We start from the raw sequence: 56,048 nt of genomic DNA on the forward strand, positions 1-56,048 counted from the left end.
AAGAAGCGTGGCGCGTTGAAGGGCGGCAACCCGCTCAAGCAGATGGTCGCAGCGGTTTCCGTGGGCATGTATCAGGGCGAAGCCGTGCTGGATCTGGATTATCTGGAAGATTCCGCCGCCGAAACCGACCTGAACGTGGTCATGACCGACGCCGGCGGCTTCATCGAAGTCCAGGGCACCGCCGAAGGCGCGCCGTTCCAGCCGGAAGAACTCAACGCCATGCTCGCCCTGGCGCAGGCCGGCATGCAGGAGCTGTTCGCCGTGCAGCAGGCGGCACTGGCAGACTGAAACGGGGGAGAACGCCATGAATGATGATGACCGGATGCTCGTTCCGCAGCCCTCGCCGGAGGCGCGGCGGTGGGCGATGTTCTGCCATTACTCGGCGTTCTTCTGGTTCCTGGTGCCGATGATCGGCAACGTGCTGGGCCCGCTGATCGTCTGGCAGTTGAAGAAGGACATTGACCCTTTCGTCGACCAGCAGGGCAAGGAGGCGCTCAACTTCCAGATCACCTTCAGCATCCTGCTGATGATCTGCGGTGTGCTGGCCTGGATTCTGATCGGCTTTCCGCTGATGGCTCTGATCAGCGCGGTGGCGCTGGTGCTGGTGGTGATCGCCGGCATCCGCGCCAACGAGGGCAAGCCTTATCGGTATCCGTTCTGCTGGCGGTTCGTGAAATAGGTTCCAGCTTCGACGCATAGCCTGGATGCGGCGCCTGGCAGACACGTTGCAGCTTGCAGCGTGCCGCTCGCGCCTTGTAGCCTTTGCCGTCTTTGTCTGCCAGCGAACCCGAATGACCAGCGAACAGCCCGCCATCCTCTATATCCATGGTCTCAACAGCTCCCCGCTTTCCCGGAAAGCCAGTCAGCTGAGTGCGGCGCTGGAGCGTATCGGCATGGCGGACAGGCTGCGTGTGCCGGCGCTGCATCACCATCCGCGCCAGGCTCTGGTCCAGCTCGAAGAGGCGCTCACCGAGCTCGGCCGGCCTTTGCTGGTCGGCAGTTCCCTGGGCGGCTACTATGCGACGCACCTTGCCGAACGCCACGGATTGAAGGCGTTGCTGATCAATCCCGCGGTGACGCCGCATCATCGCTTCGACGGCTACCTCGGGCCGCAGACCAACCTCTACAGCGGCGAAGTCTGGGATCTCACCGAAGATCACGTCGTCGCCCTGGGCGAGCTGGAAGTGCCGCCGCCACAGGATACCGAGCGCTATCAGGTCTGGCTGCAGACCGGCGACGAAACGCTGGATTACCGTGACGCGGAAGCCTTCTACCGGGGCTGCGCGCTGCGCATCCAGGCCGGCGGTGATCATGGGTTCCAGGGCTTTGCCGAACGCCTGCCGGCGCTGCTGGCCTTCGCCGGTTTCGCTCCGGCGCTCTGGCTCGAGCAGGATTTTTCCGATTTATAAGGGCATCACGACACGCTCATGTCTTATACCGCAGAAGCCATCGAAGTCCTCTCCGGCCTCGACCCGGTGCGCAAGCGCCCGGGCATGTACACCGACACCACGCGACCCAACCACCTGGCTCAGGAAGTCATCGACAACAGCGTCGACGAAGCCCTCGCCGGCCACGCGCGCTCGGTGCAGGTCATCCTGCATCAGGACAACTCGCTGGAAGTGGTCGACGATGGCCGCGGCATGCCCGTGGACATTCACCCCGAAGAGGGCGTGCCGGGCGTCGAGCTGATCCTCACCAAGCTGCACGCCGGTGGCAAGTTCTCCAACAAGAACTACCAGTTCTCCGGGGGTCTGCACGGGGTCGGCATTTCCGTAGTCAACGCCTTGTCGACCCAGGTGGTGGTGACCGTCAAGCGCGACGGCAACGAATACCGCATGCGCTTCGCCGATGGCTTCAAGGCCAGCGAGCTGGAAATCGTCGGCAGCGTCGGCAAGCGTAACACCGGCACCAGCGTGCATTTCTGGGCCGATCCGAAGTATTTCGATTCGCCGAAGTTCTCCATCAGCCGCCTCAAGCACGTGCTCAAGGCCAAGGCGGTGCTGTGCCCGGGGCTGAACGTCAGCTTCGAGGACAAGAACACCGGCGAGAAGGTCGAGTGGCATTACGAGGATGGCCTGCGCTCGTACCTGGTCGATTCGGTCAGCGAGTTCCTGCGCCTGCCCGACGAGCCCTTCGTCGGCGCGCTGGCCGGCAATACCGAGGCCGTGGACTGGGCGCTGCTGTGGCTGCCCGAAGGCGGCGACGCGGTGCAGGAAAGCTACGTCAACCTGATTCCCACCGCACAGGGTGGTACCCACGTCAACGGCCTGCGCCAGGGGTTGCTGGATGCCATGCGCGAATTCTGCGAATTCCGCAGCCTGCTGCCGCGCGGAGTGAAGCTGGCGCCCGAGGACATCTGGGAGCGCATCGCCTTCGTCCTCTCGATGAAGATGCAGGAGCCGCAGTTCTCCGGGCAGACCAAGGAGCGCCTGTCTTCGCGCGAGGCCGCGGCCTTCGTCGCGGGCGTGGTCAAGGATGCCTTCAGCCTCTGGCTCAACGCCAACCCCGAGCTGGGCCTGCAGCTGGCCGAACTGGCGATCAGCAATGCCGGGCGGCGGCTCAAGGCGAGCAAGAAGATCGAGCGCAAGAAGATCACCCAGGGCCCGGCGCTGCCCGGCAAGCTGGCCGATTGCGCCGGCCAGGACCCGGCGCGCGCCGAGCTGTTCCTGGTGGAGGGCGACTCCGCCGGCGGCTCGGCCAAGCAGGCGCGCGACAAGGAATTCCAGGCGATCCTGCCGTTGCGCGGCAAGATCCTCAATACCTGGGAAGTGGACGGCGGCGAGGTGCTGGCCAGCCAGGAAGTGCACAACATCGCCGTGGCCGTCGGGCTCGATCCCGGTTCCAGCGACCTGTCGCAGCTGCGTTACGGCAAGATCTGCATCCTCGCCGACGCCGACTCCGATGGTCTGCACATCGCCACGCTGCTGTGCGCGCTGTTCGTCCAGCACTTCCGCCCGCTGGTGGATGCCGGGCATGTGTACGTCGCTATGCCGCCGCTGTACCGCATCGACCTGGGCAAGGACATCTTTTACGCCCTCGACGAGGCCGAACGCGACGGCATTCTCGAGCGCCTGGTCGCCGAGAAGCGCCGTGGCAAGCCGCAGGTCACCCGCTTCAAGGGCCTCGGCGAGATGAACCCGCCGCAGCTGCGCGAAACCACCATGGACCCCAACACCCGCCGGCTGGTGCAGCTGACCCTGGACGACTTCGACGGCACCCGCGAGATCATGGACATGCTGCTGGCGAAGAAGCGCGCCGGCGATCGCAAGAGCTGGCTGGAATCCAAGGGCAACCTCGCCGAGGTATTGGTTTGATCCGTCATGCGCTGGTTCTGCTGAGCCTGCTAAGCGGCGCCGCCTGGGCGCAGGAAGCGCCACCGACGCGCGAACTGGAGCTGCTCAGTGAGCATCCGGTGGAAGGCATGGCGGCCGGTAACCTGTCGGGCCTGGCCTGGTGCGGCGATGCGCTGTGGGCGGTGTCCGATCGCGAAGACGACCGGCTGTATCGGCTCGATGCCAGCGACAGCGTCTGGCAGGGCGAGGCCGAACACTTCGACGTGCCGCCTGCACCCAACACCGGCCTGCCCTGGGGTGTGCGTGTGCGCAGCGCCATCACCGGGCTGGTGCGCGGTGGCGAGATGGATTTCGAGGGCCTCAGCTGCGACAGCCTGGGTAATCGCTATCTGGCCAGTGAAGCGCATGCCGCCGTGCTCCGGGTAAGCCCGGCGGGAATGGCCGAGTGGCTGCCGTTGCCCGAGGCGCTGGTGCGCCAGGCGCGCGCCAGCGGCATGCTGCTGGATTTCAATGCGATGTTCGAAGGCATTGCCGTCGATCCCGAAGCCAACCGGCTCTGGCTGGCCGCCGAACGCGAGCGACGTGGCCTGCTGGTGATGCATCGCAACCAGAGCAGTTGGCAATGCACCGGCGGCTGCGTGCTGCTGGCCGAAGGCGGGCGCGAACTGCCGCCGCCGGCGCTCGGCGACCAGCCGTTGCCGCGGCGTTTTTCCGGGTTGGCCTATTTCAACGACAAGCTGTTCACTCTCGAGCCCAGTGCACATCAGGTCTGCCGCCGCAGCCTTGCCAGCGGCCAGGTCGAACGTTGCTGGTCCTATGCGGCCACGGCGCTCGCCGATGAACGTCGCTACGACACGCCATTCGGCAATGCCGAGGCGCTGTCGCTGGACGAGCAGGGCGCCTGGATCGGCGTCGACAACAATGCGCAGACCCGCCGCGACGGCGAGAAGCGGCCGATCGTCTGGCGCTTCGCCGCGCCCAAGGGCGGCTGGGGTGCGCGGCAGTGACCCAAACGGCGGGACGTCGCGCCGGCCGGGTCATGCTGGTGCTGGCCTGGGGGGCCGGCATCCTGCTGGCGACGCGCTTCTTCGCCGACTGGGAGGAGAGTCGCTACAACCCCAATCGGCAACCCGTCTCGGTGGTGCAGGGCGATCACATCGAGGTGCTGCTGGAGGGCAACGTCCAGGGGCACTTCGTCGCCGACGGCCGAATCAACGGCAAACCGGTGACCTTCCTGCTGGACACCGGCGCCACCGACGTTGCCATTCCGGCTGAGCTGGCCGAAGAGCTGGGGCTGTCCCGCGGTGCGCCCGTGAACCTGCTGACCGCCAACGGCCAGACGACGGGCTTTCGCACGCGCCTGGAAAGCCTGGCTCTCGGCGAGATCGTCCTGCACGACGTGCGTGCCATCGTCGCCCCGGGCTTCGGCGGCGACCAGATACTGCTCGGCATGAGCGCCTTGAAACAACTCGAATTCACCCAGCGCGCCGGCACCCTGGTGCTGCGCCAACACGCCACGGATCGACCATGAGCGAAATTCTCGACCTGAGCCTGGACGGCGTGGAGCGGCGCTCCCTCGCCGACTTCACCGAGCAGGCCTACCTCAACTATTCCATGTACGTGATCATGGACCGCGCGCTGCCGCACATCGGTGACGGTCTCAAGCCCGTGCAGCGGCGTATCGTCTACGCCATGAGCGAGCTCGGCCTGAACGCCGATGCGAAACACAAGAAATCCGCACGGACCGTCGGCGACGTGCTCGGCAAGTTCCACCCCCACGGCGACTCGGCTTGCTACGAGGCCATGGTGCTGATGGCCCAGCCGTTCAGCTACCGCTACACCCTGGTCGACGGCCAGGGCAACTGGGGCGCTCCGGACGATCCCAAGTCCTTCGCCGCCATGCGTTACACCGAGGCGCGGCTGTCGCGCTATTCCGAGGTGCTGCTCTCCGAACTCGGCCAGGGCACGGTGGACTGGGTGCCGAACTTCGACGGCACCCTCGACGAGCCGGCGACGCTGCCGGCGCGGCTGCCCAACCTCTTGTTGAACGGCACCACCGGTATCGCCGTGGGCATGGCCACCGACGTACCGCCGCACAACCTGCGCGAAGTCGCGGCCGCCTGCGTGCGCTTGCTGGATGAGCCCAAGGCCACCGTGGAGCAGCTCTGCGAGCACGTGCAGGGGCCTGACTTCCCCACCGAAGCGGAAATCGTCACGCCGCGGGCGGACTTGCTGAAAATCTACGAAACCGGCCGTGGCTCGGTGCGCATGCGCGCGGTCTATCGCGTGGAGGATGGCGACATCGTGGTCGCCGCGCTGCCGCATCAGGTCTCCGGCGCCAAGGTGCTGGAACAGATCGCGGCGCAGATGCAGGCCAAGAAGCTGCCGATGGTGGCCGACCTGCGCGACGAGTCCGATCACGAGAACCCGACCCGCATCGTTATCATCCCGCGTTCCAACCGGGTCAATGCCGACGAGCTGATGCAGCACCTGTTCGCCACCACCGACCTGGAGTCCAGCTACCGGGTCAACACCAACGTCATCGGCCTCGATGGCAAGCCGCAGGTGAAAAACCTGCGGGTACTGCTGTCCGAGTGGCTGACCTATCGCATCGGTACCGTGCGCCGCCGTCTGCAGTTCCGCCTGGACAAGGTGGAAAAGCGTCTGCACCTGTTGGAAGGCCTGCTGGTTGCCTTCCTCAACCTCGACGAGGTGATCCATATCATCCGCACCGAGGATCAGCCCAAGCCGGTGTTGATGGCGCGCTTCGAACTGTCCGAGCTGCAGGCCGACTATATTCTCGATACCCGCCTGCGCCAGTTGGCGCGGCTGGAGGAGATGAAAATTCGCGGCGAGCAGGACGAGCTGGCCAAGGAGCGCGAAAAGCTGCTGGCGCTGCTTGGGAGCGACGCCAAGCTGAAGAAGCTGGTACGCAAGGAGTTGCTGGAAGACGCCGAGACCTACGGTGACGATCGCCGTTCGCCGATCGTCGCGCGGGCCGAGGCCAGGGCGCTGACGGAGAACGAGCTGCTGCCCTCCGAGCCGGTCACCGTGGTGATTTCCGAGAAGGGTTGGGCGCGCTGCGCCAAGGGTCACGACATCGACGCCACGGGGCTTTCCTACAAGGCGGGCGATGGCTTCAAGGCTGCTGCGCCGGGACGCTCGAACCAGTACGCGGTGTTCATCGATTCCACCGGGCGCAGCTACTCGCTGGCGGCCCATTCGCTGCCCTCGGCGCGCGGCCAGGGCGAGCCGCTCACCGGTCGCCTGACGCCGCCGCCGGGCGCCAGTTTCGAATGCGTGCTGCTGCCCGAGGATGACGCGCTCTATGTGATCGCCTCGGATGCCGGCTACGGCTTCGTGGTCAAGGGCGAGGACCTGCAGGCCAAGAACAAGGCCGGCAAGGCGCTGCTGTCGTTGCCGGCCGGTGCCAGGGTCATCGCGCCGCGCTCGCTCGACAGCCGTGACGAGGACTGGCTGGCGGCGGTGACCACCGAGGGTCGCCTGCTGGTATTCCCGGTACGCGACCTGCCACAGCTGGGCAAGGGCAAGGGCAACAAGATCATCGGTATTCCCGGCGATCGAGTGGCCAGTCGCGAGGAATACCTGATCGATCTCGCCGTGTTGCCCGCCGGCGCGACCCTGATGCTGCAGGCCGGCAAGCGCACTCTGTCGCTTCGTGCCGATGACCTGGAGCACTACAAGGGCGAGCGCGGGCGGCGTGGAAACAAGCTGCCACGGGGATTCCAGCGTGTCGAAAGCCTTGTGGTAGAGCTCGGTTAAAGATTTCCGAATGTATCGACGCTGGTAACTGGAACGCGTTTCACGGAAGATGATCGCCCCTTTTGCTGCGTATCGCTCTGCCGGTTACCGCCGACCTGGCGTTTCACCGGCGTGTCGGTGCATGACACAGGGCTGAGAAGGCCTCGGTTGCGGTGTAAGTTCGCCAGGTATCGGTTGGGCACGTAAGTCCCTCTTCATTCACTGGGGAGGACAGGGAGAGAGGATGAGCTTTTCACTCTCCCCGAGGTGGGCGCCTCTCCATCGAGGGCGAAGGGAGATAGAATCCCCGCCGCCTGATTGAACGGCACTACGCTTGCGGGCGGCCTGATCAGCTCTGCCAGGATGTTATGAAGGTAATGACCAAGGTGTTGCGTTTTCCAACTGTTCTGCTGCTGGCCTGCTCCGCGCTGGCGGGCTGCGTCAGCCAGCCGGTTTCCATGTATCGCCTGGACAACGGTACGGTCGAAGTGCCCGAGCAGGTCGATGGTGCGGCCGTGCTGCTGGGCCCGGTGGTAATCGCCGACTATCTCCAGCGTGACGTGATTCTTCAGCGGCATGCCGATGGCAGCCTCGCCGAGGATGCTCAGGCGGTCTGGGCGGGCAATCTCGAGCAGAATGTCGACCAGTTGCTGCTGCGCCAGCTGGCCTCGCGTCTGGATACCCAGCGCCTGGAAATGAGCCCGGGCAGCAAGGGCTTCACTCCGGAAATTCAGGTCGAGCTGGAAATCACCCGGCTCGACTCCGGCCCCGAGCATCCGGCGGTGCTGGAAGCCCAGTGGCGCCTGCTGGACAAGGACGGCAAGCGGCAGGGTGGTCGCCTGGTGCGGTTGCAGGAAGAACACCAGGGCAGCACGGCCGATCAGGTGCAGGCGCAGAGTGTGTTGCTGCAGCGTCTGAGCGAGATGTTGAGCGACGCGATCAAGCCGGTGCTGGCCAAGAATGCCGAAAAGAACCGCGTCGCCCGCTCGCCCAACAAGGCCGAGCAGACCCCGTCCCTTGCGCCGATCGAGGCGATCCGCACGGATATGGAAGTGTTCCGCTTCTGAGTGCTGAACGGCCACCGCAAGGGTGGCCGTTCTTGACCGCTCGGGTCACTGTTTCAGCGAAACCATCGATGCTTCAGCCGAGGCTGCGCAGCTCATGCATGCGGGCCAGCTGGCGCTCGAGGAGTGAGGGGTAGGGTTCGAGCAGGCGTTCGACGCAGCAGGCACCCTCGGGGCTGGCGATCGGGCGAATACGTGCTCGCTGTCTGATCACTTCGTCCTCCCCGATGCCGCGCTCGACCAGCAACAGGTTGCGGCTGTGCAGCGACATCGCCAGCGCGGCCTGGGCAGGCTCGCTGAGCAGCAGGTCGCCCTGGCTGAGGTCGTAGAGCCCCTCGCCCTGGGTGAGCCCCAGCTGCAATTGCAGGGTGATGCCGCTGTCCGCCACCTCGATCTGCAGTGCATGACCCAGGGCGCGCATCAGTTCGCCACAGCACAGCGCGTGGGTCAGGTAGTTCTGCTCGTCGTCCTGGCTGTGGAACAGCATCAGGCTGCTGCCGTCGTTGAGGGTGTGCAGTTCCGCCTGATACAGCGTGGCGGCCTGCTGCAGGCAGTCGCGGTAGCGCCGCAGCAGTTCGGTCAGGCGCGTCCTCGGCAGTTGGCGAAGTTGCTCCTGGGCGCCAAGCTGGATGGCCAGGACCGCGCTTTTCGCCGAGGGCCTCGGCAGCGGCGCCGCAACCGCTGGCTGGTGCGGGCGCGGTTCATCAAAGCCGGGTTCGTTGTCGAACGGATCGAAATCGTCCTCTTCAGGCTCGTCCACCGATAACGATTCGTACTGCTCGTTGTCTTCGGCAGGGGCGATATCCTCGTCCAGCTTCGAAGGGGGCACTGCGGACGCGGACAGTGGCTGCTCGGTGTAGTCATCGGCCAGGCTGTCATCGAACTCCAGCTCGGGCTCGGGTTCCTCGGGCACCAGTCGCGCCTGCAGCTGGCGCGCAAGATCGCCAATCTCGTCTTGGCGCTCGCTGCCGGGGGTCGGATTGTCCGGGTCGCGCAACCACAGGCGCAGTTGCATCAGCGGCAGGGACAGCTGCCGGCCCAGGCGCATGCTCAGCACCAGGGTAAGGGCCAGCAGGATCACGCTGAGCAGGCCCATGCTCTGTAGGCTGATGGTCATTGGCTGCTGGAACTGCTGCATGTCCAGGCTGATGCGCAGGTGCCCCGCGATCACCTCCTGAAAACTGATCGGAGTCGAGAACAGCCCTTTGTCTTCGCCCAGCAGGCTCTGCGAAGGTGCCGAACCGGATTCGGCGATCACCCGGTTGTCGACGCTGTAGATCGCCGCATGGGCGACCAGCGGATTTTTCACCAGGTTGCTCAGCAGTACGTTGAGGCTGAGGATGTCGTTGGCCACCAGCAGGTCGGTAGCCGAAGCGGCAGTCTGCGCCATGAGGCTCTGGCCGAGCGCATCGGCCTGTTGCTCCATGGCGTGTTTGAACTGCATGCCCATCACCCAGGCGTAGATGATCAGCGCCAGCGCCACCAGCAGCAGCGTATGCGCGACCACGCGCAGCGCCAGCGGGATACGACGCTGCCGCAGGGCACGATAGATCAGCAGGAAGAAATTGTCTGGCTTGAGGGATGCGGGCCGGTTCACAGAGCGCGGCTCTTCTCGTCAGGGAAAGTGCCGCAGTATACGGAAAGCGCAGGAGGGGCTGAAGGTCTGCGAGTCACTCCTGACGAACAGCAGCTGACTTAGGAGCTGCCGCCCACGAAACGGCAACCGGCTCTGGGCTGTTGTAGAATGCCCACCTTCTTTGCCATGGGAGCTGCGCCTTGCGCGAAATCGTCCTGATCAATATCACCGGGGAAGACCGTCCCGGCCTGACGGCCGCCATCACCGGCGTGCTGGCGCAGGGCGGTGTGAGCATTCTCGACATCGGCCAGGCAGTGATCCACGACACCCTGTCGTTCGGCATCCTGGTGGAAATCCCCGACACCGAGCGCGCCTCGTCGGTACTCAAGGACGTGCTGTTCATGGGGTACAAGCACGACCAGCAGGTGCGTTTCACGCCGGTCGCCGAAGCCGACTACCAGCAGTGGGTGGCCGGCCAGGGCAAGGCGCGGCACATCGTGACGCTGCTGACCCGCAAGGTCACCGCCGAACAGTTGCAGCGCGTGAGCTCCATCACCGCCAAGTACGGCCTGAACATCGACCACATCGATCGCCTGTCCGGGCGCATGCCGCTGGACATGCCGGAAGAGCTGGGCAAGGGCTGCATCGAGTTTTCGGTGCGCGGCGAGCCGGCCGATACCGCGGCGCTGCGCGAGGAGTTTCTCAGCGTTGCCCAGGAGCTGAATGTCGACATCGCCTTCCAGCGCGACTCGGTGTTCCGCCGCAACCGGCGCCTGGCGGTGTTCGACATGGACTCGACGCTTATTGAGGCGGAGGTCATCGACGAGCTGGCCAAGGCGGCGGGCGTGGGCGAGCAGGTTTCCGAGATCACCGAGCGTGCCATGCGTGGCGAGCTGGATTTCCGTGCCAGCTTCAAGGAGCGCCTGGCGCTGCTCAAGGGATTGCCGGAAAGCGTGTTGGCCGAGGTCGGCGCCAGCCTGCGACTGACCGAGGGGGCCGAGCTGCTGTTCGCCGAGCTCAAGCGCCTGGGCTACAAGACCGCGATTCTGTCGGGCGGCTTCAGTTATTTTGCGCGGCAGTTGCAAGATAAGCTGGGCATCGATTACGTCTTCGCCAATGAGCTCGAAATCGTCGATGGGCGGCTGACCGGCGTGGCGGTGGAGCCCATCGTCGACGCCCAGCGCAAGGCGGATCTGTTACGCGAACTGGCGCAGAAGGAAGGCCTGCGGCTGGAGCAGACCATCGCCGTCGGCGATGGTGCCAACGATCTGCCGATGCTCGGCCTGGCCGGCCTCGGCGTCGCCTTCCGCGCCAAGCCGCTGGTCAAGCAGTCGGCCAAACAGGCCATCTCCACCCTGGGTCTGGACGGGATTCTCTACCTGTTGGGGTTCCGCGACCGGGAAGGGACGGAGTAAAACCGATAAAGGCGCTGTAGGCTCGACGCCATGCGGTGTCGTCCAGCCTTCAGCGCTTTTATCGGCTCCTCGTCATTTAGCAGGCCGTTGAAAAACTACCTGCGTTGGCGAGACTGCGTTAAAAACAGCCTCAAAATGCTCATTTAGAACACTAAACTGCGCTTTTTCGGCCGTTTTTGCCTTGTCTTGCCTGCCTCGCCTACGCTTTTCAACGGCCTGTTAGGGCTTGATCGCCACCTTCAACACGCCATCGCGCTGGTTGGCGAACAGGTCGTAGGCCTCGGTGATGGCGTCCAGCTTGTACTGGTGGGTGACCAGCGCGCCGAAGTCGACGCGGCCGGAGGCGACGACATTGAGCAGGCGCCGCATGCGTTCCTTGCCGCCGGGGCATAGCGAGGTGATGATCCTGTGATCGCCGAGGCCGGCATGCAGGGCGCCCAGCGGAATCTTCAGGTCCTGGGAGTAGACGCCCAGGCTCGACAGCGTGCCCCCGGGCTTGAGTACGCGCAGCGCCTGCTCGAAGGTGGTCTGGGTGCCCAGTGCCTCGATTGCCGCATCCACGCCGCGACCGCCGGTGATCTTGAGGATTTCCTCGACCACGTCCACATCGCGGAAATTCAGCGTCACGTCGGCCCCCATCTGCCGGGAGATAGCCAGGCGTTCCTCGACCCCGTCGACGACGATGATGCAGCTGGCGCCACGCAGCTTGGCACCAGCCGTCGCGCAGAGTCCGATCGGACCTTGGGCGAATATCGCGACGATGTCGCCGATCCTGATGTCGGCTTTTTCCGCGCCGCCAAAACCGGTGGACATGATGTCGGGGCACATCAGCACCTGTTCGTCCGTCAGGCCGTGCGGTACCGGCGCCAGGTTCGCCTGGGCATCCGGTACCAGCACGTATTCGGCCTGGGTCCCGTCGATGGTATTGCCGAAGCGCCAGCCGCCCATCGGCTTGTAACCGTGGCAGCTGCAGGCGCCGCCATCCTGGGAGGCAACGCCGTCCTGGCAGGCGTAGGAGGTGAAGCTGGGACAGATGGCGCCGGCGATCACGCGCTGGCCTTCCTGGTAGCCCTGCACGTTGCTGCCGAGCTTCTCGATGATGCCCACCGGTTCGTGACCGATGGTCAGGCCTGCCGCCACCGGGTACTCACCCTTGAGGATGTGCACGTCGGTGCCGCAGATGGTGGTCGTGGTGATGTGCAGCAGCGCGTCGTTGGGGCCGATCTCGGGGATGGGCTTGTCCTGTAGCTCGATTCTGCCGGGTTCGACGAACACGGCGGCTTTCATCATGGCCATGGGGATGTTCCTCGTGTGTCGGAACATCCACTCTAGACCCGTGGGGAAAGCCGGGGATGACGCCGGTCAATTCCTGAGCAGGTGTGCGGCGCCGGCGCTTACCCTTCGTCGGAAGAGAAGTCGTAGTCCATCGACTGGCTGGGCCCTTGCAGATACTGGCCCTGGATGTAGCCGACACCCGCCTGCCAGAGGGTGGCGAGCACGGTGGCGCTGTCGACGAACGGCACGATGCTGAGTTTGTTCTGCTCGTGCAGGCTGGCGAGCAGCTGCTTGAGAGCATCCTGCTGCTCGGGGCGAGACAGGTCCTGAGTGTAGGAACCGTCGATCTTGATGAACTCGACGTTCAGGTGCCTGAGCGTGTTGAGTGGGTTCAGCGCGCAGCCGAACTGGCTCAGGGCGGTACGGCAGCCCAGCGCCTTGAGGCCCTGCATCAGCACTTTGGCCTGCTTCAAGTAGGCGACGGCGTCGCCTTCGTTGAGCTGGAACACCAGGGCATCGGGCGGCAGGCGCGACGCTTTCAGGGCGACGCCGAGCCAGGGCAGCAGCCCGGCATCCTGCAGGCTGGCGCTCGACAGATGCAGGAACAGATGAGTGCCATGGCCCTTGCTGCGGTGCTCGGCCAGCAATTTGATGGAGTTGAGCAGGACCCATCGGTCGATCCTGGTGGCGAGGCCGGCCTGCTTGGCGACCTCGAGGAACTCGCCGGGCGGTACCTCCACGCCCTGTGGGTCGACCAGGCGCAGCAGCACCTCGTAGTGCTCCTGACTGTCGCCGCGCAGGCTGATGATCGGCTGGAACAGCAGGCGGAAACTGTTCTGCTCCAGCGCCTGCTGCAGCATGGCCAGCACGTCGCCACGGCTGGCCGCGGCGGCCAGTTCGTCGGCCGGGTTGTAGATGTTCAGCCCGTTGCCGTCGGCGATGTCCTCGGCGCAGCGGTGGGCGCGGTCGATGACGTCGCGGGCCTTGGCCGTCTGCTCGTCGAGTGCGGCGACGCCGATGCTCAGGGTGGTCTGCACGGTGCGCCCGGCGATCTCGAACAGATGCCCTTCGACCTTGTGCAGCAGGTCCTTGAGCTGCTGCTCGCATTGCTGCGCTGTCACGTCGCTCAGCAAGGCGGCGAAGGCGTCGTCGCCGAAGCGCGCCAGCTGGGCCGTCGCCGGGAAATGCCCGCGCAGCAGGTTGGCCAGTTCGGCCAGCAGGCGATCGGAATCGCCGAGGCCGAGGTCGGCCTGCAGGCTGGCGAAACGGTCTACGCGGATGTAGGCCAGGCTGGCGCCCTGTCCGGCATTGACCGCACGCTCGACCGCGGCATCAAGCAGTTCCAGGAAATGATTGCGGTTGTGCAGGCCGGTGACCGTGTCCTGGCTGCTGATTTCGCGCAGCTTCTCCAGTTCGGCGTTGTCGCTCTCGGCGCGGATCACCACCTGTATGCAGGGCTCGCCGTCGTAGCTGGCGGGCGAGAAGTTCATCCGCGCCTTGAAGCTGCTGCCGTCGGTGCGAACGCCGCTGCAGACCAGCTCCGAAGTGCCCTGCAGGGTCTGGTAGTTCTTCAGGAAACCCTTGAAATTGCCCTGGTCGCAGGAGGCGATCAGGTCGATCATCGGCATGCCTTCCAGCTCGTCGACATCCTCGTAGCCGAACAGCTCGAGGTAGGCGCGGTTGGCGTAGATATGCATGCCGTCATGCACGTAGGCGATGGCATCCACCGAGCTTTCCAGGAGCAGGTGGCAACGCTTTTCGGCTTCACGCAGCGCCACCTCGGCGGAGCGCCGTGCGCGACGCTCTTCCAGGTTCGCCAGCTCCCGGTTGGCCACCAGGATCAGCCACTCGTCCTCGCCCTGCGGCAAGGCACCCTGGGCGCCCAGCGCCAGGGCTTCGGTGATGGCGTCGACATCGTTGCCGGCGATCAGCTGGATGACCGGGATGTCCTTGGCCTGACGCCGAATCGCGCCGATGGCTTCGCTGGGGTCGAGGTTCTCGCTGCTGGGCGCGCTGATCAGCAGGTCCCAGGTCTGCAGCAGCGCATCGGTCAGATCCTCGCTGGACGTGATCCGGTGTACGCGCGTGGCTTGTCCGGCGTTGCGAAACAAGCTGACCAAACGCTCGGCTTCGTTCTGCGAGTCTTCAAGAATGAGCAGACGTATGGTTTTTCTTTGGACGGCCATGGCAGCAGCTTTGGAACGCGCCCCAGAGGGGAGCGAAGGCTAGAAAAAGAGGAGAGCCCGCAATCTACAGCGACTTCCAGAGGGAGTCAAAATCTTCGGCCCCGCCCACCGTCCGGTATTGTTGCGCTGTGATAGAGGTCTCCTGGACGGCCTCTGGCTGCCCGACCAGGCGGTATTCGAACTGGTTGTAGTTGCCGATGCTGGCCTGGCGTCGATGCAGGAGCGCGCGGTGTTCCTCGCCGTTCTGATTGATCTGCACCTTGTGTCCTTCCTGGAAGGGCAGTCCCGGTGCGATGAGCGTGGCGGGACGGGAAATGGCGCTGATTTCGGGTAGCAGCAAGGCGCGCAGGTACTCGCTGCCCTGCGTCTGCTTGCGCAGCAGGCGCAGGCCGCAGGGCTGGGCATTGGGCGCGATCAGCTCGACACCCATCTGTGGGGCGCCGCCGCGTACCTGGCGAATCCAGCGCACCACCGCGACGCTCCAGTCCTGCCGGTCGCCTTCCTGCAGGCCGAGCAGCTCGCCGGCCTGCAGCTGTCCCGGCATGTCCGGGGGGCAGGCCAGGCAGAAACCGCCCGGGCTGTGGTTGATCAGTTCCGCCTCATGGGTCGGGAAAGCGGGCTCGGCATCGCCTGGCGCAGGCTCCTGTGACCGTGAGCGGACGAACTCGATCTTGTCGCTGGGCAGCGGGCCGTCATCGGACAGGGTCTGGGCGTCGAACGCCGTGGCCCAGACGTCCGGGGCGGCATTGTTGAGCTTGAACACGGCGCTGGTCGGCGTTCCCGGCAGTTGCAGCAGCTCGTTGAACGGGCGCTGGCCGGCCAGGTAGTAATGCAGCGCGGTCATGCCGACGCACAGTCGCAGGCGGCCCTGGGCGGGCAGGCGCTGGAAGCTGCGTTCGGAAATGCCGCCCCAGGCCATGTCGAGATGGCGCAGCAGGTCGCGGCTCAGCTGGTCGGCGCCAGGCAGAGGCGTCGGGCCGGGCGTCTCCGCTGTGCGCAGCAGATGTTCGCTGATGGCCGATGACAGGAAACGCGTGTCGATCCCCAGCAGCGGTCGTTGATTCTTCTGTTGCAGCAACGTCCGGTAGCGTGGCGGCCCGTCGATCTGTGGCGCGACGGCGAACAGCGAGGCCGAATCGCTCGGCACCTGCACGCTGACCAGCGAAACCCAGCCTTCCAGGGCTCCGGCCAGTTGCCCGATGTGTTGCTGGCGCAGCTGGTTGCTGCGGGCACAACCGAGCATCAGCGCGGCCAGGTAGCTCTGCTCGACGCTCAGGCCGGGTGCATGGCGGGCCAGCTCGTCGCGCACCAGCGTGCGCTGCAGGGCGCGCTCGGCGGCGATGCTGTAGAGCTGGTGCAGCTCCAGCCAGAGCCCCTCGGGCGTCGGGCTGTACAGTTGGCAGGCACGCACCAGCATCGCGCGCAGGCTCTGGATCGACCGCTGCAGGGCGACGGTGAGCAGTTGCGGAGGGTCGTCGGAGTGCTGCGCAACCAGCTGCACGACGATCAGTTTGTAGCCCATCGCCAGATGGTTCTGCAGCGCCTGGCAAAGCGCCAGGGTCTTGCGGGGCCGCTCGCTGAGCACGATGGGCTGGTTGAGAAAGTGGCGCTCCAGCTGCCCGCAGACGAAGTCGATCTCCGGGCGCAGTTTCTCCAGCAGATGCACGCGTTTTCGCGCATCGATGCTCAGGCGATTGAGCTCGATCATCGCCTGGTAGAGACGCCGCGCCGTCTCGCCGAGATTGGCCTTGGGCAGCGCGGCGAGCCAGCGTTCGAGGTCGCGAACGTTGGGCTCGCAGAACGACAGCGTTTGGCAATCCGGTGTGGGCACACGCAACAGCAGCGGTTGGCTGAGACTTTCCAACAGGTAACTCCGCGACATGACGTCAGCGCCTCGGTCCGCTGGGGCCTCGGCAGGCTGTATCGATAGTCGTCATCATGATGGCACTATGAAATCACTGTTGCCATCATAGCCGACTGACGCGAAGCAGCAATGCGTGGGGGACAGTCGGTCGCAGAAGGGCGCTGCCCGGAAGGGTACCGGCAGCGCATTTTGGCGGGGTGAGGCCTTACTCGTCGGGCGTCGCCGTGGCCTGCAGCGGTGCGTAGACCTGGCCCAGGCTCTCGCCCATGCAGACTGGGCTCAGCGCCTTGAGCTGCTCTGCCCAGCGTACCTGCTCGGGGCCGAACAGCAGGATCACCGTCGAACCCAGCTTGAAGCGGCCCATCTCGGCACCCTTTTCCAGATGGATGGGCGCACGCGCGGCCTCGTCGTAGCGCAGGGTCTTCAGGGCACGCTTGGGCGGTGTGACCAGCCCGGCCCAGACGGTTTCGATGCTGGCGACGATCATCGCGCCCACCAGCACCATGGCCATCGGCCCGCGTTCGGTGTCGAACAGACAGACCACGCGCTCGTTGCGGGCGAAGAGTTCCGGTACGCCCTCGGCGGTCACGGTGTTCACCGAGAAGATCCGCCCAGGCACGTAGACCATTTCACGCAGGGTGCCGGCCAGCGGCATGTGCACGCGGTGATAGTCCTTGGGCGACAGGTAGACGGTGGCGAAATCGCCGCCCATGAAGGGCGCCGCGCGTTCGTGGTCGCCGCCGAGCAGCTCCATCACGCTGTAGCTGTGGCCTTTGGCCTGGAAGATGCGGCCCTGTTCGATCCGGCCCAGTTGGCTGATGGCGCCGTCGCAGGGGTTGAGGATGGCGCCGGGGGTGGGGTCCAGCGGCCGCGCGCCTTCCTTCAGCGCACGGGTGAAGAAAGCATTGAAGTGTTCGTAGTCGGTGGGTTCCTCGATCCGCGCTTCGCGCATGTCGACACCGAAATGCCGTACGAACCACTTGATGAAGGTGTTCTTCACCCAGGGCAACCGGCATTCGGCCAGGCAGCCGGCCAGGCGCGAGATCAGGTGGTGCGGAAGCAGGTACTGGCTGAGAACGAACAAGCGATCTTTCATGGATGAACCTTTCATTGCTGGATCGGCGTATCGGGCAGGTTGCCCCATTCGCCCCAGGAGCCGGCATAGCCTTTGACGCGCGGATAGCCCAGGGCCTTGGCCAGCAGGTAGGTGAAGCCGGAGCGGTGATGCGTCTGGCAGTGAGTGATGATTTCCTTGTCGGCGCTGATGCCGAGTGCCTGCAGCCGCTCGGCGATGTCTTCGCGGATGCGCAGGGCGCGCTGCGGATCCATCGCCGCGGTCCATTCGAAGTTGATCGCGCCGGGCATGTGTCCGGCACGCGCGGCCAGGGCTTTCTCGCCACGGTATTCGGCGGGTGTGCGGGCATCCCAGATGGCCAGGTCCGCGGCGCCGAGGCGGCTTTCGATGTAGTCGCGGGTCGCGGTGGGCTCATCATGCAGCTCGAGCGCGACGGGCCCGCCGACGCTTTCCGGTCGCGCTTGCGACAGCGGCCGCTGTTCGGCCAGCCAGGCGTGCAGGCCGCCGTTGAGGTAGTGGTAATGCGGGTGGCCGATCACATCCAGCAGCCAGATGAAGCGTCCCGCCCAGCCGCCGCCTTCGTCGTCGTACACCACGTAGACCGCCTCGGGGCGGTGGCCGAGTGCACCGAAGAGGGCTTCCAGCTGCGCCTTGTCGGGCAGAAGGCCGGGCGCCGGCGACTGTCCCTTCTGGGTCTGCCTGGGGTCGACGAAGCGTGCGCCGGGCAAGTGGCCTTCGGCGTAACGCTGAGCGCTGGTCAGGTCGACGAGTATCAGTTCCGGCGCATCGAGGCGGTCAGCCAGATCGGCAGGCTCGATCACCAGCGGCAGGTCGGAGAAGGCGGACATGGTGGTCTCGGCAACGTTCAAAAGGCGGAGTCTAGCGAAAAACTCAGCGTCCGCGCTTGCCGAAAGTGGCAAGCGCGCGTTCGATACATTGCACCGTTTTGCCGAATGCCTGCAGACCGACCTCGCTGAAGGGCAGGTCGTTCTGGTCGGCGATCACAAGCAGCATCACGCGCCCTTCATGGCCGATGGAGCGCAGCAGCAGGTGTTCGCCGGCGAACAGCGCCTTGAGCGCGCCCGGCAGCAGTGCGGAAAACTGTGCCATGTTGCCCGGGCTGAGTCGCAGTTGTGCCGGCTTTTCCAGCAACTGACGCAGTACCTGGCTCTGATCGGGATCAAGGTCCAGCCGCATCGCCTCGCGCGGCAGGCCGATGCACTGCTGGCTGACGAGGCGGCGTTGGCGCTGGTCCAGCCACAGCAGCAGGACGCGCTGCATGCCGGCGCTTTCCAGCGCCTTGCCGGCCGCTGCGGTCAATTGCAGCACGTTGTCATAGGGGCTTTTCTCGCTCAGCAACTGGCGGCATTGCTCGCGCCAGGCCGCCAGCGCTGCGCTGCTGGGCAGCCTGGCGAGCTTTTCCTGCTGGAAGCGGCTGTTCCACGGCCAGAGCAGGCCTTGCGCCGGGTGCCAGAGATCGGTGCGGCCGATTGCGCGGGCGCTTTCCACGGCCTGCTGGTGCACCCGCTGCTGCAGCTCGGTCAACGGTATCTGCAGGTAGAGACCGGCCAGCCGCTGCCAGCGCAGGCTGTGGGTGCCGCTCCAGCTGTGGTGCGCGGTCAGCGCGATGCCGTTGGCGAGCAGGATGGTATTGCTCGGCAGCGTCAGCCAGCGGCGCAGATCGGGATCGGCGTCCAGCAGCTGTTGCTGGTGTAGCGGATGCTCGTTGTCGCGGGCGATGTGCAGGGCCTTGATCAGCATCCGCCGATTCCTGCCGAGCAGGATGTAGCCCTGGAGGATCCAGGCCGGCAGGTTCCAGTGGCGGGCCAGCGCCAGGCAGAGCTCGAGCAGCGAAACGCCGAGCAGCGATTGCTCGACCCGGCTGGCCGGCTCGCCCTTGACCAGAACGCGTTGCTCCCAGGTTTCGAGCAACTGTGGATGCGCCGCGACCAGTGCCCAGAGCGGCGACAGGAACAGCAGGCTGCTCCAGTGGACTTCCTGTGCGAGTCGCGCCAGGCGGTCGCCGAACAATCCGCTGGCCTGCTGACTGGCGTGACGGCTGATCAGCACCATCTGCCGCAGGGGCGCCGGGATGTCCTGGGTTTCGACGGCGGGAATCCTGGCCAGCAGTTGCTCTGCGCGTTGCAGGCCGATGCGGCTGAGCGCCACTTCGAGGCTTTCCGCCGGTTCGCTGGCCGCGCCGACATTGCGATTGGCTTCGCGGATCACGTTGAGCGCCAGCACCGGGCTGACCTGGATCAGCTCGGCGATCTGGCGCATGGACAGGCTGCTGTCGCGCAGCGCCTGGCAAACTTCGCGATGGGGGCCGGCAAAGGCGGGCAGCGCCACGGCGTCCAGCGCTTTGATCCAGGCAGGCAGGGAGCGGGGCAGGGCGGTCGTGGTCATGGTCTCGAACTGGCTTTTCGTCGGGATGGCCTTTAGTCTGGCGCAAAAGTTCCGATAACCAGAACAATTCTTTCGCCAACCCCTTGACGGGATTTCCGGTAGTACCTGGGTGCCCCGTCGCATCGGCTGCCAGCGGTCCGCAAACAGGCTTCAGACGTAACCCCATATGGTAAAGATCCTCGGCATCATCGTTGTGTTCGCCAGTGTGCTGGGCGGATTCGCACTTTCCGGCGGCAAGATCGCTGCGCTGCTCCATCCATTCGAATTCATGATCATCGGCGGCGCCGCGCTGGGTGCTTTCCTGCAGGCCAACCCGGGGAGCACCACCAAGGTGGTGTTCCGCAAATCGCTGCAGATGTTCAGCACCCGTTTCACCCAGGCCTTCTATCTGGAAGTGCTGCGGCTGCATTACGAAATACTCAACAAGAGCCGCCGCGAAGGCATGATGGCCATCGAGGCGGACATCGAGGAGCCCGCTTCCAGCCCCATCTTCAGCAAGTATCCCGCCATCCTCAAGGATGAGCGGATGACGGCGTTCATCTGCGATTACCTGCGCATCATGTCCTCCGGCAACATGGCGCCCCATGAGCTGGAAGGCCTGTTCGACATGGAGCTGGCCAGCCTCAAGGAAGAACTGGAGCATCCGTCCCATGCGGTGACGCGCGTCGCGGACGGACTGCCGGCGGTGGGTATCGTCGCGGCGGTGCTGGGCATCGTGATCACCATGGCGATCCTGGCCGATGCCAGCAACGCCATGATTGGCGAGAAGGTTGCCACGGCGCTGGTGGGGACCTTCATCGGCATCCTCGCGTCCTACGGTTTCGTCGGTCCTCTGGCCGCCTCGCTGGAGCACGATGCGCGGGAAGAACTGAATCTTTATGAAGCCATCAAGGCGACGCTGGTCGCCTCGGCATCCGGCATGCCGCCGACCCTGGCCGTCGAGTTCGGGCGCAAGGTGCTGTTCGCCGCGCACCGGCCGACGTTCGCCGAACTCGAACAAGCCATGCGTGGCAGCTAAGCATGGACAACAACCAGCCGATCATCGTCAAGCGCGGCGCCAAGCGCGGAGGCGGGCATCACGGTGGCGCCTGGAAGATCGCCTTCGCCGACTTCATGACCGCGATGATGGCCTTCTTCCTGGTGATGTGGCTGATGAGCTCGGCCACGCCGGAGCAGAAGCGCGCGATATCCGGGTACTTCCAGGACCCGATCGGGTTCACCGAAAGCGCCAGCCCGCACGTCATCGACCTGGGCGGAACGCCCACGCCATCGCCGGACCGCACGCTCAACGCCGACGTCGAGCCGGCCATGCAGCAAAGCGAATCCAGCCTCGATGCCGAACAGGCGCAGACCTTTGCCGAGCAGCTGGAAAACCAGCGTCTCGAACTGCTGCTGCAGGAATTGCAGAACAAGATCGAGGAGGACCCCGATCTGACCCGCTACATGGATCAGATTCTGTTCGAGATCACCCAGGACGGGCTGCGCATCCAGATCATGGATGCCGAGAACCGGCCGATGTTCGACCTCGGCAGCGCTCGGTTGCAGCCTTACTTCGAGGACATTCTGCTGGCCATGGCGGATGTCATCCAGACGATGCCGAACAAGATCAGCATCAGCGGCCATACCGATGCCAAGCCGTACGCGGGGCAGGGCGATTTCGGCAACTGGGAACTGTCGGCCAGTCGGGCCAACGCGGCGCGACGCGCGCTGGTCGCGGGGCGTTATCCCGAAGAGCAGATCGCGCGCGTGGTGGGCTATGCCTCATCGGCATTGTTCGACCGGGAAGATCCGTTCAACCCGGTCAACCGCCGTATCGACATCCTGGTGCTGACCAAGAAGGCGCAGCGCTCCATCGAGCAGGGGCAGCAGCCGAGCATGGAAGCCGGCGAAGACGCTGGTGCCGCCGGGACGAGCGCCGAGCCCGCTACCGGCGACGCTGAGCCGCTACAGCCGGGAGCGGTGCGCGAACGCCTGAACATCTTCGAGGATGGCGTACTGAAGTTCGATGAGCCGGAAAGCTGATAAAGCCTCCAGCTAGTAATCCGCCTCGGGCATGCTGCTGAGAATGTGCCGATAGCTGGCCATGCGCTGTGGCTGGATGCGGCCTTCGTCGAGCGCCTTGAGCAGGGCGCAGCCGGGCTCGCGATCATGCTTGCAGTCGCGAAAGCGGCAATGGCCCAGCACATCGCGGAACTCGATGAAGCCGGCTTCCACATCCGCGCGGCTGACATGCATTAGCCCGAATTCGCGTATGCCGGGCGAATCGATCAGCTCGCCGCCACCAGGGAAATGAAAAAGCCGTGCGGTGGTGGTGGTGTGAGTGCCCTTGCCGGTCATTTCCGATAGCGCGCCCACCCGCGTTTCCACGCCGGGCAGCAGGCTGTTCACCAGCGAGGATTTGCCGACGCCCGACTGGCCGACGAATACGCTGACATGGCCATCGAGGCGTACGCGCAGGCTGTCCATGCCGTCGCCATCGCGGGCGGAGACTTCCAGCAGCGGATAGCCGAGGCTGCGATAGACGCCGAGCAGCGCATTCAGCGCCTTCTCGTTCTGCTCGTCGACCAGGTCGGCCTTGTTCAACAGCAGCAGCGGCGTGATGCCGGCGTGCTCGGCGGCCACCAGGTAACGGTCGATGAGGTTGGCATGGGGTTCGGGCAGCGGCGCGAAGACGATCACGATGAGATCGACATTGGCCGCCACGGGCTTGAGCTGACCGCGGGTGTCGGGGCGGCACAGCTCGGTCTGGCGTGGCAGTTGCGCGACGATGACGCCGATGCCCTGATTGCCCGGGCGCCAGACGACGCGGTCGCCGGTGACCAGCGCCGGCAGGTTGGCGCGCAGGTGACAGCGGAACACTTCGCCGGCCTGTTCGCCCTGCTGCGCCTCGACCTCTACCTGGACACCGAAGTGGGCGATCACCAGGCCGGTCTGTTCCGGTCCCAGGTCACCCCCTTCGAGTTCTTCGAGCGCGCGTGACTCGCGCCGTGCCGCGCGGCTTGCACGCTCTTCCTGGATTTTCTCGATGCGCCAGCTTTGCCGGCGGTTGAGTTGGCGTTTGGCCATTTGCGAGGGATGCCCAGGGCTGAAAGAACGCGAGTCTAACATGAGCTTTTTTGCCTTAGCGCTCTGTCCGATGCAGCCGTCCTTCGTTTCGGCCCATGGTACCTGACGGCTTCAGTCCGAGCGGCTAAACTGCGCGCCATCGTCAAGGAGCTCATCATGCAGAACCCACAAAACCTGATCTGGATCGACCTGGAGATGACCGGCCTGAATCCGGATTCGGACGTGATCATCGAGATGGCCACCATCGTCACCGACAGCCAGCTCAACGTGCTGGCCGAGGGGCCGGTGATCGCGGTGCACCAGAGCGATGAAATCCTCGCCGGCATGGATGAATGGAACACCCGCCAGCATGGTGGCTCGGGCCTGACGCAGCGGGTGCGCGAAAGCACCATCCTTACCGCCGAAGCCGAGGCGTTGACGCTGGCGTTTCTCGAGCAATGGGTACCGAAAGGCAAGTCGCCGATCTGCGGCAACAGCATCTGCCAGGATCGGCGTTTCCTCTATCGGCACATGCCGGCGCTGGAAGCCTACTTCCACTACCGCAACCTGGACGTGTCGACGCTCAAGGAGCTGGCGGCGCGCTGGTCGCCGGAGATCATGAGCGGCTTCAAGAAAGGCGGGACGCACCTGGCGCTGGACGACATCCGCGAATCGATCGCAGAGCTGCGTTATTACCGGGAACACTTCATCAAAGGGTAAAACCGACAAGCGCGCTGGAGGCTGGAAGGCTGGACGAAAAACATGATGGGGGCTGGCGTTAGCTCACATGCTGATCAGCCTCCAGCCTCCAGCCTCCAGCCTATTTCCCCAGTTTTCTCAGCTCATCGGATTCGACGATCCGGACGCCATCGTTGTCTTCCAGAGCCAGGCGCCAGAGCGCGCGGGCCAGGGTGCAGGCGGCGATGCCGCGGTACTTGCCCGGCAGCAGCTGAGACAGCGGTGCGGTCATTCGCTCCAGCGGGCGGATTTCCATGCGCGGGCCGAGCAGTTGCGAAGGCCGGGCGATGGTCAGCTGTGGCCAGTCCTGCGCTTGCAGCGCCTCCTCCATCTCGCCCTTGGTTCGGCAATAGAACAGGTTGCTCTGCGGGTTGGCCCCCAGTGAGCTGATCACCAGCAGGTGACGGGCGCCGAGTTCGCGGGCGCGCTCGGCGAAGGCCAGCACCAGGTCGTGGTCGATGGCGCGGAAGGCTTCCTGGCTGCCGGCTTCCTTGAGCGTGGAGCCCAGGCAGCAGAAGGCGGTGTCGATATCGCCACTCAACTGCGGCAACAGCGTCCGCAATGGGCCGATGGGATTGTCCAGCCGGGGGTGTTCGGCCAGCGGCTTGCGTGTCGGCGCCAGCACGCACTCCACGGTGGGTTCGTTGAGCAATCGATCGAGCAGATGCTCGCCGGTCAGTCCGGTGGCGCCGGCAAGCAGAATACGTTGTGGCGTCAGATACATGGCCTTGCTCCCTGTGTCGATCAATCGGCAGGCGCCGGCTGTGCCCCGTACAGGGCATGCCAGCGCTCGACCACCTGTGGCGGAGCCCAGATCTGCGGCTCCGATGCTTGATAGTGGTCGGCCTGTTCGCGCTCGGCAACCTTCGCCTGCGCCAGCGTGAAGGCCTGCACGATATCCGTCGTTTCCTGCAGCGCCTCGGCAAACAGCGCCCGGCCGAAATAGGTGAAGTCGTTCTGCTCCGAACAGCCGAAAGACACCCGATCGGCTCGCGCGGCCGTAATGATCAGAGTCCGGGGATTCTTCATCGGTTCGATGAAGCCGCCCGAGTAGCAGGCGGAGATGACGATCACCAGGTTGCGCTCGGCCAGTGGCGCGAGCAGGCGTGCCAGCTCGCGGGCGGGCAGATCCTCCAGCGCCAGGCGTGGCTGCTGCAGGGCCAGGCGGTGATCGGCCGAGCCGTGGCTGGTGAAGTACATGAACAGCAGGTCTTCCGGGCCGCTGCGTTCGGCCAGTGCCTGGATGGCCCGTGCAAGGTTCTCGCGGGTGGCCAGCGGCCGGTCGGTGAAGTGGTCGCGATGGTTGACCAGGCTGATCTGGCCGTGGGCGGAAAAGCGCTCGGCCAGCAACCGCGTGACGTAGTCGGCCTCGCGGAGGAACACGCTCTGCTCGCCGTCACCGGCAAAGGTCAGGCTGTACAGCTCGCTGGCCGCGGTCGAAGCGGGCAGGGCGGCGATGGCCCGGTCGAGCAGCGCGCCCTGTTCCAGCAGGGCGATTTCCAGCGGGTCCGGCAGCGACTGGCCATTTTCGTCGTGGGTGCGCCGGCCCTGGTGCCAGGTGCCACGCTGCAGGGTGCCATCGCCCAAGGTCAGCTCCCCCTGCCCATCGAAACGACCCTGCCGGAACTGGCCCACATAGCGGCGACCATCGGCGAGGTCCAGGCTGCCCTGGCCGTGATAGCGCCAGTTCTGGAACCGGCCGCGATAATGGCTGCCGTCGCTGCCGATGTACTGGCCTTCGCCGTTCAGCTCGCCCTCCTCGAAGCTGCCGATCCAGGCATTGCCTTCGGCATCCTCGTAGCGGCCCTGGCCATGAAACTGATCGCCCTGGAACAGGCCGCTGTACCGCGCGCCATCATGCCCGGCGAACGTGCCCGGACCCTCGAGCAGACCGCTTTCGAAGTGGCCGCTGTACTGTCCCTGGGCGTCGCTACGGGTGCCTTCGCCTTGCGGCAGGCCCTTGACGAACTGGCCGTGGTGGACGACGCCATCTTCCTGCCGCAGGATGCCGCTACCGTGATAGAGGCCGTCGCGAAATGCGCCCTGGTAGTTCATGCCCTGCTGGCGATAGCTGCCTTGGCCGTTGAGGCTGCCCTGGCGGAACTCCCCTTCGAAACTGCCGCCATCGGCGAAGCTGAAACGCCCCTGGCCTTGGAACAGGCCGTTGCTAAATTCGCCTTCGTAGCGGTCGCCGGTGGGGCCCAGCCAGAGCCCCTGGCCGTGCCACTGGCCGTCCTTGAACGCGCCCTGATAGCTGGCGCCGTTGGGGTAGTCCAGCCGACCCTGGCCTTGCAGCAGCCCGTCGACGATGACGCCGCGATAACGCCCGCCGTCGGGCAGGATGGCATCGGGTGGCGTCAACGGTTCGCCTTCACCACAGGCGGTGAGCAGGCAGGCGAGAAGAAGCAGGTAAAGCAGGCGCATGCGGTCGTCCGGTGGGCAGGATGACCGCAGTATGCCGTAACCGGAGGGCACGACACCTCAGAGATAGCAGAGCGCCAATGTCTCGGCGACGTAGGCGGGCTTCTCCGTCCCTTCTATCTCCATCACCGCGCGCGCCTTGAGCAGCCACTGCCCGGGGTTCTTCTCGTAGGCGTCGAGCAGGGTCACGGCCAGGCGTACGCGGGAGCCAACCCGGACCGGCTGGATGAAGCGCAGGGTGTCCAGACCATAGTTGACGCCCATCCGCGTGCCCTGTGGAACCACCAGCAGGTCGCCCATCATCATGGGAAGCAGCGACAGCGAGAGGAAGCCGTGGGCGATGGTGCCGCCGAACGGCGTCTGCGCGGCTTTTTCCGGATCGACATGGATGAACTGGTGGTCACCGGTACAGTCGGCGAACTGGTCGACGCGCTGCTGATCGATGGTCAGCCACTCGGAGTGGCCCAGTTCCTTGCCGATGTAGTCCTTGAGTTCTGCTGCGGGTACCTGGGGCATAGGTTCTCTCGGGTTGTCGTGGGTGGGATTGTTAGATCAGCATGCGATCGCCGATTCGGCCAACGAGCATCGCTGGCGCGAATGATGGGCCATAGTTGTGGGGGCGGCGTGATGCGCGCCGCTGCCCGTGCAGCCCGTCATCGTCCCTGTGTTTCCGGTGGCGGGTCCGTATAATCGCGCCCCTTTTTTTCGGGAGGCTTCCATGCTGCTACGCGGCCTGACCTGGCTGGTACTGTTCCAACTGCTCGGCACGGCGTTGAACGTGCTGCTGTTGCCCATGCTGCCCGGGCCGATCATCGGTCTGCTGCTGCTTTTCGTGGCGCTGCTATTGCGCGGCCAGGCGAGCGAGTCGCTGCAGGTGGCGGCGAGCGGCCTGCTGCGCTACCTGCCCTTGTTGCTGGTGCCGCCGGCGGTGGGGGTGATGGCCTATACCGAGGCGATTCTGCGAGACTTCTGGGCCATCGTCGGCGTGCTGGTGCTGTCCCTGGTGCTCTCGCTGGTGTTCACCGGCTGGCTGATGCAGCGCCTGATCGGTCGGCGCAAGCAGGCCGGGAAGGAGGCCGCATGAACGTGCAATGGGAGGCCGCCTGGCAGGCGGTGATTCACCATCCCCTGTTTGGCGTGGCCATCACGCTGGCGGCGTTCCAGCTGTCCTACGCCGCCTACGAGAAGACGCGCTGGGTGTTCCTGCAGCCCGTGCTGGTGTCGATGCTCATGGTGGTGGGCGTGCTGCTGGCCTGTGGGCTCGGCTACGAGGACTACCGACTCAGCGCGCAGATGCTGACCGTCATGCTGGGACCGGCGACGGTGGCGCTGGCGGCGCCGCTGTACCTCAACCTGCGCCGGATTCGCGAGTTGTTCGGGCCGATCATGATCACCCTGCTGGTCGGCGGCATCACCGCGACGGCGCTGGGCATGGCGCTGGCGTGGGCTTTCGGTGCGGACCGGATGGTCCTGATGACCCTGGCACCCAAGTCGGTGACTTCGCCGATCGCCATGCTGGTGGCCGAACAGATCGGCGGCGTGGTGGCGCTGGCGGCGGTGTTCGTGATGATCACCGGTATTCTCGGGGCGATCTTCGGTCCGGAACTGTTGCGCCGCTTTGGCGTTCAGCATCCTGCGGCCCGCGGCATGGCGCTGGGCCTGACTGCCCACGCGGTGGGCACCGCCCAGGCGCTGCAGGAAAGCGAGGAGTGCGGCGCCTTTGCCGCGCTGGCGATGAGCCTGATGGGCGTGCTGACCGCCGTACTGCTGCCGCTGGCGGTGTCCCTGTCGTTGTGAAGGAGCCTGCATGAGATTGCCCCTGTTCCCGCTCGATACCGTGCTGTTTCCCGGCTGTATCCTGGATCTGCAGCTGTTCGAGGCGCGCTACCTGGACATGATCAGTCGTTGTCTCAAGGCCGATCACGGTTTCGGCGTGGTGCGCATCCTGCAAGGGCTGGAAGTCGGGCCGGCGGCGACCGCCTTTGCCGGCATCGGCTGCGAGGCGGTGATCCGTGACTGGCAGCAGCAACCCAATGGCCTGCTCGGCATTCGGGTGGACGGGCAGCGGCGTTTCGATATCGAGCGTACCGAGGTGCAGGCCGACCAGCTGATCGTGGCCGATGTTCGCTGGCGCCCCGAGCCGGACGACGCGCCGCTGGACGACGGCCATGCCGACCTGGTGATGCTGCTCGAAGCGCTCCGGCAGCATCCCATGGTGCGCTCGCTGGGAATGAACGATGCAGTCGGCGGACGCCGCGCGCTGGCCGACCAGTTGGCCTACCTGCTGCCCTTCCAGCCGGAGCACAAGATCGAGTTGTTGCAGCTGGAGGATGTCGATCTTCGGCTGCAGCGGATTCAAACCCTGCTGGAGCGGTTGCAGGGCGATTGAGCCGATGAAAAAGCGCAGGGGCTGGAATTCCCGGCAAAGAGCAACGGCGAGTAGCCTCAAGGCTGGTAGCGATACAACCCCATAGCGCCAGGCAGCGCCCAGACTGTGAAGGCGCCCAGCAATCCCAGGCTGGCGGGCAGGACGAGCCACCAGACCCGCGCCGGCAGCACGGGCATCGGCGTGCGCCATTGCACCAGCGTCAGGCTCGCCGCGCAGGCCGAGGCTGCCAGCATCGCGCCGGCGAGCACGTCGCTCGGCCAGTGCACGCCCAGGTAGACCCGTGACAGGGCGATCGCTGTAGCCGGCAGGCACGCCAGCAACAGCCAGGTCAGGCGCATGCGCGGTGGCTGCTCGCGTCCGGCCAGTACCCCCAGCGTCAGGAAGAAGGCGAAGGCTGCCGAACTGTGACCGCTGGGGAAGCTGAAGCTGCTCAGCGGCTCGAGCAGCACGTCAGGACGGCTTCGCGCGAACAGCGCTTTCAGGGCGCCATTGGCCAGCGCCGTGCCCAGCAGGGTGAGGATGGCGAACAGCGCGGCTTTCCACTGGCGCAGCAGAAGCAGCAACAGGCTCAGCAGGACCCCGGCCCACAGTTGGGTATTGAAGTCGCCGACGCGGGTGATGATCACCATCAAGCGGTCGAAGGGCAGGCTGCGCTCCTGCTGGATGACGGCCAGCAGCCCTTCATCGAACTCGATCAGGTAGGGCCAGCCGAGGAACAGACCGATCAGCAGGGTGAGGCAAAGTCCCGTCGCCAGCGGCGTGACCCAGCGCAGCTGGCGCAGGCTGCCATGGACGATGAGGCCGATGATTCCGAGCAATGCCACCAGAACGATGGCCGCCTCGCCCCAGAAGCCATCCGGCAGCGGCAGGCGGACGGCCGCGCCGGTCGTCCAGCCGGGCAGCAGGTAGGCCATGGCCCAGCCGGCTGCGGCGACCAGGCTGACCAGCAGGAAGCGGCCGAAGGGCATGTCGAGCATGCCCGCCGTCATCGGCAGCATGGGCCGCAATGGGCCGATGAAACGGCCCACCAGCAGGCTGGCGACGCCATAGCGGTTGACGTACGCCTCCGCGCGGGCCAGCCACTCGGGGTGGTTGCGCAACCCGCGCAGGCTGCGGATGTTCTGGTGATAGCGGCGCCCCAGCGCGTAGGACAGCAGGTCGCCGGTCAGGCCACCGATGAAGCCCAGCAGCAGGGTCTCACCCAGGCCGAGCACGCCGCTGCCGGCCAGCATCGCCAGGGTGAATAGCAGAACGGTGCCCGGTACCAGCAGGCCCACCACCGCCAGGCATTCGACGCAGGCGGCGACCAGCAGGATCAGGCCCAGCCATTGGGGATGCTGGGTGAGCCAGTCGATCAGGAATTGGTACCACTGGCCCATGCCGCGTTCCTTGGTTGATTGCCGGTTCGACATTATGAGCGTCCGCCGGTTTCCGGTGCAGGTCAAAGGACGACAAAAGCGCTGGAGGCTGGAAGGCTGGACGAAAAAGCTTGGCTGTGGGTTGGCGTTAGCTCGCACACTCTCCAGCCTCCAGCCTCCAGCCTTTAACCATTCGCCCGGGGCCGCTGTGCGTGAAGGGCCAAGCTGGCTATAATCTGTCGCTTTCCCTTCCGTCAGGGCAGAAGACCATGACCGAGTCCGTGCACGACTATATGACCCGCCTGGGCCGCGCCGCGCGCGAGGCTTCGCGGGTGCTTGCCCGCGCCAGTACGGCGCAGAAGAATCGCGCGCTGCAGGCTGCGGCCAGCGCGCTGGATGCGGCCCGCACCGAACTGAGCGCCGCCAACGAACAGGATCTGGCCTCGGGGCGCAGCAATGGCCTGGACGAGGCCATGCTCGACCGGCTGGCGCTGACCCCTGCGCGCATCGACGACATGATCGAAGGGCTGCGCCAGGTCGCCGCACTGCCGGACCCCATCGGCGAGATCCGCGACATGCGCTACCTGCCGTCCGGCATCCAGGTCGGCAAGATGCGCGTGCCGCTGGGCGTGGTCGGCATCATCTACGAGTCGCGTCCCAACGTGACCATCGACGCCGCCAGCCTGTGCCTGAAGTCGGGCAACGCCACCATCCTGCGCGGCGGTTCGGAAGCCATCCATTCCAACCAGGCGATTGCCCGCTGCATCCAGTTGGGCCTGGCCGAGGCAGGCTTGCCGGCCGCCGCGGTGCAGGTGGTGGAGACCACCGATCGCGCCGCCGTAGGCGCGCTGATCGCCATGCCCGAGTTCGTCGACGTGATAGTGCCGCGCGGCGGCAAGGGGCTGATCGAGCGCATCAGCCGCGAGGCGCGCGTGCCGGTGATCAAGCATCTGGATGGCATCTGTCACGTCTACATCGACGTCGCCGCGGATATCGACAAGGCCGTGCGCATCGCCGACAACGCCAAGACCCAGCGCTACGCGCCGTGCAACACCATGGAGACGCTGCTGGTGCACGCCGCTATCGCCGGCAAGGTGCTGCCGCCGCTGGCGGCGATCTATCGCGAGAAGGGCGTCGAGCTGCGCGGCTGCGGGCAAACCCGCGAGCTGCTCGGTGATGTGCTGGAGGCCAGCGAGGAAGACTGGAGCACCGAATACAACGCGCCGATCCTGTCGATCAAGATCGTCGAATCGCTGGATGCCGCCATCGAGCACATCAATCGCTACGGCTCGCAGCACACCGATGCCATCGTCACCGAGAACTTCACCGATGCGCGGCGCTTCCTCACCGAGGTAGACTCCAGCTCGGTGATGATCAACGCCTCGACACGCTTCGCCGACGGCTTCGAATACGGCCTGGGCGCCGAGATCGGCATTTCCACGGACAAGCTGCACGCCCGCGGCCCGGTAGGCCTGGAAGGGCTGACCAGCGAGAAGTACGTGGTCTTCGGCGACGGTCACGTCCGCACTTGATGACAAGACGCAGCGGCGCCCGACGCATCGGCATCCTCGGCGGCACCTTCGATCCGGTGCACATCGGGCATCTGCGCGGCGCGCTGGAAGTCACCGAGATGCTCGCGCTGGACGAGCTGCGGCTGGTGCCCAACGCGCGTCCGCCCCATCGCGATACCCCGCACAGCTCATCGCAGGATCGCCTGGCCATGGTGCGGCTGGCCGTACAGGACGTTCCGCAGCTGAAGGTCGATGCCCGCGAGCTGGAACGCGATCGGCCCTCCTACACCATCGATACGCTCGAATCGCTGCGAGCCGAGCTGGCGGCGGACGACCAGCTGTTCCTGCTGATGGGCTGGGATGCCTTCTGCGGGTTGCCCGGCTGGCATCGCTGGGAGGAGCTGCTCGAGCATTGCCATATCCTCGTGCTGCAGCGGCCGGATGCCGGCAGCGAGGCGCCGGAAGCGCTGCGCGACATGCTGGCCGCGCGTAGCGTGGCCGACCCGCAGGCGCTGGAGGGCAGCTGCGGCCAGATCAGTTTCGTCTGGCAGGCGCCTCTCGGGGTGTCGGCGACACGAATTCGTCAATCCCTTGCCAGTGGCAGATCGGTCCGTTTCCTGGTGCCCGATGCCGTACTGGCTTATATCAACGCGCACGGGCTGTACCGGGCGTCGAACTGAGGTTGTTTTCCCGTTATGCAAAATGAAGCTTTGGTCCAGCTGGTCGTTCATGCCCTGGAAGATCTGAAAGGCACGGACATCCTTTCCATCGATGTACGCGGCAAAACCAGCGTCACCGATTTCATGGTGATCGCCAGCGGCACCTCCAGCCGCCATGTGAAGGCGCTGGCCGACAACGTACTGGAAAAGGTCAAGGAACAGGGCGTTCGCCCGCTGGGCAGCGAGGGGCTGGACGGCGGCGAGTGGGCCTTGCTCGACCTGGGCGATGTAGTGGTGCATGTGATGCAGGTGCCGACGCGCCAGTTCTATGATCTGGAACGCCTCTGGCAGGGCGCCGAGCAGAGTCGCGCGCAGCACGCCGCCGATCAGGAATAGGATGCGGGCGTGCGAATCAAGCTGATCGCCGTCGGCTCGAAGATGCCGCGCTGGGTGGAAGATGGCTGGCAGGAATATGCCAAGCGCCTGCCGCCCGAACTGCCGCTGGAGCTGGTGGAAATCCCGCTCGGCACCCGCGGCAAGAATGCCGATGTGACGCGGTTGATCCGCCAGGAGGGCGAGGCCATGCTGGCCAAGGTGCAGCAGGGCGAGCGCATCGTCACCCTGGAGGTCACCGGCCGACCCTGGAGCACCGAGCAGTTGGCGAGCGAGCTGGAGCGCTGGCGGTTGGAGGCACGCAACGTGAACCTGATGGTCGGTGGCCCCGAGGGGCTGGCGCCGGAGGTCTGCGCGCGCAGCGAGCAGCGTTGGTCGCTGTCGCCGCTGACGCTGCCGCATCCGCTGGTGCGCATCCTCGTCGGGGAGCAGATCTATCGAGCCTGGACCCTGCTGTCCGGCCATCCCTACCATAAGTAGAACCACCACAAGCCAACACGATGTCGCAACCGATCACCCTCAAGGACCACGAAAAGGATGCCCGCCTGGTTCGCCGGCGCGTGCTGGTCGGTATCGTCTTCGTCCTGCTGTTGATCGGTGTGCTGATCGCGCGGATGTACTACCTGCAGGTGGTGCAGTACGAGCATCACTCGACGCTGTCGGAGAACAATCGTGTCCACGTGCAGCCGATTCCGCCCAATCGCGGGCTGATCTTCGACCGTACCGGCAAGATCATCGCCGACAACCGTCCCAGCTTCAGCCTGACGGTGACCCGCGAGCGTGCCGGCGACTGGCGGCAGGTGCTCGATGGGGTGGTCGAGGTGCTGGAGCTATCGGCCGAAGAGCGTGAGCTGTTCGAGAAGCGGGTGCTGCAGGGGCGCCGCCCGTTCGAGCCGGTGCCGATCATGTATGAGCTGTCCGAGGAACAGATCGCCCGTATCGCCGTCAATCAGTTCCGCCTGCCGGGGGTCGAAGTGGCGGCGCAGCTGGTCCGCCATTACCCGCAGGGCGCGCATTTCGCGCATTCGGTGGGTTATGTGGGGCGTATCAACGAGGCGGAGCTGAAGAAGGTCGATCCGGTCAACTACAGCGGCACGCACCACATCGGCAAGACCGGCATCGAGAAGTTCTACGAAGACCAGCTGCATGGTCAGGTGGGCTACGAAGAGGTCGAAACCAATGCCCGCGGCCGCGTGTTGCGGGTGCTCAAGCGGACCGACCCGATACCGGGCAAGGACCTGACCCTGACCCTCGACCTGGATCTGCAGGAAGCCGCCGAGGAGGCCCTGGCGGGGCGCCGTGGTGCCATCGTCGCGTTGCAGCCGGCCACCGGCGAGGTGCTGGCGATGGTCAGCCAGCCGAGCTTCAACCCCAACCTGTTCGTGACCGGCATCAGTTTCAAGGACTACGGCGAACTGCGCGATTCGATCGATCGGCCGCTGTTCAACCGGGTGCTGCGCGGGCTCTATCCGCCTGGTTCGACCATCAAGCCGATGATGGCCGTGGCCGGTCTCGACGCGGGGGTGATCACGCCGAAGACCAAGGTGTTCGACCCGGGCTATTTCCAGTTGCCCAACGTCAAGCACAAGTACCGCAACTGGAACCGCGGCGGCGACGGCTCGGTGGACCTCGAACTGGCGATCGCGCGTTCCAACGACACCTATTTCTACGATATGGCGCACAAGCTGGGCGTCGATCGCATGCATGACTACATGACGCGCTTCGGCATCGGCCAGCGCGTCTCGCTGGACATGTTCGAAGAGGCGGCCGGCCTGATGCCGTCGCGGGAGTGGAAGCGTGCGCGCTACCGGCAGGCCTGGTATCCCGGCGAAACGGTGATCCTCGGCATCGGCCAGGGCTACATGCAGGCCACGCCGCTGCAGCTGGCCCAGGCTACGGCCCTGATGGCGACCCGCGGCAAGTGGATCCGTCCGCATCTGGCCCGGCGTATCGAGGGCGAACTGCCGGTTGACCCCGAGCCGCTGCCGGACATCGAGCTGCAGGACTCGCGCTACTGGGATTACGCCGTCAACGGCATGGAGCAGGTGATGCATGGCAGGCGCGGTACGGCGCGCAAGGTCGGTGATACGTCGCTCTACCGCATCGCTGGCAAAAGCGGCACGGCGCAGGTGGTCGCGATCCGGCAGGGCGAGCGCTACGACAGCGAGGCCCTGGCCGAGCGCCACCGGGACCATGCCTTGTTCGTTGCCTTCGCGCCGGTGGAGAATCCGCAGATCGCGGTCGCGGTGATGGTCGAAAATGGCGAGTCCGGCTCGGGCGTTGCCGCTCCGGTGGCCAAGCAGGTGATGGATGCCTGGCTGCTCGATGAAAACGGCCAGCTCAAGGCCGAATATGCGCCAGTGCAGGTCGCGGGAGAGCAACAGCCATGAGTGCGAACTTCGACCGGACCCTGTCCAACCAGGATGTGCTGCGGCGTCGCGCCAGCCTGCTGCAGCGGCTGCACATCGATGGGTTGCTGATGCTCCTGCTGCTGGTGTTGGCCGCCGGCAGCCTGTTCATTCTCTACTCGGCCAGCGGCAAGAACTGGGACATGCTGATCAAACAGAGCACGTCCTTCGGCATCGGCCTGTGCGGCATGCTGGTCATCGCCCAGCTGGAGCCGCGCTTCATGGCGCGCTGGGTACCCCTGGCCTACCTGGGGGTGGTAGGGCTGCTGATGGTGGTGGAATTCATGGGGCATACGGCGATGGGCGCCACGCGCTGGATCAACGTCGCCGGCATCATCCGCTTCCAGCCGTCCGAATTCATGAAGATCATCATGCCCATGACGATCGCCTGGTACCTGTCCGCACGGGTTCTGCCGCCGGGCCTCAAGCACACCCTGATCAGCCTGGCACTGATCGTCGTGCCCTTCGTGCTGATCCTCAAGCAACCCGACCTGGGCACCGCGCTGCTGGTCATGGCCTCCGGCGCCTTCGTGCTGTTCATCGCCGGGCTGCGCTGGCGCTGGATTCTCGGCGCGCTGGCAGCGCTGGTGCCGGTGGCCGTGGCGATGTGGTACTTCGTGCTGCATACCTACCAGAAGCAGCGCGTGCTGACTTTCCTCGACCCGGAAAGCGATCCCCTGGGCACCGGCTGGAACATCATCCAGTCCAAGGCCGCGATCGGTTCGGGCGGGGTATTCGGCAAGGGCTGGTTGCTGGGCACGCAATCGCACCTGGATTTTTTGCCGGAAAGCCATACGGACTTTATCATTGCCGTGCTGGCCGAAGAGTTCGGGCTGGTCGGCGTCTGTCTGCTGCTGCTGGTGTACCTGTTGCTGATCGCCCGTGGCCTGGTGATCACGGTGCAGGCGCAGACCTTGTTCGGCAAATTGCTGGCCGGCGCGCTGACCATGACGTTTTTTGTTTATGTATTCGTCAATATCGGTATGGTCAGCGGGCTTTTGCCGGTTGTTGGAGTGCCTTTGCCCTTCATCAGCTACGGCGGAACTTCATTGGTGACCCTGCTGTCAGGGTTCGGGGTTTTGATGTCGATCCACACCCATCGCAAGTGGATCGCACAGGTTTGATAAGAGTGGATTCCTTGATTCGATTACGGCTTGGCTGGTTGACGCGCGCGCTCTGCGGAGCGGGTTTTATCGGGATCCTCGTGAATGGCCAGGCGGTATTCGCAGCGGACTACGAAGGCGAGAAAATCGCCGAGTTCGTGGAGGAGATGAAGCGCGACTATGGTTTCGCCGGCGAACAGGTGGTCGAGCTGCTGAAGCAGGCGGAACGCAAGCAGGTGATCCTGGATGCCATCTCGCGGCCCGCCGAGCGGGTCAAGCCCTGGAAAGAGTACCGCCCGATCTTCATCACCGATTCACGCATTGCCCAGGGCGTGGATTTCTGGCGGCAGAACGAGGCGGCGCTGTCGCGTGCCGAAGCCGAGTACGGCGTCCCGGCCGAGGTGATCGTGGCGATCATCGGCGTGGAGACCTTCTATGGCCGCAACACCGGCAACTACCGTGTCATCGATGCGCTGGCCACGCTGGGCTTCGATTATCCGCCACGCCAACCGTTCTTCCGCCAGCAGCTGCGGGAGTTCCTCGTGCTTGCGCGCGAGGAACAGGTCGATCCGCTGACGCTCAAGGGCTCCTACGCCGGTGCCATGGGGCTGCCGCAGTTCATGCCGAGCAGCTTCCGCGCTTATGCGGTGGATTTCGACGGCGACGGTCATATCGACATCTGGAACAACCCGGTGGACGCCATCGGCAGCGCCGCCAATTACTTCAAGCAGCACGGTTGGACTGCTGGCGAGCCCGTCGTGGCGCGTGCGGCGATCAGTGGCGACGCCTATGAGCAAGGGCTGACCGTCGGCCTGGAGCCGGTGATGAATGCTGCGCAGATGCGCGACCTGGGCTGGCAGAGCGAGGCGCAGATTTCCGACGACACGGCTGTGACGGCGTTTCGCCTGGAAGGCGCGGAGGGCGACGAGTTCTGGCTGGGGCTGCCCAACTTCTATGTCATCACGCGCTACAACCGCAGCGTGATGTATGCGATGGCCGTCCATCAGCTGTCCGAAGAGCTGGCCCAGGCACGAGGTGAGCAGTGATGCGCCGTCTTCCCGGATTGCTCGCCCTGGCCGTGGCTGCCGGGTTGCTTGCCAGTTGTTCGTCGAAGCCGGTACCGCCGGCACAGCAATCCTCCAGCAGCACTATCAGCGGGCCGAGCGACTACTCGCGCCCCAGCCAGGATGGCGCGCCCTGGTGGGACGTGGACGTTTCGCAGATCCCCGACGCAGTGCCGACGCCACATTTCGGGCCGGTCAAGGCCAGCCCCTATACGGTGCTGGGCAAGACCTATTACCCCATCGGTGACGGGCGCAACTATCGAGCGACCGGCACGGCATCCTGGTACGGCACCAAGTTTCATGGCCAGCCCACCGCCAACGGCGAGAAATACGACCTGTACGGCATGAGCGCCGCACACAAGACGTTGCCGCTGCCCAGCTACGTCAAGGTGACCAACCTCGACAACGGCAAGGCCGTCGTGCTGCGGGTCAACGATCGCGGCCCCTTCTATTCGGATCGAATCATCGATCTGTCCTTCGCCGCGGCCAAGAAGCTCGGCTATGCCGAAAGCGGCACCGCGCGGGTCAAGGTCGAAGGCATCGATCCGCAGCAGTGGTGGGCCCAGCAGGGGCGCGAAGCACCCATGGTGCTGGCGCAGCCGAAGCCGGCGCAGACCGACAAGAAGCTGGCCGAGTCGCTTGCCCAGCCGGTGGAGCAGTACACGCCGCCGCCCTTGCAGCATGCCGGCGCAACGCTGCCACTGGAGGTCAGGGAGAATGATCGCGCTCTGGATGGTGCGTCCGGTGTGTTCCTGCAGGTCGGCGCGTTCGCCAACCCCGATGCGGCGCAACTGCTCAAGGACAAGCTGAGCGGCATGACCGCCGCGCCGGTGTTCATCAGCTCGGTGGTTCATCAGCAGCAGGTTCTGCATCGAGTGCGGCTGGGGCCGATCGACTCGCTGGACGAGGCGGCTCGGCTGGAGCAGAACGTGCGTCTGGCCAATCTCGGTCAGCCACGACGGGTCAAGGCCGACTGAAGCGCTCGTTCGTCGAAAGGCTTCGTAGCGAAGTTTCATCCAACCAATTTTCAGAGAGAGAAATGAATATCACCCCTTACGTGCAGCGCCTGGTCTTTCTCACCCTGCTGATAGTCGTGCCGGCCGCATGGGCCGCGCCGATCATCCCTTCAGCACCCCAGCTGGCAGCTAAGTCCTACGTGCTGATGGATGCCGCCAGCGGTGAGGTGCTGGTCGAGGATGCCGGCGATGAGCGCCTACCTCCGGCGAGCCTGACCAAGCTGATGACGGCCTACATCGCCACCCTGGAAATCAAGAAGGGCCAGATCGCCGAGAGCGACATGGTCACGGTCAGCGAGAAGGCCTGGCGTACCGGTGGTTCGCGGATGTTCATCCAGGTCAACACCCAGGTTTCCGTGGACGACCTGCTGCACGGCATCATCATCCAGTCGGGCAACGACGCCAGCGTCGCCATGGCCGAATACATCGCCGGCAGCGAGGAAGCCTTCGCCGACCTGATGAACAGCACGGCGCAGCGCCTGGGCATGACCAACAGCCACTTCATGAACGCCACCGGCCTGCCGCACCCGGAGCACTACTCCTCGGCGCGGGACATGGCCAAGCTGGCGCGGGCGATCATCGATGAAGACCCCGAGCACTACGCTATCTATGCCCAGAAGGAATTTTTCTGGAACAACATCAAACAGCCCAACCGCAACCTGCTGCTGTGGCGCGACAAGACGGTCGATGGGCTGAAGACCGGCCACACCGAGGAGGCCGGCTACTGCCTGGTAGCCTCCGCGGTGCGCGATGGCATGCGTCTGATTTCCGTGGTGTTCGGCACTGCCAGCGAGCAGGCCCGCGCCGCCGAAACTCAGAAGCTGCTGACCTACGGTTTCCGCTTCTTCGAGACCCGTACCTTCTATGAGAAGGGTGTCGAGCTGGCGCAGCCCAAGGTCTGGAAAGGCCAGCAGGACAAGGTGGCTGCCGGCCTTGCCAAGGACCTGACGCTCACCTTGCCGCGCGGGCAGTTGGACAAGCTGGAAGCCGGCATGACCTTCAAATCCAACCTCATCGCGCCGATCCAGCAGGGCGACGTGATCGGTACGGTCGAGGTCAAGCTCGAGGACAAGGTGCTGCACAGCACCGACCTGATCGCTCTGCAAAGCGTGGAAGAGGGTGGGCTGTTCCGGCGGTTCTGGGATAGCATTCGCCTGTTCTTCTTCGGCCTGTTCAACTGATATCTCTCGTGCGCGCCATGGCCAACCGCCAGGCGCGTGCGCGGATCACGAGTCCGTCACCGCCATGATCGATAGCAACAACCCGCAAGCGCCAAAGATCGAATTCCCCTGCGAGCGTTACCCGGTCAAGGTGATCGGTGACGCCGGCGAGGGCTTCACCGAGCTGGTCGTCGAGGTGATCAGGCGTCACGCGCCCGATCTCGACGAAACGTCGCTGGTGGTGCGCGACAGCCGCAACGGGCGCTTCCTTTCCCTGCAGATCCTGATCACCGCTACCGGGGTCGATCAGCTACAGGCCATCAACAACGAGCTGCGCGCCACAGGGCGCGTGCACATGGTGCTCTGATGGACCAGGTGGGTCGCCAGGCGGCCATTCGACCATGAGCGGCGCCAGTCTCGGCGTGCGCGAGCTCGGTCTGGTCGAATATCTGCCGACCTGGCAGGCCATGCAGCACTTCACCAACAACCGTGGCCCGCAGACCGCCGACGAGGTCTGGCTGCTGCAGCACCTGCCGGTGTTCACCCAGGGCCAGGCGGGTAAGGCCGAGCACCTGCTGCTGCCCGGCGACATCCCCGTGGTGCAGGCCGATCGTGGTGGCCAGGTGACCTATCATGGCCCCGGCCAGTTGGTCGGCTATCTGTTGCTCGACGTGCGGCGACTGGGCTTCGGTGTGCGGGAACTGGTCAATCGTATCGAGCACAGCCTGATCGACCTGCTCGCCGGCTATGGTATCGAGGCTGCGGCCAAACCCGATGCGCCGGGCGTCTACGTCGATGGCGCAAAGATCGCTTCCCTGGGTCTGCGCATTCGCAACGGCCGTTCCTTCCATGGCCTGGCGCTCAACGTCGACATGGATCTCGAACCCTTCCAGCGCATCAATCCCTGTGGCTATGCGGGGCTGAAGATGACCCAGTTGCGTGACCTGGTGGGGCCGGTCGACTTCGCTGAAGTAATGGGCCGGTTGCGTGGAGAGCTCGTCCAGCAGCTCGGCTACACGCAGCAGCAGACGCTGACGGGCGCAATATAGAGCGTCAAGTCGGGCGTTTGCTTATCCAATGTGAGCGGGATGTACGGATATGAAAACGCCTGCCCCAGGCGAAGCCCAGGGGCAGGCGTTGTTCGGCCCGATCAGTTCAGATTGAGGGTCGGAATCAGGTTGCTGTCGAACGGCTGGCCCGGCACTGGCACCGGAGCGGCCAGGCCCAGGTTGTTCTTCTCGAAAACCCGGTCGGCTCGGTAGCTGGAGCGCACCAGCGGGCCGGCGGCGACTTCCATGAAGCCCTTTTCCAGGCCGATATCGCGCAAACGGTTGAATTCTTCCGGGCTGACCCAGCGTTTGACCGGCAGGTGATGGCGGGTCGGCTGCAAGTACTGGCCGAGGGTGAGGATGTCCACGCCGATGGCGCGCAGGTCATCCATGGTCTGCAGCACTTCTTCGTCGCTTTCGCCCAGGCCCAGCATCAGGCTGGTCTTGGTCAGCAAATCCGGGCGATGGCGCTTGGCGTGTTCCAGCACGAGCAGGGTCTTCTCGTAGCCGGCGCGGGGGTCGCGCACTTCATGGGTCAGGCGTTTGACCGTCTCAACGTTTTGCGCGAAGACTTCCAGGCCGGAGTCCGCCACGCGTTCGATGGCTTGCAGGTCCCCGTCGAAGTCCGGGGTCAGGGCCTCGACTACCACCTGCGGGGTGCGCTCCTTGATGGCGCGCACACAGGCGGCGTAGTGTGCGGCACCGCCGTCGTCCAGATCGTCCCGATCCACCGAGGTCAACACGATATAGCGCAGCGCCATCAGCTCTACCGACTTGGCGGTGTTCTGTGGCTCCTCCTGGTCCAGCCAGCCATTGGGATTGCCGGTATCCACCGCGCAGAAGCGGCACGCCCGGGTGCACACCGAGCCCATCAGCATGATGGTGGCGGTACCGTTGGACCAGCATTCGCCCATGTTCGGGCAGTGGGATTCCTGGCACACGGTGCTCAGCCGATGTTCGCCGACATTGCGCTTGACTGCTTCGAAACGGCTGCCGCTGGGAGCCTTGACTCGCAGCCACTTGGGCTTGGGCTCGAACACCTGGGGTTCGCTCGAGGCGCGGCGCTTCTGTCCGTCCTTGATCGCGGTAATGCCCTGAGTGGTGCGGAATTTTTCGCCGCTGGCAACGGTTTTGGGCTGGGAGATATCGGACATCGGCAATCTGGGCTCCGCTAGAGGCTCCGTGGACGAGGCGGCTCGTGGCCGCCGCGCAGTTTATCACAGGCACTGACCGTTGATTGAGGGTGGTGCTGGACCGGGACGCCCGCGTCCCATGACTGCACGAGGTGTTCCCGCAGGGCAGGGAACGATCATCGGTCGAAGCAACCGCCTCTGATCAGCTCTGCAGATGGCTGCTGAACTGACCTACCGCGTCCACGACCTGCTTGGCGCCCTGCTGGATCTCGATGATCACCGCGCCGGCTTCGCTGGCCAGTTGCAGTCCCTGCTCGGCCTGCTCGGCCTGCTCGCGGCCGCTGGCCATGCTCTGCACCGCGGCATGCGCCAGGTTCTGATTCTTCTGAACCACGTCGACGATTTCCTCGGTGGCCTGGCTGGTACGCCCGGCCAACTGGCGCACCTCGTCGGCGACCACCGCGAAGCCGCGACCCTGATCGCCGGCGCGGGCCGCCTCGATTGCCGCGTTGAGGGCCAGCAGGTTGGTCTGGTCGGCGATGCCGCGAATGGTCTGCATGATGGTGCTGATCAGCTGCGACTGCTTGTCCAGGGCCTCGATACCAGCGGCGGCTTCCTGGACCTTCTCGACGATCTGTTGCATCACGTCCAGCGTCTGCTGCACCACGGCAGCGCCCTTGTCGGCGCTCTGGTCGGTCTTGCGGGAAATGTCGTAGGCGATGCCGGCGGCTTCCGAAACGGCTTGTTCCTGATTGACCTGGTCGGTGATCAGGGTGGCGAACTTGACCACCTTGTAGAGCCTGTCATGGGCATCCAGCACCGGGTTGTAGGAGGCTTCGAGCCATACGGTACGGCCCATGCTGTCGAGGCGCTTGAAGCGCCCGGCGACATACTCGCCGCGGTTGAGTTGCGCCCAGAAATCGCGATATGCCGGCGAATCGCGCTCCTCGGGTGAGCAGAACAGCTGATGGTGCTTGCCCTGGATCTGCTCCAGGCGATAGCCCATGGTGCGCAGGAAGTTTTCGTTGGCGGTGACCACCTCACCGGTCAGCTTGAACTCGATCACCGCCGTGGAGCGCAGCAACGCCTTGATCAGGCTCTCGTGCTCCTTGGCGGTGGTGATGGTGGCGGTCAGGTCGTTGGCGCAGAGCGTGAAGTACTGCAATTTGCCAAGACCGTTGTTCACCGGCTGCCAGATGGCGCGCAACCAGGCCTCTTTGCCATCGCCGCACAACAGGCGAAAGGCTCCGCTCCAGTGTTCCGGGTTGCGCAGGGCTTTCAGCAACGCCGGATGATTGGGATGGCTGCGGAACGAGTCGGGGATCAGTTCGTCCAGCGCGCGACCGATCAACGCCTCCCTGCGGTAGCGCAAAGCCTCGAGGAGATTGTCGTTGGCGAAACGAACCCGGCCCTCGGGGTCGAATTCGAGCACCAGCATTTCGCTGTAGAGCGAGTCCTTGATCTGCCGGGTGCTGGAGAGTTCGTCCTGCATCTCGGCCAGCTGCTGCTTGAGACGACCGTTGAACATGGGCCGCGATCTCCATGAAGAAATCCGATAAAGGTGTCTTTGTTTCGGCAATTCGGCGGGGCTCTTGAGATTGCAGACGAATATTCGGCTTTGTGCAATCAGACCGGGCGAAAGGGAAGAGGAGTGATAGAGGCTGTAGGGGCCCGAATCCTTGCTGGCGATGACCTTGGCGGGTCGCCAGCAAGCATTTGGTGGGTCAGCGTACGCTGCGCAAGCGTCCCAGTAGTTCCTGGGTCGGGTGCCCGTCGGCGGGCCAGCCCAGCTGCTGCTGGAAGCCGCGGATGGCCTTGCGCGTATTGGCGCCGATGATGCCGTCCGGGGTACCGGTGTCGAAGCCCTGGGCCAGCAGGCGTTCCTGCAGCTCCAGGCGTTCGGAGCGGCTCAGTGGCTGCTCGCCGCGCGGCCAGCTGCCGGCCACCTGGCCTTTGCCTTGGAAGCTTTCCGACAATAGACCGATCGCCAGGGCGTAGGCCGAGGAGTTGTTGTAGCGCAGGATGGCGCGGAAGTTGTCGAGCACCAGGAAGGCTGGTCCACGGTGTCCCGCTGGAAGCAGCAGGCTGGCGCTGACGTCCTGCTGACCGGCGGGCAGGCCGCTCACACCGAGTTGTCGCCATTCGGCCAGCGGCTTGCGGATGCTGCTGTCAGCCAGGGCGTAATCGAATTTTTCCGGTAGCCGGACTTCGAAGCCCCAGGGCTGGTTCGTTTTCCAGCCCGATGCCTGCAGATAGTGCGCCGCCGAGGCGAGCGCATCGGTGGCGCTGTTCCATATATCGCGCCGGCCGTCGCCGTCGAAATCCACCGCATGGGTGTTGTAAGTGGTCGGAATGAACTGGGTCTGCCCCATGGCGCCGGCCCAGGAGCCGCGCATGCGGGCGGGGCTGACATCGCCGCTCTGGATGATTTCCAGCGCCGCGAGTAGTTGGCTCTTGGCGAAGGCGGGGCGGCGGCCCTCATGGGCCAGGGTGGCCAGCGAGCGGATCACCGACTTGTCGCCCATGATCTGGCCGAAGCTGCTTTCCAGGCCCCAGATGGCGACCAGTGCCTCGCGGTCCACGCCATAGCGCGCTTCGATGCGTGTGAGCGTGGCCGCGTGCTCGTCAAGCAGGCGTTGGCCGTTGCGTACGCGCTGGGGGGAGATCGCACCTTCGAGGTACTGCCAGACCGGACGGGTGAATTCCGGCTGGCTGCGATCAGCTTCGATCACGCTGGGATCCGGCTGCACACCGGCAAAGGAACGCTCGAAAGTATCGGCCGTGATGCCGGCGGCCAGCGCCTCTTCACGAAACTGTTCACGCCATTCGCTGAAGCTGGGCTGGGTGGTTTCGACGATAGCATCGGCAACGCTGTTCTCGCCGGGTTGGTCGAGCCGTGTGACGTCACTGGCCAGGCTGGACTGCGCAAGCGGTTCCGCCGCGCAGGCGACGACCAGGCTCATCGCCGAGCCGGCAACGAGGGTACGCAGAAAGAGGACGGGAACGAAGGTGTAATGCATGCACCAGTCTCGAAAGCATCGACGGTCGCAGACCTTATCACGCTTTCGCTGGCTTGGGTTTTCAGGCCGCCAGAAGGACCGAAGCCTCCCAGCCGGTGGACTGGGAGGCTTCGCGGCGATAGCTGCCTTTGCCTTTTTTCGGTGTTTCCTGGCGACTGCGGAACAGGGGCTGCGCCACCAGTGTTTTGGCCTTGTTGGGCCGTTTGCGGCTTTTTGCCATGTGCGTGTCCTCTGTGGTTCGGGAACTGGGCGCATCATAGGCATCGTGCAAAAAATGTCCAGCGGACAGCGGTCGAATGAATTCGACCCTACGGGGCATGATCCGAAAGCATGTACAGGGCTACGGTAGGGCCGAACCCGTTCGGCCAGCAGGTTAAAGCCTGATTCGCCGTCCGCTCAACTGCAGGCAGAGGTTGCTCAGGCCGATCCAGGGATCGCCTTCGGCCTGTCCCTTTATCTGCTCGTCGATGAGTTGCGCTGCCATCAACAATCGCTGCCAGCCCGCGACGTCGTGGCGTTGCAGGGCCTTGCTGACCAACGGACGGCGCTTGTCCCAGACGGGCGGACGCGCCTGACTGAAAGCGCGCTCCAGCGGTACGCCCTGAGCGTACTGCTGGGCGATATTGGCCAGCAGGCGCAGTTCCCGGGCCAGGGCCCAGAGAATCACCGGGGCTTCGATGCCTTCGCCGCGCAGCCCTTCGAGCATGCGCAGGCTGTGTTCGGGATGGCCCTGCAGCGCGGCATCGATCAGCCCGAAGACATCGTAGCGGGCGCTGTCGGCGACGGCTGCCTGCACCGTATCGGCGGTTACCCGGCCATCTTCGGCCAGCAGCTTGAGCTTCTCGATTTCCTGGGCGGCGGCCAGCAGGTTGCCTTCGACCCGCGCGGCGATCAGCTCCAATGCTTCCTGGTCGGCGGCCAGCCCCGCCTGGGACAGGCGCTGGCGAATCCATTGCGGCAGCTGTGCCGCATCCACAGGCCAGACCTGCAGAAACTGCACGTCCTTGCCGTCGATCAGCGCCTTGGCCCACTTGGTCTTCTGCGTGCTGCCGTCGAGCTTGGGCAGGCTGATCAGCAGCACGGTGTCCTCGGCCGGCCGCGCGAGGTAATGCAGCAGCGCGGCCGCGCCCTTGTCGCCGGGCTTGCCGCTGGGGATGCGCAGTTCCAGCAGGCGCCTTTCAGCGAACAGCGAAAGATTGGCGCCGGCCTCGAGCAACTGGCCCCAATCGAAGCCGCTCTCGACGCTGAGTACCTGGCGCTCGCTGAACGCCTGCTGGCGACAGGCCGCACGGATGGCGTCGCAGGCTTCCTGGCAGAGCAGGTGTTCGTCGCCGCTGACCACATAGACAGGTGCGAGCGAGCCTTGCAGGTGTTTGCCGAGTTGGGCGGGGGGCAGTTTCATGGAGGGAAGACGGGAGCCGCCAGGGCTCCCGGTTCATCACTGATTCGGCAGTTCGACAGGCGATTGCTGCGGTTGCGCGTCGAGCATCCGCTGCTGGGCCTCGAGCGCTTCGGCCTCGGCGCGCGCCTTGGCTTCGGCGGTGGCCTGCAGCGCGTCGAGTTGAGCCTGACTGACGCGCTGGACGCGCATCACCAGTTGCTGCAGCAGCTCGCGACGCATCTCCTGGCGCAGCTGATCACCTTCCTGGGAGGAGCCGATCAGGTTGTTGCTGTCATGCACGTAGACGCGCTGCACCTCGACACGATCCCGCAGCAGCTGCGTGTTCTGCGGCCCGCGGAACTCGTAATCGAGGGTGGTGGTGAGCTCGTACTCGGCGCTGCGCGCGGAGCTGGTGTAGCTGGCGGTACGCTGGCGAGTCTGCTCGTTGGCCAGGTTGAGGCTGTAGCGAGCGCCCGGGTGAACGTGCACGTCGTTGCTTTCGAGCAGGTCCTTCAGTTGCTGGACCGTCTGGCCGTGGCTGTCGCGGGCCTGCAGGTCGATCTCGGTGAGCGCGAATTCGGCGTCGCCGGTGCCGCGCAACTGGAAACCACAGGCGCTCAGCAACAGCGCCAGGCCCACTACCATCAGATTCCGTTTGACCATCTCTGTATCCCCTTTGCCAGCCCCGGCGAGCGCCCGGGCCGTATCAGTTAGCGACGATATTGACCAGCTTGCCCGGCACCACGATGACCTTGCGGATCGTCTGGCCCTCGGTGAAGCGCACCACGTTCTCGTTGGCACGCGCCGCCGCTTCGACTTCCTCGCGGCTGGCGCTGGCCGGCACTTCGATCTGCCCGCGCAGCTTGCCGTTGACCTGTACCACCAGGGTCAGGTTGTCCTGCACCAGGGCGGTTTCGTCCACCGTCGGCCAGGCGGCGTCGATCACCGAACCGGCCTTGCCGAGCTGCTGCCAGAGTTCGTGGCAGATGTGCGGGGTGATCGGCGCCAGCAGCAGGGCGACGGCCTCCAGGCCTTCCTGCAGCAGGGCGCGGTCCTGTTCGCTCGCGGTCGGTGCCTTCTCCAGCACGTTCATCAGGGTCATCACCTGGGCGATGGCGGTGTTGAACTTGTGATGCTGGCCGACATCGATGCTGGCCTGGCGGATGGCCAGGTGGGTCGCGCGGCGGATGGCTTTCTGCTCGTCGCTCAGCGCGGCGAGATCCAGCGCACCCGGCAGGCCGGCGCTGACGTGCGCATGGGCCAGACGCCAGACGCGACGCAGGAAGCGGTTGGCGCCTTCGATGCCGGCGTCGGACCATTCGCAGCTCATGTCCGGCGGCGAGGCGAACATCATGAACAGGCGGCAGGTGTCAGCGCCGTAGGCATCGATCATCGCCTGCGGGTCGACGCCGTTGTTCTTCGACTTGGACATCTTCTCGGTGCCGCCGATTTCCACCGGCAGGCCGTCGGACTTGAGCTTCGCGCCGATGACCTTGGCCTTGGCATCGCGCTCGACCTCCACGTCGGCCGGGTTGAACCAGTCCTTGCCGCCGTTGGGCAGCGTGCGGTAGTAGGTCTCGGCGACCACCATGCCCTGGGTCAGCAGGTTCTTGAACGGCTCGTTGGAGCTGACCAGCCCCTCGTCGCGCATCAGCTTGTGGAAGAAGCGCGCATAGAGCAGGTGCAGGATGGCGTGTTCGATGCCGCCGATGTACTGATCCACCGGCAGCCAGTGGTTGGCGGCTTTCGGGTCGACCATGCCTTGTTCGTAGTTCGGGCTGGCGTAGCGGGCGAAGTACCAGGAGGACTCGACGAAGGTGTCCATGGTGTCGGTTTCGCGCCGGGCCGGCTTGCCGCAGCTGGGACAGCTGCAGTCGTAGAATTCGGGCATCTTCGCCAGCGGCGAACCGGCGCCATCGGGCACCACGTCCTCGGGCAGCACCACCGGCAACTGGTTTTCCGGCACGGGTACGTCGCCGCAGGCTTCGCAATGGATGATCGGGATCGGGCAGCCCCAGTAGCGCTGGCGGCTGATGCCCCAGTCGCGCAGGCGGAACTGGGTGCGCGCCTGGCCGAGGCCTTTCTTCTGCAGGGCGACTTCCATGGCATCGAGGGCACCGTCGAAATCCAGGCCGTCGAAGGCGCCGGAGTTGATCAGCTCGCCATGCTCGCCGTAGGCGTCCTGCCAGGGCGCGGGCGTCTCGTCGCCTGCGCTGGTGCGGACCACCGGCTTGATCGGCAGGCCGTACTTGCTGGCGAATTCGAAGTCGCGTTCGTCGTGCGCCGGCACGGCCATCACCGCACCTTCGCCGTAGCCCATCAGCACGTAGTTGGCGACCCACACCGGCAGCAGCTCGCCGGTCAGCGGGTGTTGCACGCGCAGGGCGGTGGCCAGGCCTTTCTTTTCCTGGGTGGCGATGTCGGCTTCGGCGACGCCACCGCGCTTGCATTCGTCGATGAAGGCCTGCAGTTCCGGATTGCCCTGGGCTGCGAGCGTGGCCAGCGGATGCTCGGCGGCCACGGCGACGTAGGTGGCGCCCATCAGGGTGTCGGGGCGGGTGGTGAAGACCTTCATCACGCCTTCGCTGCCGATGCTCGCCACATCGTAGGGGAAGCCGATCTCCATGCCGCGCGACTTGCCGATCCAGTTGCGCTGCATGGTCTTGACCTGTTCCGGCCAGCCGGGCAGATCGTCCAGGCTCTCCAGCAGTTCATCGGCGTAGGCGGTGATCTTGAAGTAATACATCGGGATTTCGCGCTTCTCGATCAGCGCGCCCGAACGCCAGCCACGACCGTCGATGACCTGCTCGTTGGCCAGCACGGTCTGGTCGACCGGGTCCCAGTTCACGGTACCGTTCTTGCGGTAGATCACGCCCTTCTTATACAGACGGGTGAACAGCCACTGCTCCCAGCGGTAGTAGTCGGGCTTGCAGGTGGTGACTTCGCGCGTCCAGTCCACGGCCAGGCCCAGCGACTTGAGCTGGGTCTTCATGTACTGGATGTTCTCGTAGGTCCACTTGGCCGGCGCCACCTGGTTCTTCATCGCGGCGTTTTCCGCCGGCATGCCGAAGGCGTCCCAGCCCATGGGCTGCAGCACGTTCTTGCCCAGCATGCGCTGGTAGCGGGCAATCACGTCGCCGATGGTGTAGTTGCGCACGTGGCCCATGTGTAGCTTGCCGCTGGGATAGGGGAACATCGACAGGCAATAGAAGGTGTCCTTGCCGGGCTGTTCGCTCACTTCAAAGGATTTCTGCGCTTCCCAGTGGGACTGCGCGGCGGCTTCGATTTCGCGGGGCTGATACTGTTCGTGCATGGCTACTGGCGTTGAGAGGTGGCTGGCGTTCCGACGGGTTGGCGGCGGATGCGAAACAGGCCTGACAGGCAGTCGCGCAACGGGCCGAAAGCGGAAGCATGGAAGCGCCGTAGCATACATGACCCCCCTTGACGGAGGGAAACCCGATTTACCGTTCGCCGGACTACGCCTTTTGTCCAAGGCTGGCGCAGTGAGCCTGGACTACCCTTGTTCGAGGGGGCGGGACGAACAAGAGGTAAAGAGAACCATGGGTAAACCACCGCAGGTCGATGAAAGCAATCTGTACGGGCGGGTATTGCAGCGGCTGACAACGGCACTGGAGGAGGCCGAGCGGCGTGAGGACGATGCGACCGATCTGGAAGTGCGCGGGTTGACCGCCGCGGAGTTCGAGCTGATCCGTGCCTATCTCCAGCAGGATTCGCAATGGTTGTCCGGCTGGCATGCAGCGGCCGAGGAACAGGCCCAGCTGGCGCGCAATGCCGGCCGACCGGCGCTACGCAGTGCGCTGCGTCAGCATTCGGGCAAGCGGCTCCGGCAGGTACCTTTTACCTTGCAGCAGACACTCAGCTGCGCCCTCTGCGGCGGCGCCGTGTACTGGCCGCAAGGGCCGGGCCCGGCGGCCTGCAGTGCCTGTGGTTCGCAACTGCTGCGTGCCAGGCAGCGCGCGCACACCTCTCCCGCCTATTGAGACGTTCCCGGTCGGGCGATCGGCCTGGGTGGCTTTCGCTTCGCTCATGCTTGCGATGCAGCGGGGCCGGGTCCTAGAGTGCCGATTGTCTAGCCACAGGGACCGCGCATGCCGATTCGCTACTTCTTCAAGCACCTCCTGCTGCCGCCGGGCGGCCTGTTACTGCTGCTCCTCGCGGCCTGGTGGCTGCGGCGGCGCGCACCGCGGTTGTCAGCCTTGTGTTTCGTCGTCGGCCTGGGAGGCCTGTGGCTGATGAGTCTGCCGGTCATGGTGCAGTGGGCGGCGCAGGCGCTGGAGCGCGAACCGGCGATACCCGAGGCGCAGTGGGCGAGCCTGCACGAGCAGGCCCAGGCCATCGTCGTGCTGGGTGCCGGTCGGGAACGTGCGGACCCCGCCTGGCAGACCGACCAGCCCGGCCACATCGCGCTGGAGCGCTTGCGCTATGCCGCGCGCCTGGCAAAGGCCGCGGAGCTGCCAATCCTGGCCAGCGGCGGCCTGCATTATGGTCAGCCCCCGAGCGAGGCGGCGCTCGCCGCCGAGACGCTGCAGCGCGATTTCGCCACGCCGGTTCGCTGGCAGGAGGAGCGCAGTCGCACCACCTGGGAAAATGCGGTGCACAGTGCGGCGATGCTCAAGGCGGAGGGTATCGAACGTATCGTGCTGGTGACTTCCGCCGCGCACATGCCGCGTTCGCGCTGGTGCTTCGAGCAGAATGGAATGACCGTGATCGCCGCGCCCGTAGGCTTTCTCGGGGTGCCCAACGGCAGGCCGCTGGGTGGCTGGATGCCCGAGGCGAAGGCGGTGTGGCAGAGCGGCCAGTTGCTCAACGAGGCCGTCGGGATGCTGGTCTATCCGCTCGTTTACGCCGGCGCAGCCGACGACGGCGCTGGAGGCTGAACGCTGGACGGGTCCAGCGTTCAGGCCGTTTTCAGAACAGCTTCAGCGGCTCCTCCTGCAGAGCGGACATCTGCTCGCGCAGGATCAGGATCTGGTCGCCCCAGTAGCGCTCGCTGCCGAACCAGGGAAAACTCATGGGAAATGCCGGGTCGTCCCAGCGGCGCGCGAGCCAGGCGCTGTAGTGGAGCAGGCGCAGCGCACGCAGGGCTTCGATCAGAGGGAGTTCGCGCGGCGTGAAGTCGTGGAATTCGTTGTAGCCCTCGACCAGTTCGGACAGTTGCCCGAGGCGCTCATGGCGCTCGCCGGCCAGCATCATCCAGATGTCCTGTACCGACGGCCCCATGCGGCAATCGTCCAGGTCGACCAGATAAAAGGCGTCGTCGCGGGCGAGGATGTTGCCGGGATGGCAGTCGCCATGCAGCCGGATCGGTTGGAAGTCCGTCCTGGCGAAGACGTCTTCGACGCGCTTGAGCAGGTCGCGGGCGACCGACTCGTAGGCTGGCAGCAGGCTTCTCGGGACGAACCCGCCATCGAGCAAGGTGCTCAGCGAGGCGTGGCCGAAATTCTCCACGCCCAGGGTCTCGCGATGCTCGAAGGGGTGGCTGGCACTCACGGCGTGCATGCGCCCGAGCAACTGGCCGAGGCGATAGAGCTGATCGAGATTGCCAGGCTCCGGGGCTCGGCCGCCACGGCGCGGAAACAGTGCGAAGCGAAAGCCGGCATGGGTGTGGAGCGTCTGACCGTCGCGCTCCAGCGGCGCCACCACGGGAATCTCCCGCTCGGCCAGTTCCAGGCTGAAGCGGTGTTCCTCGAGAATCGCCGCGTCGCTCCAGCGATGGGGGCGGTAGAACTTGGCGATCAGCGGTGTGCTGTCCTCGATGCCCACCTGATAGACGCGGTTTTCATAGCTGTTCAGCGCCAGCACGCGGGCATCGCTGAGGTAGCCAAGGCTTTCCACCGCATCGAGCACCAGGTCGGGTGTGAGTGTGTCGAAGGGGTGGGACATGGTCGGCTCCGTGAGTGGGGCGGCCAGTGTATTGCACTGGGGCGTTTAAACAACCGCGGCGCACGGCGCTCACTCGCCCGGCTTGGGCGTACGCGCCAGGCAGTAGATATCGACCCGCGCGGCGCCGCCCCGTTTCAACAGGCGCGCCAGTGCCTCGGCGGTGGCGCCGGTGGTGAATACGTCATCGATGACCGCCAGATGCTGCCCGCGCAGGACCTGTCCTTCGACCAGCGCGAAGGCCTGGCGCAGGTTGCGGCGGCGGGCCGCGGCGTCCAGTTGCTGCTGGGAGGCTGTGTCCTGGATGCGCTGCGCCAGGTCGTTGCGAACCGGAATCTGCAAGACGGGGCTCAGCCAGTCCGCCAGCATTCGCGCCTGGTTGAAACCGCGCTGGCGCAGCCGCTTGCGTGCCAGGGGCACCGGCAGCAGAGCCTCGGGCCGCGGCAGCCCTTCATCGAAGGCATGTTGCAGGTGGCGCGCCAGGTGTTCGGCGAGCAGTCGCCCGAATGGCCAGCGCGACTGGTGCTTGAAGCGCGTGATCAGGCTGTCCACCGGAAAGGCGAAGCGCCACGGGACGGCGACGTGATCGAAAGCCGGCGGATGCATGAGGCACTCGCCGCAGACCGCGCCGGCCACCGGCAATGGCAAAGCGCAGATGCTGCATTGACTGCCGAGCCAGGGCAGCTCCGCTTCGCAGCTCGGACATAGCGACTGACCGGGTTCGCAGCGTTCGTCGCAAAGTTGACAGCTGTGTTCGAATTTTAACCAGTTGTAAACCATGATTCCTTTCCTGGTTGACAGGTTGTCCGGCTTGGCTAACCATTTCGCATCCGTGCCCAGCCGCCTATTAATTACAAGGAATGCCCATGAGCGCCACCGCTGCTTGCGCCACCCGCCACGACTGGTCCCTCGCCGAGGTCAAGGCGCTCTTCGAGCAACCCTTTAACGATCTGCTGTTCCAGGCGCAGACCGTGCACCGCCAGCACTTCGACGCCAACCGCGTGCAGGTCTCCACGCTGCTGTCGATCAAGACCGGCGCCTGCCCCGAAGACTGCAAGTACTGTCCGCAATCGGGCCATTACAACACCGGCCTGGATAAAGAGAAGCTGATGGAAGTGCAGAAGGTGCTGGACGCGGCGGCCGAAGCCAAGGCCATCGGTTCCACCCGTTTCTGCATGGGCGCGGCCTGGAAGCACCCTTCCGCCAAGGACATGCCCTACGTGTTGAAAATGGTCGAAGGGGTCAAGGCGCTGGGCCTGGAAACCTGCATGACCCTGGGCAAGCTCGACCAGGAACAGACCCGCGCGCTGGCTGCCGCCGGGCTGGATTACTACAACCACAACCTCGACACCTCGCCGGAATTCTACGGCAACATCATCACCACCCGTACCTATGCCGAACGTCTGCAGACGCTGAGCTACGTGCGCGATGCAGGGATGAAAATCTGCTCCGGCGGCATCCTCGGCATGGGCGAGTCGCTGGACGATCGCGCCGGGCTGCTGATCCAACTGGCTAACCTGCCGGAGCATCCGGAGTCGGTGCCGATCAACATGCTGGTCAAGGTGAAAGGCACGCCGTTGGCCGAAGAGCAGGACGTCGACCCCTTTGACTTCATCCGCATGCTCGCCGTGGCGCGGATCATGATGCCCAGGTCCCACGTGCGCCTGTCCGCCGGGCGCGAGCAGATGAACGAGCAGATGCAGGCCCTGGCCTTCTTCGCTGGCGCCAATTCGATCTTCTACGGCGAGAAACTGCTGACCACCGGCAACCCGCAGGCCGACAAGGACATGCTGCTGTTCAAGCGCCTGGGTATCCAGCCCGAAGCGCGCCAGGAACACGACGATGAAGTACACCAGGCCGCCATCGAGCAGGCGCTGATGGAGCAGCGGGATTCCACGTTGTTCTATAACGCGGCGGTCTGATGGCCCGAGTGGTGGATGGATAAAGCCTCAGCTGCGCGCCCCGATCCTCCTACGCCAGCCCAACCCTTTCGTAGGGTGGATAATCCGCTTGCGGTTATCCACCGTTGCCGGTTCCGCCCATGACATTCGATCTCGCCTCGCGCCTCGCCGCCCGCCGCGCCGAACATCTTTACCGCCAGCGTCCGTTGCTGCAGACGCCGCAGGGGCCGGATGTGATGGTCGATGGCGAGCGGTTGCTGGCATTCAGTTCCAACGACTACCTGGGCCTGGCCAATCACCCCGAGGTGATCGCTGCCATGCAGCAAGGTGCCGCGAAGTGGGGTGTCGGTGGTGGCGCCTCGCACCTGGTGATCGGCCATGTCACGCCGCATCACGAACTGGAAGAGGCGCTGGCCGACTTCACCGGGCGACCGCGTGCGCTGCTGTTCTCCACGGGCTACATGGCCAATCTCGCCGCCGTCACCGCGCTGGTGGGGCAGGGCGACACTGTGCTGGAGGACCGCCTCAACCATGCCTCGCTACTGGACGCCGGTCTGCTCAGCGGCGCGCGCTTTTCGCGCTACCTGCACAACGATGCCGGGAGCCTGGGCAAGCGTCTGGACAAGGCCGTCGGCAACACCCTGGTGGTGACCGATGGCGTATTCAGCATGGACGGCGACCTGGCCGATCTGCCGGCGATCTGTGCTGAAGCCAGGCAGCGCGACGCCTGGGTGATGGTCGACGATGCCCATGGTTTCGGCCCGCTGGGTGCGGCGGGCGGCGGCGTCGTCGAGCATTTCGGGCTGGGCATCGATGAGGTGCCAGTGCTGGTCGGTACCCTGGGCAAGGCCTTCGGCACCGCCGGTGCCTTCGTCGCCGGCAGCGAGGCGCTGATCGAGACGCTGATCCAGTTCGCCCGGCCCTACATCTATACCACCAGCCAGCCGCCCGCGGTGGCCTGCGCAACCCTGAAAAGCCTCGAGCTGCTGCGCCGTGAAAACTGGCGCCGTGAACACCTGAATCGCCTCATCGCCCGTTTCCGCCAGGGCGCCGCCGAAATCGGCCTGAGCCTGATGGACAGCCCGACACCCATCCAGCCGATCCTGGTTGGCAGCAGCGAGCGTGCGCTGAAGCTATCCGCGGTGCTACGCGAGCGCGGCCTTCTGGTCGGCGCGATTCGCCCTCCTACCGTGCCGGCCGGTAGCGCGCGCCTGCGGGTCACTTTCAGCGCCGCGCACAGCGAAGCGCAAGTGGAACGTCTGCTGGATATCCTGGCCGAATGCTGGAATCGATTGGCCGAGGAGCCTGAAACGGATGCCTGATCAGCTTGTTTTGTTGCCCGGCTGGGCGTTCGGACCGGCCGCATTACAGCCGTTATGCCAGGCCTTGTCCGAGCAGTCGCCGGATCTCGAGGTGGTGGTCGAGCCGTTGCCGGAGCTGGCCGATGCCGATGCCTGGCTCGACGAGCTGGACCGACGCCTGCCACGCAATACCTGGCTTGCCGGCTGGTCCTTGGGTGGCATGCTGGCGACGCAACTGGCTGCGCGTCGTGGCGACGCCTGCCGCGGGTTGCTGACCATCGCCAGCAACCCCTGTTTTCGTGCGCGCATCGATTGGTCGCGCGCCATGGCCGAGAACATCTTCGATGCCTTCCATGAGGCGTTCCGCCTGGACCCGCAGGAAACCCTGAAACGTTTTCGCTCGCTCTGCAGCCGCGGCGGTTTCGATCCGCGCACGCTGGCGCGCCAGCTGCAGGTCAGTCAGTCGCAGGCGTCGCCCGAGGTGCTGGATGCGGGGCTGCAGCTCCTGGCGAAGCTGGATGGCAGATCCTCGCTTAGGGACTACTTCGGTCCACAGCTGCACGTGTTCGGCGGGCGTGACGCCCTGGTCCCGGCCTCGGCCGCCGATGCCCTGGGCAGCTGGATGCCCGGCGTGACCATCAAGGTGCTGGCCGATGCGAGCCATGCATTGCCGCTGGAGCGCGCCGAGGAAGTGGCCGGCGCGATGCTGGCCATGATCAGCGGAGTGCGGGGATGAGCGACCCGGCTGTGGCAGTCTCGCCCACGTCAGAGTCGGAATTACCCGACAAGCGCCAGGTCGCGGCGTCGTTTTCCCGCGCGGCGGCCAGCTACGATGCGGTCGCCGAGCTGCAACGCGCGGTCGGCAATGCCCTGATCGAGCGGCTGCCCGCCGGCTTGTGCCCCACTCGCTGGCTCGATCTGGGCAGCGGTACCGGCTATTTCTCGCGTGCGCTGGCGAACCGCTTTCCGCACGCCGATGGCGTGGCGCTGGATATCGCCGAGGGCATGCTGCGCCATGCACGCCCGAAGGGCGGCGCGACTTCGTTCGTGGCGGGGGACGCCGAACGCCTGCCGCTGCGCAGCACTTCGCTGGACCTGCTGTTCTCCAGCCTGGCGCTGCAGTGGTGCGAGGATTTCGCTGCGGTGCTGAACGAGGCCGAGCGGGTGCTGCGTCCGGGTGG

53 protein-coding genes (2 of these 53 running past the window's edge) are annotated in these 56,048 nt (G+C 65.2%); 32 read left to right on the forward strand and 21 right to left on the reverse strand.

Going from position 1 to position 56,048, the window contains the following annotated elements; all coding sequences use genetic code 11:
• The 8 genes from rph to EA795_RS01865 all read left to right on the forward strand — a co-directional run.
• Positions 1 to 288, forward strand: the 3' end of a protein-coding gene (rph, locus tag EA795_RS01830; protein WP_014854311.1) for a ribonuclease PH. Its footprint begins 435 nt before the window's first position; 288 of the gene's 723 nt are visible here — the last part of the coding sequence; its start codon lies beyond the left edge, outside the window; it ends in the stop codon at positions 286 to 288.
• Between the two features lie 16 nt (positions 289 to 304).
• On the forward strand, positions 305 to 679 hold the full coding sequence (locus tag EA795_RS01835; RefSeq protein WP_122075191.1) for a DUF4870 domain-containing protein: 375 nt from the start codon (positions 305 to 307) through the stop codon (positions 677 to 679).
• A 112-nt stretch (positions 680 to 791) separates the two neighbouring features.
• Positions 792 to 1,409 carry a YqiA/YcfP family alpha/beta fold hydrolase gene (locus EA795_RS01840; protein WP_122075193.1) on the forward strand — a complete coding sequence of 206 codons (618 nt, stop codon included), beginning with the start codon at positions 792 to 794 and terminating at the stop codon, positions 1,407 to 1,409.
• A gap of 18 nt (positions 1,410 to 1,427) precedes the next feature.
• Complete coding sequence (gene parE, locus EA795_RS01845) at positions 1,428 to 3,314, forward strand: DNA topoisomerase IV subunit B (protein WP_014854308.1); 1,887 nt, start codon at positions 1,428 to 1,430, stop codon at positions 3,312 to 3,314.
• Positions 3,311 to 4,300 carry an esterase-like activity of phytase family protein gene (locus EA795_RS01850; protein WP_122075195.1) on the forward strand — a complete coding sequence of 330 codons (990 nt, stop codon included), beginning with the start codon at positions 3,311 to 3,313 and terminating at the stop codon, positions 4,298 to 4,300. The genes parE and EA795_RS01850 overlap by 4 nt, the downstream gene beginning before the upstream one ends.
• Entirely contained in the window at positions 4,297 to 4,824 is a 528-nt protein-coding gene (locus EA795_RS01855) for a retropepsin-like aspartic protease family protein (protein WP_058074680.1), read from the forward strand. Before EA795_RS01850 ends, EA795_RS01855 begins: the two co-directional genes overlap by 4 nt.
• Entirely contained in the window at positions 4,821 to 7,076 is a 2,256-nt protein-coding gene (parC, locus tag EA795_RS01860; RefSeq protein WP_122075198.1) for a DNA topoisomerase IV subunit A, read from the forward strand. Before EA795_RS01855 ends, parC begins: the two co-directional genes overlap by 4 nt.
• A 356-nt stretch (positions 7,077 to 7,432) precedes the next feature.
• Positions 7,433 to 8,122, forward strand: a complete 690-nt coding sequence (locus EA795_RS01865; RefSeq protein WP_058074682.1) for a PqiC family protein — start codon at positions 7,433 to 7,435, stop codon at positions 8,120 to 8,122.
• A gap of 73 nt (positions 8,123 to 8,195) precedes the next feature.
• Here EA795_RS01865 and EA795_RS01870 read toward each other — a convergent pair whose 3' ends face one another.
• Positions 8,196 to 9,716 (reverse strand): AhpA/YtjB family protein, encoded by a 1,521-nt coding sequence (locus EA795_RS01870; protein ID WP_122075200.1) that lies wholly within the window; start codon positions 9,714 to 9,716, stop codon positions 8,196 to 8,198.
• Between the two features lie 179 nt (positions 9,717 to 9,895).
• Here EA795_RS01870 and serB point away from each other — a divergent pair, with 179 nt between their 5' ends.
• Positions 9,896 to 11,110 carry a phosphoserine phosphatase SerB gene (gene serB, locus EA795_RS01875; RefSeq protein WP_122075202.1) on the forward strand — a complete coding sequence of 405 codons (1,215 nt, stop codon included), beginning with the start codon at positions 9,896 to 9,898 and terminating at the stop codon, positions 11,108 to 11,110.
• A 219-nt stretch (positions 11,111 to 11,329) separates the two neighbouring features.
• Here serB and EA795_RS01880 read toward each other — a convergent pair whose 3' ends face one another.
• The 6 genes from EA795_RS01880 to EA795_RS01905 all read right to left on the reverse strand — a co-directional run bounded on the left by EA795_RS01880 (position 11,330) and on the right by EA795_RS01905 (position 19,916).
• Positions 11,330 to 12,406, reverse strand: a complete 1,077-nt coding sequence (locus tag EA795_RS01880) for an NAD(P)-dependent alcohol dehydrogenase (protein WP_122075204.1) — start codon at positions 12,404 to 12,406, stop codon at positions 11,330 to 11,332.
• 98 nt (positions 12,407 to 12,504) lie between these two features.
• A complete protein-coding gene (locus EA795_RS01885; protein WP_122075206.1) occupies positions 12,505 to 14,571 on the reverse strand; it encodes an EAL domain-containing response regulator in 2,067 nt (688 codons plus the stop codon).
• Between the two features lie 64 nt (positions 14,572 to 14,635).
• The gene (locus EA795_RS01890) at positions 14,636 to 16,435 is read right to left on the reverse strand and encodes a cyclic-di-GMP receptor FimW-related protein (protein ID WP_376779878.1); all 1,800 of its coding nucleotides are present in this window, start codon (positions 16,433 to 16,435) and stop codon (positions 14,636 to 14,638) included.
• A 205-nt stretch (positions 16,436 to 16,640) separates the two neighbouring features.
• A complete protein-coding gene (asd, locus tag EA795_RS01895) occupies positions 16,641 to 17,531 on the reverse strand; it encodes an archaetidylserine decarboxylase (protein WP_122075210.1) in 891 nt (296 codons plus the stop codon).
• Positions 17,532 to 17,542: 11 nt separating this feature from the next.
• Complete coding sequence (locus EA795_RS01900; protein WP_122075212.1) at positions 17,543 to 18,358, reverse strand: rhodanese-like domain-containing protein; 816 nt, start codon at positions 18,356 to 18,358, stop codon at positions 17,543 to 17,545.
• A 43-nt stretch (positions 18,359 to 18,401) separates the two neighbouring features.
• Entirely contained in the window at positions 18,402 to 19,916 is a 1,515-nt protein-coding gene (locus EA795_RS01905) for an HDOD domain-containing protein (protein WP_122075214.1), read from the reverse strand.
• Between the two features lie 166 nt (positions 19,917 to 20,082).
• Here EA795_RS01905 and motA point away from each other — a divergent pair, with 166 nt between their 5' ends.
• Together motA and motB are read left to right on the forward strand one after the other, a co-directional pair.
• Positions 20,083 to 20,934, forward strand: coding sequence for a flagellar motor stator protein MotA (motA, locus tag EA795_RS01910; protein WP_065984407.1), 852 nt, complete (start codon positions 20,083 to 20,085; stop codon positions 20,932 to 20,934).
• A 2-nt stretch (positions 20,935 to 20,936) separates the two neighbouring features.
• The gene (gene motB, locus EA795_RS01915) at positions 20,937 to 21,938 is read left to right on the forward strand and encodes a flagellar motor protein MotB (protein WP_058074687.1); all 1,002 of its coding nucleotides are present in this window, start codon (positions 20,937 to 20,939) and stop codon (positions 21,936 to 21,938) included.
• A 12-nt stretch (positions 21,939 to 21,950) separates the two neighbouring features.
• Here the strand turns inward: motB and rsgA are convergent, their stop codons facing one another.
• Entirely contained in the window at positions 21,951 to 22,982 is a 1,032-nt protein-coding gene (gene rsgA / locus EA795_RS01920) for a small ribosomal subunit biogenesis GTPase RsgA (protein WP_122075216.1), read from the reverse strand.
• Between the two features lie 156 nt (positions 22,983 to 23,138).
• Here rsgA and orn point away from each other — a divergent pair, with 156 nt between their 5' ends.
• Positions 23,139 to 23,681, forward strand: a complete 543-nt coding sequence (gene orn, locus EA795_RS01925; protein ID WP_014854292.1) for an oligoribonuclease — start codon at positions 23,139 to 23,141, stop codon at positions 23,679 to 23,681.
• A 100-nt stretch (positions 23,682 to 23,781) separates the two neighbouring features.
• Here the strand turns inward: orn and EA795_RS01930 are convergent, their stop codons facing one another.
• Genes EA795_RS01930 through EA795_RS01940 form a run of 3 tightly spaced genes read right to left on the reverse strand, consistent with a single transcriptional unit; the run spans position 23,782 to position 26,636 of the window.
• On the reverse strand, positions 23,782 to 24,423 hold the full coding sequence (locus tag EA795_RS01930; RefSeq protein ID WP_058074689.1) for an oxidoreductase: 642 nt from the start codon (positions 24,421 to 24,423) through the stop codon (positions 23,782 to 23,784).
• 20 nt (positions 24,424 to 24,443) lie between these two features.
• On the reverse strand, positions 24,444 to 26,123 hold the full coding sequence (locus EA795_RS01935) for a C13 family peptidase (RefSeq protein WP_122075219.1): 1,680 nt from the start codon (positions 26,121 to 26,123) through the stop codon (positions 24,444 to 24,446).
• Between the two features lie 57 nt (positions 26,124 to 26,180).
• Entirely contained in the window at positions 26,181 to 26,636 is a 456-nt protein-coding gene (locus tag EA795_RS01940) for a MaoC family dehydratase (RefSeq protein ID WP_122075221.1), read from the reverse strand.
• Between the two features lie 202 nt (positions 26,637 to 26,838).
• On the opposite strand from EA795_RS01940, the gene EA795_RS01945 reads away from it, so the two are divergent.
• Genes EA795_RS01945 through EA795_RS01955 form a run of 3 tightly spaced genes read left to right on the forward strand, consistent with a single transcriptional unit; the run spans position 26,839 to position 28,509 of the window.
• The gene (locus tag EA795_RS01945; protein ID WP_058074692.1) at positions 26,839 to 27,204 is read left to right on the forward strand and encodes a CidA/LrgA family protein; all 366 of its coding nucleotides are present in this window, start codon (positions 26,839 to 26,841) and stop codon (positions 27,202 to 27,204) included.
• Positions 27,201 to 27,917 carry an LrgB family protein gene (locus EA795_RS01950; RefSeq protein WP_122075223.1) on the forward strand — a complete coding sequence of 239 codons (717 nt, stop codon included), beginning with the start codon at positions 27,201 to 27,203 and terminating at the stop codon, positions 27,915 to 27,917. Before EA795_RS01945 ends, EA795_RS01950 begins: the two co-directional genes overlap by 4 nt.
• Positions 27,918 to 27,927: 10 nt before the next feature.
• On the forward strand, positions 27,928 to 28,509 hold the full coding sequence (locus tag EA795_RS01955; RefSeq protein WP_122075225.1) for an LON peptidase substrate-binding domain-containing protein: 582 nt from the start codon (positions 27,928 to 27,930) through the stop codon (positions 28,507 to 28,509).
• Between the two features lie 56 nt (positions 28,510 to 28,565).
• Here EA795_RS01955 and EA795_RS01960 read toward each other — a convergent pair whose 3' ends face one another.
• Entirely contained in the window at positions 28,566 to 29,888 is a 1,323-nt protein-coding gene (locus EA795_RS01960; RefSeq protein ID WP_122075227.1) for a bifunctional DedA family/phosphatase PAP2 family protein, read from the reverse strand.
• A gap of 248 nt (positions 29,889 to 30,136) precedes the next feature.
• Here EA795_RS01960 and EA795_RS01965 point away from each other — a divergent pair, with 248 nt between their 5' ends.
• From EA795_RS01965 to lipB, 11 genes are all read left to right on the forward strand, one after another.
• Positions 30,137 to 31,399 (forward strand): glutamate-5-semialdehyde dehydrogenase, encoded by a 1,263-nt coding sequence (locus EA795_RS01965; protein WP_122075229.1) that lies wholly within the window; start codon positions 30,137 to 30,139, stop codon positions 31,397 to 31,399.
• Positions 31,399 to 32,058, forward strand: a complete 660-nt coding sequence (gene nadD / locus EA795_RS01970; protein ID WP_014854283.1) for a nicotinate-nucleotide adenylyltransferase — start codon at positions 31,399 to 31,401, stop codon at positions 32,056 to 32,058. Before EA795_RS01965 ends, nadD begins: the two co-directional genes overlap by 1 nt.
• 15 nt (positions 32,059 to 32,073) lie before the next feature.
• Positions 32,074 to 32,433, forward strand: a complete 360-nt coding sequence (gene rsfS / locus EA795_RS01975) for a ribosome silencing factor (RefSeq protein ID WP_014854282.1) — start codon at positions 32,074 to 32,076, stop codon at positions 32,431 to 32,433.
• Positions 32,434 to 32,442: 9 nt separating this feature from the next.
• Positions 32,443 to 32,910, forward strand: coding sequence for a 23S rRNA (pseudouridine(1915)-N(3))-methyltransferase RlmH (rlmH, locus tag EA795_RS01980; protein ID WP_014854281.1), 468 nt, complete (start codon positions 32,443 to 32,445; stop codon positions 32,908 to 32,910).
• Between the two features lie 20 nt (positions 32,911 to 32,930).
• Positions 32,931 to 34,820 (forward strand): penicillin-binding protein 2, encoded by a 1,890-nt coding sequence (gene mrdA, locus EA795_RS01985; RefSeq protein WP_014854280.1) that lies wholly within the window; start codon positions 32,931 to 32,933, stop codon positions 34,818 to 34,820.
• Positions 34,817 to 35,962: a rod shape-determining protein RodA gene (rodA, locus tag EA795_RS01990; RefSeq protein WP_014854279.1), complete on the forward strand. Its 1,146-nt coding sequence runs from the start codon at positions 34,817 to 34,819 to the stop codon at positions 35,960 to 35,962. The genes mrdA and rodA overlap by 4 nt, the downstream gene beginning before the upstream one ends.
• Before the next feature lie 80 nt (positions 35,963 to 36,042).
• Positions 36,043 to 36,987, forward strand: a complete 945-nt coding sequence (gene mltB / locus EA795_RS01995) for a lytic murein transglycosylase B (RefSeq protein WP_014854278.1) — start codon at positions 36,043 to 36,045, stop codon at positions 36,985 to 36,987.
• Positions 36,987 to 37,982, forward strand: coding sequence for a septal ring lytic transglycosylase RlpA family protein (locus EA795_RS02000; protein WP_014854277.1), 996 nt, complete (start codon positions 36,987 to 36,989; stop codon positions 37,980 to 37,982). The genes mltB and EA795_RS02000 overlap by 1 nt, the downstream gene beginning before the upstream one ends.
• Before the next feature lie 62 nt (positions 37,983 to 38,044).
• On the forward strand, positions 38,045 to 39,202 hold the full coding sequence (locus EA795_RS02005) for a D-alanyl-D-alanine carboxypeptidase family protein (RefSeq protein ID WP_014854276.1): 1,158 nt from the start codon (positions 38,045 to 38,047) through the stop codon (positions 39,200 to 39,202).
• A gap of 64 nt (positions 39,203 to 39,266) precedes the next feature.
• On the forward strand, positions 39,267 to 39,548 hold the full coding sequence (locus EA795_RS02010; RefSeq protein WP_014854275.1) for a DUF493 domain-containing protein: 282 nt from the start codon (positions 39,267 to 39,269) through the stop codon (positions 39,546 to 39,548).
• A gap of 34 nt (positions 39,549 to 39,582) precedes the next feature.
• Entirely contained in the window at positions 39,583 to 40,230 is a 648-nt protein-coding gene (lipB, locus tag EA795_RS02015; protein ID WP_014854274.1) for a lipoyl(octanoyl) transferase LipB, read from the forward strand.
• Between the two features lie 101 nt (positions 40,231 to 40,331).
• Here the strand turns inward: lipB and lipA are convergent, their stop codons facing one another.
• From lipA to leuS, 7 genes are all read right to left on the reverse strand, one after another.
• A complete protein-coding gene (lipA, locus tag EA795_RS02020) occupies positions 40,332 to 41,384 on the reverse strand; it encodes a lipoyl synthase (RefSeq protein ID WP_122075231.1) in 1,053 nt (350 codons plus the stop codon).
• 181 nt (positions 41,385 to 41,565) lie between these two features.
• Positions 41,566 to 42,891, reverse strand: coding sequence for a methyl-accepting chemotaxis protein (locus EA795_RS02025; RefSeq protein ID WP_122075233.1), 1,326 nt, complete (start codon positions 42,889 to 42,891; stop codon positions 41,566 to 41,568).
• Positions 42,892 to 43,087: 196 nt separating this feature from the next.
• Complete coding sequence (locus EA795_RS02030; protein ID WP_122075235.1) at positions 43,088 to 44,383, reverse strand: lytic murein transglycosylase; 1,296 nt, start codon at positions 44,381 to 44,383, stop codon at positions 43,088 to 43,090.
• A 61-nt stretch (positions 44,384 to 44,444) separates the two neighbouring features.
• The gene (gene arfA, locus EA795_RS02035; protein ID WP_058077267.1) at positions 44,445 to 44,603 is read right to left on the reverse strand and encodes an alternative ribosome rescue factor ArfA; all 159 of its coding nucleotides are present in this window, start codon (positions 44,601 to 44,603) and stop codon (positions 44,445 to 44,447) included.
• A gap of 153 nt (positions 44,604 to 44,756) precedes the next feature.
• On the reverse strand, positions 44,757 to 45,785 hold the full coding sequence (gene holA / locus EA795_RS02040; protein WP_122075237.1) for a DNA polymerase III subunit delta: 1,029 nt from the start codon (positions 45,783 to 45,785) through the stop codon (positions 44,757 to 44,759).
• 36 nt (positions 45,786 to 45,821) lie between these two features.
• Positions 45,822 to 46,427 (reverse strand): LPS-assembly lipoprotein LptE, encoded by a 606-nt coding sequence (locus tag EA795_RS02045; protein ID WP_014854268.1) that lies wholly within the window; start codon positions 46,425 to 46,427, stop codon positions 45,822 to 45,824.
• Positions 46,428 to 46,470: 43 nt separating this feature from the next.
• Positions 46,471 to 49,077 (reverse strand): leucine--tRNA ligase, encoded by a 2,607-nt coding sequence (leuS, locus tag EA795_RS02050; protein ID WP_122075239.1) that lies wholly within the window; start codon positions 49,075 to 49,077, stop codon positions 46,471 to 46,473.
• A gap of 247 nt (positions 49,078 to 49,324) precedes the next feature.
• On the opposite strand from leuS, the gene EA795_RS02055 reads away from it, so the two are divergent.
• Positions 49,325 to 49,765: a hypothetical protein gene (locus EA795_RS02055; protein WP_122075241.1), complete on the forward strand. Its 441-nt coding sequence runs from the start codon at positions 49,325 to 49,327 to the stop codon at positions 49,763 to 49,765.
• Positions 49,766 to 49,873: 108 nt separating this feature from the next.
• Positions 49,874 to 50,662, forward strand: coding sequence for a YdcF family protein (locus tag EA795_RS02060; protein ID WP_122075243.1), 789 nt, complete (start codon positions 49,874 to 49,876; stop codon positions 50,660 to 50,662).
• Positions 50,663 to 50,693: 31 nt separating this feature from the next.
• Here the strand turns inward: EA795_RS02060 and EA795_RS02065 are convergent, their stop codons facing one another.
• Positions 50,694 to 51,668 carry a serine/threonine protein kinase gene (locus tag EA795_RS02065; RefSeq protein ID WP_122075245.1) on the reverse strand — a complete coding sequence of 325 codons (975 nt, stop codon included), beginning with the start codon at positions 51,666 to 51,668 and terminating at the stop codon, positions 50,694 to 50,696.
• Between the two features lie 69 nt (positions 51,669 to 51,737).
• The gene (locus EA795_RS02070; protein ID WP_122075247.1) at positions 51,738 to 52,445 is read right to left on the reverse strand and encodes a ComFC family protein; all 708 of its coding nucleotides are present in this window, start codon (positions 52,443 to 52,445) and stop codon (positions 51,738 to 51,740) included.
• A gap of 86 nt (positions 52,446 to 52,531) precedes the next feature.
• Here EA795_RS02070 and bioB point away from each other — a divergent pair, with 86 nt between their 5' ends.
• From bioB to bioC, 4 genes are all read left to right on the forward strand, one after another.
• Positions 52,532 to 53,587 carry a biotin synthase BioB gene (gene bioB / locus EA795_RS02075; RefSeq protein ID WP_122075249.1) on the forward strand — a complete coding sequence of 352 codons (1,056 nt, stop codon included), beginning with the start codon at positions 52,532 to 52,534 and terminating at the stop codon, positions 53,585 to 53,587.
• 119 nt (positions 53,588 to 53,706) lie between these two features.
• Positions 53,707 to 54,888 (forward strand): 8-amino-7-oxononanoate synthase, encoded by a 1,182-nt coding sequence (gene bioF, locus EA795_RS02080; protein WP_122075251.1) that lies wholly within the window; start codon positions 53,707 to 53,709, stop codon positions 54,886 to 54,888.
• Positions 54,881 to 55,603 (forward strand): alpha/beta fold hydrolase, encoded by a 723-nt coding sequence (locus EA795_RS02085; RefSeq protein ID WP_065984381.1) that lies wholly within the window; start codon positions 54,881 to 54,883, stop codon positions 55,601 to 55,603. The genes bioF and EA795_RS02085 overlap by 8 nt, the downstream gene beginning before the upstream one ends.
• Positions 55,600 to 56,048 carry the 5' portion of a malonyl-ACP O-methyltransferase BioC gene (gene bioC / locus EA795_RS02090; protein ID WP_122075255.1) on the forward strand. The gene runs 373 nt beyond the window's last position, so 449 of the gene's 822 nt are visible here — the first part of the coding sequence; the start codon lies at positions 55,600 to 55,602; its stop codon lies off the right edge, out of view. The genes EA795_RS02085 and bioC overlap by 4 nt, the downstream gene beginning before the upstream one ends.

It is taken from the genome of Stutzerimonas nitrititolerans (assembly GCF_003696285.1).
Classification (GTDB): domain Bacteria; phylum Pseudomonadota; class Gammaproteobacteria; order Pseudomonadales; family Pseudomonadaceae; genus Stutzerimonas; species Stutzerimonas nitrititolerans.

Excerpts from the sequence above, each read along its gene's own strand:
- EA795_RS01835 (WP_122075191.1), top strand. The coding sequence starts at position 305 with ATGAATGATGATGACCGGATGCTCGTTCCGCAGCCCTCGCCGGAGGCG.
- EA795_RS01840 (WP_122075193.1), top strand. The coding sequence starts at position 792 with ATGACCAGCGAACAGCCCGCCATCCTCTATATCCATGGTCTCAACAGC.
- parE (WP_014854308.1), top strand. The coding sequence starts at position 1,428 with ATGTCTTATACCGCAGAAGCCATCGAAGTCCTCTCCGGCCTCGACCCG.
- parC (WP_122075198.1), top strand. The coding sequence starts at position 4,821 with ATGAGCGAAATTCTCGACCTGAGCCTGGACGGCGTGGAGCGGCGCTCC.
- EA795_RS01865 (WP_058074682.1), top strand. The coding sequence starts at position 7,433 with ATGACCAAGGTGTTGCGTTTTCCAACTGTTCTGCTGCTGGCCTGCTCC.
- EA795_RS01880 (WP_122075204.1), bottom strand. The coding sequence starts at position 12,406 with ATGGCCATGATGAAAGCCGCCGTGTTCGTCGAACCCGGCAGAATCGAG.
- EA795_RS01885 (WP_122075206.1), bottom strand. The coding sequence starts at position 14,571 with ATGGCCGTCCAAAGAAAAACCATACGTCTGCTCATTCTTGAAGACTCG.
- asd (WP_122075210.1), bottom strand. The coding sequence starts at position 17,531 with ATGAAAGATCGCTTGTTCGTTCTCAGCCAGTACCTGCTTCCGCACCAC.
- EA795_RS01900 (WP_122075212.1), bottom strand. The coding sequence starts at position 18,358 with ATGTCCGCCTTCTCCGACCTGCCGCTGGTGATCGAGCCTGCCGATCTG.
- EA795_RS01905 (WP_122075214.1), bottom strand. The coding sequence starts at position 19,916 with ATGACCACGACCGCCCTGCCCCGCTCCCTGCCTGCCTGGATCAAAGCG.
- motA (WP_065984407.1), top strand. The coding sequence starts at position 20,083 with ATGGTAAAGATCCTCGGCATCATCGTTGTGTTCGCCAGTGTGCTGGGC.
- motB (WP_058074687.1), top strand. The coding sequence starts at position 20,937 with ATGGACAACAACCAGCCGATCATCGTCAAGCGCGGCGCCAAGCGCGGA.
- rsgA (WP_122075216.1), bottom strand. The coding sequence starts at position 22,982 with ATGGCCAAACGCCAACTCAACCGCCGGCAAAGCTGGCGCATCGAGAAA.
- orn (WP_014854292.1), top strand. The coding sequence starts at position 23,139 with ATGCAGAACCCACAAAACCTGATCTGGATCGACCTGGAGATGACCGGC.
- EA795_RS01930 (WP_058074689.1), bottom strand. The coding sequence starts at position 24,423 with ATGTATCTGACGCCACAACGTATTCTGCTTGCCGGCGCCACCGGACTG.
- EA795_RS01935 (WP_122075219.1), bottom strand. The coding sequence starts at position 26,123 with ATGCGCCTGCTTTACCTGCTTCTTCTCGCCTGCCTGCTCACCGCCTGT.
- EA795_RS01940 (WP_122075221.1), bottom strand. The coding sequence starts at position 26,636 with ATGCCCCAGGTACCCGCAGCAGAACTCAAGGACTACATCGGCAAGGAA.
- EA795_RS01945 (WP_058074692.1), top strand. The coding sequence starts at position 26,839 with ATGCTGCTACGCGGCCTGACCTGGCTGGTACTGTTCCAACTGCTCGGC.
- EA795_RS01950 (WP_122075223.1), top strand. The coding sequence starts at position 27,201 with ATGAACGTGCAATGGGAGGCCGCCTGGCAGGCGGTGATTCACCATCCC.
- EA795_RS01955 (WP_122075225.1), top strand. The coding sequence starts at position 27,928 with ATGAGATTGCCCCTGTTCCCGCTCGATACCGTGCTGTTTCCCGGCTGT.
- EA795_RS01960 (WP_122075227.1), bottom strand. The coding sequence starts at position 29,888 with ATGGGCCAGTGGTACCAATTCCTGATCGACTGGCTCACCCAGCATCCC.
- EA795_RS01965 (WP_122075229.1), top strand. The coding sequence starts at position 30,137 with ATGACCGAGTCCGTGCACGACTATATGACCCGCCTGGGCCGCGCCGCG.
- nadD (WP_014854283.1), top strand. The coding sequence starts at position 31,399 with ATGACAAGACGCAGCGGCGCCCGACGCATCGGCATCCTCGGCGGCACC.
- rsfS (WP_014854282.1), top strand. The coding sequence starts at position 32,074 with ATGCAAAATGAAGCTTTGGTCCAGCTGGTCGTTCATGCCCTGGAAGAT.
- mrdA (WP_014854280.1), top strand. The coding sequence starts at position 32,931 with ATGTCGCAACCGATCACCCTCAAGGACCACGAAAAGGATGCCCGCCTG.
- rodA (WP_014854279.1), top strand. The coding sequence starts at position 34,817 with ATGAGTGCGAACTTCGACCGGACCCTGTCCAACCAGGATGTGCTGCGG.
- EA795_RS02000 (WP_014854277.1), top strand. The coding sequence starts at position 36,987 with ATGCGCCGTCTTCCCGGATTGCTCGCCCTGGCCGTGGCTGCCGGGTTG.
- EA795_RS02005 (WP_014854276.1), top strand. The coding sequence starts at position 38,045 with ATGAATATCACCCCTTACGTGCAGCGCCTGGTCTTTCTCACCCTGCTG.
- EA795_RS02010 (WP_014854275.1), top strand. The coding sequence starts at position 39,267 with ATGATCGATAGCAACAACCCGCAAGCGCCAAAGATCGAATTCCCCTGC.
- lipB (WP_014854274.1), top strand. The coding sequence starts at position 39,583 with ATGAGCGGCGCCAGTCTCGGCGTGCGCGAGCTCGGTCTGGTCGAATAT.
- lipA (WP_122075231.1), bottom strand. The coding sequence starts at position 41,384 with ATGTCCGATATCTCCCAGCCCAAAACCGTTGCCAGCGGCGAAAAATTC.
- EA795_RS02025 (WP_122075233.1), bottom strand. The coding sequence starts at position 42,891 with ATGTTCAACGGTCGTCTCAAGCAGCAGCTGGCCGAGATGCAGGACGAA.
- EA795_RS02030 (WP_122075235.1), bottom strand. The coding sequence starts at position 44,383 with ATGCATTACACCTTCGTTCCCGTCCTCTTTCTGCGTACCCTCGTTGCC.
- arfA (WP_058077267.1), bottom strand. The coding sequence starts at position 44,603 with ATGGCAAAAAGCCGCAAACGGCCCAACAAGGCCAAAACACTGGTGGCG.
- holA (WP_122075237.1), bottom strand. The coding sequence starts at position 45,785 with ATGAAACTGCCCCCCGCCCAACTCGGCAAACACCTGCAAGGCTCGCTC.
- EA795_RS02045 (WP_014854268.1), bottom strand. The coding sequence starts at position 46,427 with ATGGTCAAACGGAATCTGATGGTAGTGGGCCTGGCGCTGTTGCTGAGC.
- leuS (WP_122075239.1), bottom strand. The coding sequence starts at position 49,077 with ATGCACGAACAGTATCAGCCCCGCGAAATCGAAGCCGCCGCGCAGTCC.
- EA795_RS02055 (WP_122075241.1), top strand. The coding sequence starts at position 49,325 with ATGGGTAAACCACCGCAGGTCGATGAAAGCAATCTGTACGGGCGGGTA.
- EA795_RS02060 (WP_122075243.1), top strand. The coding sequence starts at position 49,874 with ATGCCGATTCGCTACTTCTTCAAGCACCTCCTGCTGCCGCCGGGCGGC.
- EA795_RS02065 (WP_122075245.1), bottom strand. The coding sequence starts at position 51,668 with ATGTCCCACCCCTTCGACACACTCACACCCGACCTGGTGCTCGATGCG.
- EA795_RS02070 (WP_122075247.1), bottom strand. The coding sequence starts at position 52,445 with ATGGTTTACAACTGGTTAAAATTCGAACACAGCTGTCAACTTTGCGAC.
- bioB (WP_122075249.1), top strand. The coding sequence starts at position 52,532 with ATGAGCGCCACCGCTGCTTGCGCCACCCGCCACGACTGGTCCCTCGCC.
- bioF (WP_122075251.1), top strand. The coding sequence starts at position 53,707 with ATGACATTCGATCTCGCCTCGCGCCTCGCCGCCCGCCGCGCCGAACAT.
- EA795_RS02085 (WP_065984381.1), top strand. The coding sequence starts at position 54,881 with ATGCCTGATCAGCTTGTTTTGTTGCCCGGCTGGGCGTTCGGACCGGCC.